Source organism: Paraburkholderia sp. (assembly GCF_028283785.1).
Classification (GTDB): Bacteria; Pseudomonadota; Gammaproteobacteria; order Burkholderiales; family Burkholderiaceae; genus Paraburkholderia.
In genome coordinates this window covers 56,984-114,654 of record NZ_JAPWKB010000020.1, presented here as the reverse complement: position 1 = coordinate 114,654, position 57,671 = coordinate 56,984, and the positions used below count along the sequence as shown (strand labels likewise).

Genomic DNA, 57,671 nt, shown 5'->3' with positions numbered 1-57,671 from the left:
ATTGCGCGCCAGTTGCTGAAACGTGTACTGGTAATGCTCGGGCTTGCTCGACTTGCAAAACCCGATCTGATCCGGCGCGATCACGCGATAACCGGCGTCGGCGAGACGCTGGATCGTCGGGCCCCAGGTCGCGGCGCAGAAGTTCTTGCCGTGCAGCAGCACCGCCGTCCGGCCGTTCGGATGCACCGGCGCGACGTCGAGAAAAGCCATATGCAGCGGCACGCCTTGCGACGTGAACGTGAACTGCCCGACCGGCGCCGGATAATCGAAGCCTTGCAGTTCCGGCCCGTAAGCGGGACCGTCGTTATCGGCCGACGCGCTCGCGGACGAACCTGCCGCAGAACCGGGATCCGCCGCTTCTGCGGCATACACGGCGCCCGACACCGCGAGCGAGATCGCCGCGCACAACGAAAGCAGAACCTGACTACGGACATTCATAACGGCGTGTCTTCCCTTGGATAAAAAGGCTTGAGTCGGGCGTCGATCGGCAGCTTCCATACACATGACGCACGACGGTGCGCGACGGTGCGCGACGCCCCAGCGCGGCGCGCTCGCGCCTCGCATCGGCACAACGGTCGCCGATTCTACGTCGCGTCTCGCGAATTCGCAGTGCCGCCGACGCGATCCGCACCCGTTAACGTTACGGCACATTAATTGCTATCGAATAACGGTGCACTATGCGTCGTGCCGCACGGACAACGCAATTGCGGATGGCGATCTTCACATCGTCGTCCACACGCGCGTGCTCGCAATCCACAGTACGCGTTAGCGACGAATCGGTGCTAGAACTACCAGACAGAGCCACGCATCTCACTGGCGTTGCGCGCGTTTTCACGCGGGCATTGCGGATGCCGGGGCCGGCTGCCAAAGACCAGATCCATCTCAGCAGAACCATCCGGGGCATACAACCAGAGGGAGACAAATATGGAAACGCCGGCACGCCTGAACGATCTGCAACGCACCACGCTCGCCATCGTGCTGGCGGGCGGCCGGGGCACCCGCCTCGGCGCGCTGACCAACAAACGCGTCAAACCTGCCGTCCACTTCGGCGGGAAATACCGGATCATCGATTTCGCGCTATCGAACTGCCTGAACTCGGGCATCCGGCGCATCGCGGTCGTCACGCAGTACAAGGCGCATTCGCTGCTGCGTCACCTGCAACGCGGCTGGGGTTTCCTGCGCGGCGAATTCAACGAATTCATCGACCTGTGGCCGGCGCAACAGCGCGTGGAAGGCGCGCACTGGTATCGCGGCACGGCCGACGCCGTGTTCCAGAACCTCGACATCATCCGTTCGATCCGCCCCAAATACGTGGTCGTGCTGGCGGGCGACCATATCTACAAGATGGATTACACGCGGATGGTCGCGGACCACGCGGAAAGCGGCGCCGATTGCACGGTCGGATGCATCGAGGTGCCGCGCATGGAAGCCACTGCGTTCGGCGTGATGCATGTGGATGAAAACCGTCGCGTGACGGGTTTCGTCGAGAAACCCGCCGACCCGCCCGCGATGCCGGGCCGCCCCGATATCGCGCTCGCGAGCATGGGCATCTACGTGTTCGACGCGGAATATCTGTACTCGCTGCTCGAAGAAAACATCTCCAGCGAAGCGACGGATCACGATTTCGGCAAGGACATCCTGCCGCGCGTGGTCCTTAAGGGCAACGCGATCGCGCATCCGTTCAGCATGTCCTGTGTGTCGTCGGACCCGAACGTCGAGCCGTACTGGCGCGACGTCGGCACCATCGATGCGTATTGGGCGGCCAACCTCGATCTCGCGTCGACCATCCCGACGCTCGACCTGTACGACCGCAACTGGCCGATCTGGACGCATCAGGAACAGTTGCCGCCCGCCAAGTTCGTGCGCGACATGAACGGCCTGCAAGGCACAGGCACCAACCTGATCGTCTGCGGCGGCTGCGTGATCACAGGCTCGCAGATCTCGCGTTCGGTGCTGTCGTCGAATGTCCTCGTGCAGTCGTTCTGTAACATCAATGAGGCAGTCTTGTTGCCGCAGGTGACGGTCGGCGCGAGTTGCCGGTTGAAACGGGTGGTGATCGATCGCGGCTGCACGATTCCGGACGGCATGGTGATCGGCGAAGACCCGGTCGCCGACGGCGAACGCTTCTATCGCACCGAGTCCGGCATCGTGCTGGTGACGCCGGACGCGTTGCGACGCATCGCCGGCGAGACCGCGCGCTAGGTCCGCGTGGCCCGTCGACCGCATGCGCCCGACACATCCGAAGTCAAACCGAACCGACAACCCGAGCCTATGACGATTCGCGCCCTGCACGTCGCAAGCGAGCTGTATCCCCTTCTGAAAACGGGCGGTCTCGCCGACGTCGCGGGCGCGTTGCCGCCCGCGCTGATCGAGCGCGGCGCGGACGTGCGCGTGCTGCTGCCCGGCTTTCCAGCCGTGCTTGCAGGGCTGACGGACATGAAGGAAGTCGCGCGCATCGGTCAACGCTTCGGCGCCGCGCACGTGACGCTCGAACAGGGCAAGCTGGGCGCCAACGGGCTGATCGTCTACGTGATCCGCGCGGATTCGCTGTATGAACGCGCGGGCAATCCGTACCTCGACGCGGAGCATGTGCCGTACGGCGACAACGGACAGCGTTTCGCGCTGCTCGGCTGGGTGGCCGCGCAACTCGCGCAGCAACTCGACCCGGCCTGGACGCCGCACATCGTCCACGCGCACGACTGGCATGCAGGACTCGCGCCCGCCTATCTGAAAGCCGCCGAACGCGCACAAGGCCGCGCGCTCGCGAATACCGTCTTCACGATTCACAACCTCGCCTATCAGGGCGTTTTCCCGGCGCAACTGTTCGATCAACTCGAACTGCCGCCCGACTTCTTCGACATGCACGGCGTCGAGTTCTACGGCCAGTTGTCGTTTCTCAAGGCCGGGCTGTACTACAGCGACCGCATCACGACCGTGAGCCCGACCTATTCGCGCGAGATCCAGACCATCGCGCAAGGCGGCGGACTCGATGCGCTGCTGCGCACGCGCACGCACGATTTAAGCGGCATTCTGAACGGCGTCGATTACACCGTGTGGAATCCATCGACGGATGCGCTGCTGCCGGACCATTACACCAGCACGCGTCTGTCGGGCAAGAATGCATGCAAGGCGGCGCTGCAAAAGCGCTTTGGACTTGCGCAGCAAAGCGACGCGCTGCTGTTCGGCGTCGTCAGCCGTCTGACCGAGCAGAAAGGCCTCGACCTGCTGCTCGCCGCGACGCCCGAGATCGTCAGGCGCGGCGGGCAGCTGGTGGTGTTCGGTACCGGCGACCCCGCAATCGAACACGGTTTGCAACGGGTCGCGCAATCGCATCCGGAATCCGTCGCGGTCGAACTCGGCTTCGACGAAGGTCTCGCCCATGCGATCGTCGCCGGCAGCGACGTGATCGCGGTGCCGTCGCGTTTCGAGCCTTGCGGGCTCACGCAGCTGTACGCGCTCGCGTATGGCTCGCTGCCGCTGGTGCATTGCGTCGGCGGTCTCGCGGATACCGTCGTCGATGCGTCGCTCGAGAATCTCGCCGACGACCTGACCACCGGCTTCGTGTTCAATCATTTCGATCCGCATTCGCTGGCGCTCGCGATCCGTCGCGCATTCGCGCTGTACGGACGCCGCAGCGAATGGAAAGCCACCATGCGTCGCGCGATGCGGCAGGACTTCGGCTGGGGCGCGTCGGCGGACCGCTATCTGACGCTGTATCGCGAACTCGCGCCGTAAGCGCAGCGGCGGGCCCGCACGGCGGTTTCGGCTTGCGTCGCGCGCGATCGCGTCGCAAGTGATGGCGTCACGCAACACTCCGGGGCCGGATCAAATCGGCGGGCTAAAAACTCAGGTATTGTCTTCTGCATACGCATCCGGCCCATTCAGACCGAGCGATCCTTTTATCCCGACGCCACGCGGCGCGTGCAGCGGCACCGGTCCGGAACATCATGAAAAACGTACTGAGCATCCAGTCCCATGTCGTATTCGGGCACGCCGGCAATAGCGCCGCGGAGTTCCCGATGCGGCGTCTCGGCGTCAACGTCTGGCCGCTCAACACGGTGCAATTCTCGAATCACACGCAGTACGGCCACTGGACCGGCAGCGCGATCGACGCAGCGCAGATGGTCGATCTGGTCGACGGTATCGGCGCAATCGGCATGCTGCCGCGTTGCGACGCGGTGCTCTCGGGCTATCTCGGCACGCCGGAGCAGGCGCAGGCCGTCGTCGATATCGTCACGGCCGTGAAGGCCGCCAATCCGCGCGCGTGGTACTTCTGCGACCCGGTAATGGGCACGGCGACCGCGGGCGGCTGCCACGTCGAACCCGGCGTTCAGGAATTCCTCGTCAACACGATGCCCAGCGTCGCCGACGCGATGGCGCCCAATCACAGCGAACTGCAACGCCTCGTCGGGCGCGAACTCGACACCGTCGAAGACGCGGTCGAGGCGTGCCGCGAAGTGATCCGGCGCGGCCCGAAAGTGATGCTCGTCAAGCATCTGCTGGACCGCAACAGCCCCGCCGACATGTTCAACATGCTGGTCGTCACCGCGCGCGAAGCATGGGTCGGCCAGCGTCCGCTCTATCCGTTCGCGCGGCAACCGGTCGGCGTCGGCGACCTCACCAGCGCCGTTTTCGTCGCGCGCACCTTGCAGGGCGATTCGCTGCGGCCGGCATTCGAGCACACGCTCGCGGCCGTCAACGCCGTCGTCAAGACCACCTGGCAGGCGAACCGCTACGAGCTGGAACTGGTCGCCGCGCAGAACGACATCGCGCAGCCGCGCGAGTGGTTCGATGCATGGGCCGCCGAAACCGTTTGACCGGACCGTTTGCGGACCGTTTGCGCCCGTCTGGACGCAACTGCCGCGGCGTGCGCCTGGCGTTATCGGCGCGACGTCCTATAATGCGTGCCGCATGCGTCGTCGTTGCACTGCCCCACACGCAGTTCGACCGATGACGCCACCGCATTTATCAGGCAATACGGCACAGTCAAACGAGGCACAGATGGACGGTCACATCCGCAGCGAGCGGGAAGAATATTTCGAGCAGTTGTGCATCAGCGTCGATGCGGACGAAGCACACGAACAGGAAGCAATCGAGTACTTCGAGAACCAGTTCGACGAAGCGGATTTCGATCCGGCGCAATGGCTCGATATCGCGTTGTACTACTCGCCGGCCGTGTCGCGCGGCATCGTCGATATGGTTACGGCGGACGATAAATCGCGTAGCAATATCGCGCAGGTGATCGCCGACAATCTCGACATTTCGTACGGCGAAGACGAGTGCCAGCAGTTCGCGGAAACGATCCAGTTCGCGATGAACAACGGCGTTCCGGTCGATCTCGACGTGCTGCTCGACGGTTGCCAGCGCGCCATCGACGACCTCGACACCTGGGCCGAGGAAGGCACCAAGGAACCGTTGCTGCGTCTGCGCGAAGAATTGCTCCGCATGCAGGGCGAGCAATAAAAAGTCTTGCCGCCGGCACGCGTCATCGCGTGCCGGCGTGTTTCAGGCGTGTGCCGTTCTCCGCATTCGCACGCCCGCCGCCGCACCCTCATTGCATCTCGCCGTCTCCCGGCACCCTCCCCGCGTTCCTTTCTCCACGCACTTCCGAGCCTCGGACGGCGCGTCGCGCGCCGCCGCTCCGTGGGTTCGCACCGCTATGCTGAAATGCGCATTCAAAGCGGCGCGAACTGCCAAGACGCGTGCAAATTGGCTTTCTATATTCGCGCCAGGTCGATCGTAAGCAGCGGTCTTTGACGCCGCGTGACGCGATACCGTCTTTTCATCAATGAAGGAGAGATCATGAGTTTTCGCAAGACGCTGCACCCACTCGCGATGATGCTCGGCGTCGCGTTCACGGTCGCGCCGCTGAGCGGTTTCGCCGACGACGCGCCGATCAAGATCGGTTTTGCCGCGCCGATGACAGGTGCGAACGCGGGTTACGGAAAGGATCTGGAAAACGGCGTACGTCTCGCGATCGAGGAAGCGAACGCGCAGAAGATCAAGATCGGCGACAAGGTCGCGCAGTTCGAACTCGTATCCGAGGACGATCAGGCCGATCCGCGCATCGGCGTCCAGGCTGCACAAAAGCTCGTCGATCAAGGCGTATCGGCGGTTGTCGGTCACTTCAATTCGGGCACCACGATTCCCGCATCGCAAATCTATGAGCAGGCCGGCATTCCGGTACTCGACCCGGCCGCGACGAATCCGATCATCACCGGTCGCGGTTTCGCGAACACGTTCATGGTGATTTCGACGGATGCGCAGAACGCGGGTAACGCGGGCGCGTATGCGGTCGATGTCACGAAGGCGAAGCGGATTGCGATCATCGACGACCGCACCGCGTTCGGTCAGGGCGAAGCCGACGAGTTCGAGAAAGCGGTGAAGGCGCATGGCGGAACGATCGTCGCGCGCGAGTACACGGACAATCACGCGGTGGACTTCAGCACGCAGATCACGAAGATCAAGGCGACCAATGCCGATCTGATTTTCTTCGGCGGTCTGGATACGCAGGCAGCGGGCTTCGCGCGCCGGATGAAACAGTTGGGCGTGACGGCGCAACTGGTCGGCGGCGGCGGCGTCGAAGATCCGGATTTCATCAAGCTCGCCGGCGATTCGGCTGAAGGCGTGATGGCCTGGGAATACGGTCGGCCGCTGGCGGAGTTGCCAGGCGGCAAGGGCTTCGAGGAGAAGTTCAAGAAGCGCTTTGGCGTGGATATTCTGTCGTATGCGCCGTTCGGTTACGACGGTGCGTGGGCCGCGATCAAGGCGATGCAACAGGCCAAGTCGTCGAGTCCGGCGGTGTATCGCACGGCCCTCAAGGCCAGCAATTTCGATGGCGTGACCGGCAAGATCTCGTTCGAATCGACGGGCGCACCCAAGAGCGGCGCATCGACCTTGTATCAGGTCAAGGGCGGCGTGTGGGTGCCGATCGTGACCAAGAGCGGAAGCTGATGCGACTCGCGCTGCATTGACAGCGCGTACGCCGGTGTCCGGTTTTCATGCCGGACTGCCGGCGGTTGTTCTGCGTGTTCAGTTGCGTGCTTCAGCGTCCTTTCAGCACGATTTGCGAATCCAGGTCTCGCTCGACCTTCACCAGGCCGTCGCGCATCGCGTCGAAATCGCCGGCGCTGCATGCCTGCTTGCCGAAGCGTGCGGCGAACCGGCGCGTGACCTGCAACACCCGGCTGTGCTCGTCGAACACATATCGCGCCGAGTACGTGAAAAACGGATTCGCTACATCCACATCGCGAGGGAAATCGGTCATCCGCACGTTCGCGGGAAACGTGAACACCGACGCCTCGTCGAACTCGCCGCCTACGCACGTCCAGTCTTGCGTTCTGACCGGCTCCGCGAGCCATCCCGCGACCTGACTCGCAATCCCGCCGCCTAGACTGCTGAAAGCCGGTACGGCCGTCGTGCCGTCTGGCCAGACGAAATGATCGATCGTGCCTTGCATGACCGTCGAGAAATCGCCGTGCGTCGCCCGCACATCGTCGACCGATATGCGTGCGCTGCCGTGCAGGCCCGCCAGCAGCAGACGGCCCGCCGCGATCTGCTGCGCGCGTTGCCGGGTCGCACGACGAAACACGTTGCGTTCGAGTTCGGCGCTGACGCCGCCATCCACGACACGATACGCATACGACGCCGCGCCGTCGGCATTCACATCGAACTGCATGCGCACCGAACGCCGTCGCGCCTGTTCCGCGGGCGTGCGGGCGATCACGCCTTGATCGACCAGCAGCACAGGACGATCCATCACCGACGACGGCAGATAACCGAATGCGACGCCGCCCGCCGTGAGATCGGCGAATTGCGACAGTGAGGGAATCCAGATGATTGCGTGATTGATCGCACTCGTCCCGTAGCCCGGCACCGACGGCAACGTGTAGTACGGACCGAGATTCAGCAGCACCGCCTCGCTGCCGATGCCCACCGCCGCCAGCAACGCGCCGTACAGCGCGACCACGTCCTTGCAATCGCCATAGCGGTTACGCAGGATGTCGGTGGCTTTGTGCGGAATCGCGGCGGTCTCGCCCAGAAACAGCGCGACGTAGCGGATATTGAAGCGCACCCAGTCGTAAAGGATGCGGGCTTTGTCGTGCGGATCGCTGGTGTTTGCCGTCAGCGATTGCGCGAGTTGCACGATCGCAGGGTCGGACATGGTCGGATCGACGGCGGCGCTTCGATAACGCTGCGCGAACGCAGCGTAGTCGGGGACGGTCGAGACCATCAGCCGGTCGCCCCAGTTCGCGTAGCCGGTCGAGCCGGATTCGAGTGCCGCGTACGGGCCATGCCGATAATCGAAGGTATAGCGGGTGCGGCCGTTTTCGGTGACCGGCTCGCGCGCGACGTAGCCGCGCGTATCGGCGTAGAGCGGCACATCGGCGGGCAAATCGAAGATCAGCGTCTGATGCTCGACCGGCACGCGATTCGGTTCGACGAGATACGCGAAGGTGCCCGCCTGCAGCGGCTTGATTCGCGTCTTGCGAAATTCGAGGCGCACGCGCGATCCCACACCGACGCCGGGAAAAATCACGGTACGCAGCACGCCGTCCTGAAATGTAGGCGCACCGGCCGAGCGCGGTTCCTGCACGTCGCGGATACCATCGGGGCTGACCGGATGGACCGCGCCCGACGGGTCGATCGTTTCGGCTTTGACAAGCTGGACCTGCTCGATGTCCTTGTTGAACCACACGTACCGTTGCGCGATGTCGTCGATACCGCTGGCGGTGTTCGCGCGCAGCAGCGCGTCGTCATGCTCCTCGACGGAGCCGTCGCGCTGGATCACGAACAGGTGGGTGTCGCTTTCGAGTGTCGAGGGCGTGGGGTCGTCGATGGAAGCGTCTGTTGCGTGGCTCGCGTGCTGGCAGGCGAGCCATGCGATGCAGAGGGAGATGGCGGTTTTTGACGCTGCCCGGTTGAGTGGTCGGCGGGAGAGGCTTTGCACGGGGTGGGCCTTGGGGTGGGGGCCGGGGTAGGATAGCTCGGTTTTGGGTTGGTTTTGGGTTGGCTTCGCTGGTGTTGGTTTGGTTGTCCCGGTTTCGCGGTGGTTTGCCTGGATCGTCCCTGTGCGGGAGCGGGTGCGTTTGGCGACGCGCGCGGTTGGTTTGGTTGCGCCTGGTGTGGCGTGCGCGGCCTGTGTTCACGTCGGTTTGCCTGGATCGTCCCTGTGCGGGACCGGATGCGTTTGGCGACGCGCGCGGTTGGTTTGGTTGCGCCTGGTGTGGCGTGCGCGGCCTGTGTTCACGCTGGTCTGCTTGGATCGTCCCTGTGCGGGACCGGGTGCGTTTGCGGTGCGCGCCGGTTGGTTTGGTTGCGCCTGGTGTGGGGTGCGCGGCCTGTATTCACGCTGGTCTGCCTGGATCGTCCCTGTGCGGGACCGCACCCGCACATCCCGCCCGCTTCGCGGCGGTAGCCTGCTTCAAAAACCCATTTGCGCCACGCTATTTTTCGGCCTTCTCGACGGTTCCGGCGTCGGGTCGAAGCCCGGTTTTCGCCACACCATTCGCCCGTTTTTACGGCGGTTCCTGCGTCGGCTACCCGGTTTCGCCAAGCGATTTGCGCGCCGTCACGACTGTTCCTGCGCCCGACTCAACGCCCGGTTTGGGCCACGACATTCACCCGACTTCACGATGGTTTCGACGTTCCGCGTAACCTAGAATTTCGCGCGCGAGAACGGACCGGCGCATGCCAGGAAAATGGGTGTTGTGACGGACGGAGTGCGGCGCGCGAATGGCGCCAAGAGAAAAAGACGGGGCTGTGCCCATCGGCTGTCGCGAAGCGAACAGCCGGAACGAATGACTGCCTTGTCACCAGGTTAAGCGGTGCGGCAACTCAAATCGTGCGCGGTCCACTACCCGTTCTGGACGGACGCCACTCGCTACGAAGTGGCGGTGTAAACGCGCTTTCTTTTGCCTACTTTTCTTTGCGCGAGCAAAGAAAAGTAGGTGCGGTCCCGCACAGGGACGATCCAGGCAGACCACCGTGAAACCGGGACAACCAAACCAAGCAAAACCAAGCCAAACCCAAACCCAAACCCAAACCCAAGCCCAAAACCAAAACCCAAACCTTTACACCACCCTCCTCAACCCCTCCTCCACCGCAGCCGCAATCACCCTCCCAACACCCGCCGCCAGCCCCTCATCAAACCCATACGGAAAAACCTCATCCATATAAGTCACCTGCGAAAGCTCCAGTTGCACCGCGTGCACACCCTCCTTCGGCACACCATACTCGCGAGTAATAAACCCACCCTTAAACCGCCCATTGGCCACAGCAGAAAACGCCCCGCCACCGACGCGATTCACCACCTCCACCAACGCCTCCCCCATCCCCGACCCGGCACTCTCCCCATTCGACGTCCCGAAGTTAAAGTCCGGCAAGCGTCCTTCGAAAAATCGCGGCACGTGCGACCGGATCGAATGCGCTTCCCACAACAACACGTGTCCATGCCGCGCCTTCAACGCTGCAATCTCAGCACTCAGCGCGTCGTGATAAGGCTTCCAGTAAACATCGCGACGACGCGCAACTTCGGCCTCGTCCGGCAGATGTCCGTCGCGATACAACGGCGCCTTGTCGAACGTGTCCACCGGCAATAAACCGGTCGTGTCCTGACCCGGATACAGATTCGCACCGTCGGGCGGACGGTTCAGGTCGATCACGTAACGCGCATACGTCGGAATCAGCATCGATGCACCCATGCGCTGCGCGAATGCGTACAGCCGGTCGAGATGCCAGTCGCAATCGTCGGTGCGCATCGCAACCGGATTCATCGTCGCGGCGATGTCGTCGGGAATCTGTGTGCCCACGTGCGGAATCGAAATCAGCAGCGGCAAGGTGCCGCGATGCAACGTGAAAACAGGCTGGTCAGTCGAAGTGCTCATCGCGATCCCTTCCTCAGTTTTTCAACAGTTCAGCCAGCGCTGCGCGATACCGCGCATAGGCCGGCTCTTCGTCACGATGACGACGATTCTCGACGAGCTTGTCGCCACCTGCGTACACATCGAGAACCGGCGTGTCGCCATGTTCGCAAAACACCACGCCCGATAACCATGCGTCCGGCGCATGCTCGGCAATCGCCGGATGCGCGGCGTCGAGCACCATCCAGTCCGCCTGCCGACCCGCCTGCAATGCGCCGACCGCACGACCGGTTGCGCGCGCGCCACCGTCCAGCGATGCCGCGAACAACCGGTCCGCAACGTGCGTCGCATCGGCCGATGCAAGTACATTGCGCTGACGTCGCGTCAAACGCTGTCCATATTCCAGCAAACGCAATTCCGAACGCCAGTCCACACCGATGTGGCTGTCCGAGCCAATGCCGATACGACCTTTCGCATCGAGATACGCCTGTGCCGGGAACACGCCGTCGCCGAGATTGGCTTCCGTCGTCAGACACAAACCGGCCACCGCGCCGCTCGTTGCCAGCGCAGCGGTTTCGGCTTCGTCCACATGCGTCGCGTGCACCAGACACCAGCGCGCGTCCACGTCGAAACGATCCAGCAGCCATTGCACCGGCCGCGCACCTTCGGTCTTCAGGCACGCATCGACTTCCGCGGTCTGTTCGGCAATATGGATATGGATCGGCGCATCGGCCGAGATTGCGTCGAGCCCGGACAGCAACGTCCGCAACGATGCCTCCGACACCGCACGCAACGAATGCGGCGCAACGCCATATCGCAATGCAGCACTCTCGGGCCGCACATCGCGCACCGTGCGCAGCAGTTCGAGCAGACTGTCCGGCGTGTTGATAAAACGGCGTTGATCGTCGCGCGGCGCTTGCGAGCCGAATCCGCTGTACTGATACAGCACCGGCAACATCGTCATGCCGATCCCGCTGCGCTGTGCGGCATCGACCACGCGCTGCATCAACTCCGGCGCGTTCGCGTAGCGCTCGCCGTCGGCCATGTGATGCACGTAATGAAACTCGCACACCGACGTATAGCCGGCCTTCAACATTTCGATGTACAGCCATTGCGCGATCGCGGCCAGGCCTTCGGGCGAAATCCGCGCGGCAAACCGGTACATCAGCTCGCGCCAGCTCCAGAAGGTATCGGTCGCGTTTGCGCGGTATTCGGTCAGTCCGGCCATCGCGCGCTGAAACGCATGCGAATGCAGGTTCGGCATGCCGGGCAGCACCGGCCCGGCTGCGCGCGCAACGCCGTCGGGTGCGGAGGTATCGGCTTTCACCGTCGTCAACGTGCCTGCGGCGTCCCATTCGAGCAGGACGTTGCGGCGCCAGCCGTCGGGCAGGAAAGCGTGATCGGCGAACAGCGATTGAGCGTGTTGTGTCATAAACAGAACGGGATTCAACGCAGCGCGTTGGAAGAATGAGGACGCTCGTACACGGTCTCGCCCGCGCGCACCACGCGCGCGCACAGCGGACGCCCGATCCAGTACGCCAGCTCGGCCAGCGTCGAGACGGACCAGACCGCGAAATCCGCGGAACGACCGGCTTCGAGTGCGCCGTGTCGTGCGGATCGACCCAACGCGCGCGCGGCATGACTCGTGACGCCTTGCAGCACTTCGGGCACGGTCATCCGGAACAGCGTCGTGGCCATGTTCATCATCAGCAGCAGCGATGTGGCCGGCGATGTGCCGGGATTACTGTCGGTGGAAATGGCGATCGGCACGCCGTGCTTGCGCAAGAGATCGATCGGCGGCAACTGCGTCTCGCGGATGAAATAGTACGCACCCGGCAACAACACGGCCACGGTGCCCGCCGCTTTCATCGCGACAACACCGGGTTCGTCGAGGAATTCGAGGTGATCGGCGGACAGCGCGCGATGGCGCGCCGCGAGCGCCGCACCGCCACCGTTCGACAACTGCTCCGCGTGCATCTTGACCGGCAGATTGCGACGCGCGGCGGCTTCGAACACGCGCTCGCTTTGCGCCAGCGAAAAACCGATCCGCTCGCAAAACACATCGACGGCATCGACGAGTCCTTCGTCCGCCAACGCGGGCAACATCCGTTCGCATACGTCGGCGATGTAGTCGTCGGCGCGTCCGGCGAATTCGGGCGGCAACGCATGCGCACCCAGGAAGGTCGTGTAGACGCTGACCGGATAGCGTTCACCGAGACGTCGCGCGACCCGCAACATCTTGCGTTCGCTGTCGAGATCGAGCCCGTAACCGGATTTGATTTCCACCGCCGTGACGCCTTCGGCGAGCAGCGGTTCGAGACGGGCGGCGGATTCGCGAAACAGCGTGTCTTCGTCGGCGGCACGGGTCGCCCGCACGGTCGATACGATTCCGCCGCCCTGCCGCGCGATCTCTTCGTAACTGACGCCTGCGAGGCGTTGCGCGAATTCGTCCGCGCGCTGGCCGCCGTAGACGAGATGCGTATGACAATCGACCAGACCCGGCGTCACCCATGCGCCGCCGAGGTCTTCGCGCGCCCATTGCGCGTACGCGTCGGGCAGTTCGCGCGCGGCGCCGAGCCATGCAATGCGGCCGTCCGCGACGGCGATCGCCGCGTCGTCTATCGTGTGAGTCGGATCGCCATGCGTGCACAGCTTCAGGTGATGCCAGACGGTTTGCTTCATCGCGTGGCTCTTCATGGGAACGTTGAAAACGTTATGCGTAACGAATGCTGACGACGAGCAGCGCGCCGTCGCCGTGAGTCGTGCAGCGCAGCGCGCGCGGCGCGTCGATACGCAACGTGTCGTCGCGCACGAGCGCTTGCGGCGCGTGATCGCCTGCGCTCACATTGATGCCGTTCGCTGATTCGGCACAGAACAGCAGAACGATATCGGCATTCAGCGTGCGTTGCGTCGGACCGCGCCACACTTCGACGTCGGCGCTCGCGGCGCCCCGGCGCAGCATCAGGTTGAAGTCGCGGGTCGGACCGTCGATCAGACGTGCATCGATGTCGGTTTCGCCGTCGAACTGCGCGATGTCGAGCGCGTGCGTCAGCGCATGCGTGCGGCCGGGCGCTTCGTCGAGCATCATCCCCGCGCCGGACAGCAGCACCAGCGTCCGGTCCATGCCGGGGAATCGCGAGAACGGACCGGACTGCGCGACATCGGCGACGCTGATGCGCCACACGAACGTATCGAGCGCGGCGCCGTGCGGAAACGCCGCGACTTCGCGCGTGACGCCGCCGCCGTTTTTCCACGGCGACGCCACGAGATCGGCGCCGCGCAGCAGCGTCACTGCGCAAGCGGACGAGGCGTCGGTCATCGGCCGAGCATCGGCAGTTTCAGACCGACTTCGCGCGCGGTTTCTTCGGCGAGTTCATAACCCGCATCCGCGTGACGCATCACGCCGGTGGCCGGGTCGTTGAACAGCACACGACCGAGGCGCTCCTTCGCGGCATCGGTGCCGTCCGCGACGATCACGACGCCGGAGTGCTGGCTAAAGCCCATCCCGACCCCACCGCCATGATGCAGCGACACCCAAGTCGCGCCGCCCGCCGTATTCAGCAGCGCGTTGAGCAACGGCCAGTCGCTGACCGCGTCGGAGCCGTCTTTCATCGATTCGGTTTCGCGATTCGGACTGGCCACGGAACCCGTATCCAGGTGATCGCGACCGATCACGATCGGCGCTTTCAGCTCGCCGTTCTTCACCATTTCGTTGAACGCCTGACCGAGACGATAACGATCCTTCACGCCGACCCAGCAAATCCGCGCCGGCAAACCCTGGAACGCGATCCGCTCGCGCGCCATGTCGAGCCAGTTATGCAGATGCGGATCGTCGGGGATCAGTTCCTTGACCTTCGCGTCGGTCTTGTAGATGTCTTCCGGGTCGCCAGACAGCGCAACCCAGCGGAACGGGCCCTTGCCTTCGCAGAACAGCGGACGGATATACGCGGGCACGAAACCGGGGAAATCGAACGCGTTTTCGACGCCCATTTCCAGCGCCATCTGGCGAATGTTGTTGCCGTAGTCGAGCGTGGCCGCGCCGCGTTCCTGCAAGGTCAGCATCGCCTTCACCTGATGCGCCATCGATTGCTTCGCGGGTTTCACGATGCTGTCCGGTGCGGTCTTCATGCGCTCGCGCCAGTCTTCGACGTTCCAGCCTTGCGGCAGATAGCCGTGAATCGGATCGTGTGCGCTGGTTTGATCGGTGACGCAATCCGGCGTGATGCCGCGCGTCACGCATTCGGCGAAGACATCGGCCGCATTGCCGAGAAGACCGATCGACACCGGCTTGCCGTCGCGCTTCGCGACTTCGAGCATTGCCAGCGCTTCGTCGAGCGTCTTCGCTTTTTTATCGACGTAACGCGTCTTCAGACGGAAGTCGATGCGCGTTTCATCGCATTCGACCGCGATCATCGAAAAGCCGGCCATGGTCGCGGCCAGCGGTTGCGCGCCACCCATTCCGCCGAGACCGCCGGTCAGAATCCAGCGGCCCGTCGGGTCGCCGTTGAAGTGCTGGTTCGCCACCGAGAAAAACGTTTCGTACGTGCCCTGCACGATGCCCTGGCTGCCGATGTAGATCCAGCTGCCCGCCGTCATCTGGCCGTACATCATCAGACCCTTGCGATCAAGTTCGTGGAAGTGTTCCCACGTCGCCCAATGCGGCACCAGATTCGAATTCGCCAGCAGCACGCGCGGCGCGTCGGCATGCGTGCGGAATACGCCGACCGGCTTGCCCGATTGAATCAGCAGCGTTTCGTTGTCGTTCAGGTCTTTCAGCGATTCGAGAATCTGGTCGTAGCAATCCCAGTTGCGCGCCGCCCGACCGATCCCGCCGTACACCACCAGCGCGTGCGGATGCTCGGCCACTTCCGCGTCCAGATTGTTCTGGATCATCCGGTACGCGGCTTCGGTCAGCCAGCTTTTGCAGGTTTTTTCCGCACCGCGCGGCGCGCGGATCGTGCGGGACGGGTCGAGACGCGGATCGATGTGTTTCGGATTATTCATGGTGGCCCTCAGTTGCTGGGATTGCTCGAAAGTAAAAACGAAGCGACGGGTTCTCGGGAGAACAGGCGCGATCAGAAATGACCGGTGAAACGGTAACGGTTGCCCGGATGCCACAGATTCGCCACCGAGGCCACCACGCTCTTCGACCACGTGCGACGGTGCAGCACCAGACACGGCTCGGTGAGGTCCATCGTCAGCAGCGCGCGTGACGCCGCATCGGGCGTGGCGGCCTCGATCCGGTATTCGACCCGCTGCAACGGCGCGACGCGCACCAGATACTGATTCGGCGTCGTGTTCGTAAAGTCCTGCAACGCGTATTCGGGCGCGACGGCCGGATTGACCCAGCGTGCTTCGAGTTGCACCGGCTCGTCGTTTTCGAAATGCAGCACGCGCGAATGAAACACCGGACTGCCCGCGCTCAGTTGCATTTCATCGGCGAGCGCTTCGTCGGCGATGCTCGCGCCCAGATGCAGCACGTCCGCGCGATGCCGGTGACCGCGCGCGACGATCTCGTCGGAAATGCTGCGGATCGCCACCAGCGTGGACTCGTATTTCGGACGCGCGACGAAGGTGCCCGAACCCTGCACGCGCGTGAGCACCTGCTCGGCGGTCAACTCGCGCAACGCGCGGTTGACAGTCATTCGCGCGACGCTGAACTCGCGCGCCAGTTCGTTTTCCGACGGCACCTGGTCGCCTTCGCCCCATTCGCCCGCGTGAATGCGCGCGAGGATGAAGTCCTTGATGCCCTGATATGCCGGTGCGTTCATCTGACGTAGGTGCCGTAGGTGCCGTGGGTGCCGTGCGGGCTTACTTCTGTTCGGACGCGAACGAGAACGGCGCGTGCGACGCGATCGTGCCGTTCTGCACCAGACGCGTGACAGCCTCGATATCCGGCGCGAAGTAGTGATCGAGTTCGTAGTGCGCGACGTCCTTGCGGATCGTGTCCATCACCTTTTGCAGACTCGGGCTGGTGCGATGCGGCGCGCGCAGATCGACGCCTTGTGCAGCAGCGAGCAGTTCGATCGACAGGATGTTGGCGGTGTTTTCGGCGATGTCGCCGAGCTTGCGCGCAGCGAACGTCGCCATCGACACATGGTCTTCCTGATTCGCGGACGTCGGCAGCGAATCGACCGAAGCCGGATGCGCGAGCGTCTTGTTTTCCGACGCGAGCGCCGCAGCCGTCACGTGCGCAATCATGAAGCCCGAATTCACGCCGCCATCGCGGACGAGGAACGGCGGCAGACCCGACAACGTAGCGTCGATCAGCAACGCGATGCGACGCTCGGCGAGCGCGCCGATTTCGGCGGCCGCAAGTGCGAGGTTGTCCGCCGCGAACGCGACCGGCTCCGCATGGAAGTTGCCGCCCGACAGCACTTCACCGGTATCCGGGAAAATCAGCGGGTTGTCCGACACGGCGTTCGCTTCGATCAGCAGAACGTCGGCGGCGTGGCGCATCTGGTCGAGACACGCGCCCATCACTTGCGGCTGGCAACGCAGGCTGTACGGGTCTTGCACCTTGTCGCAACCGGCGTGCGAAATATTGATCGCCGAGCCATCGAGCAACGCGCGATACGCCGTCGCCGCATCGATCTGGCCTTGATGACCGCGCAACGCGTGGATGCGCGCGTCGAACGGCTTGACCGAGCCTTCGGCTGCATCGACCGACAGCGAACCGGAGACCAGCGCCGTGCGATACAGGTCTTCGATGGCGAACATGTTGTACAGCGCGAGCGCGGTCGATGCCTGCGTGCCGTTCAGCAGCGCGAGGCCTTCCTTCGCCTGCAACGTCAGCGGTTCGAGACCGACGAGGCGCAGACCTTCGGTCGCGGGCATGCGTTCACCCTTCGCGAGCACTTCGCCAACGCCGAGCAGCGTCGCCGACATATGCGCGAGCGGCGCGAGGTCGCCCGAGGCACCAACCGAACCCTTGACGGGAATCACCGGCAGCACGTCGGCGTTGAACAGCGTGATCAGCGCATCCATCACTTCGCGGCGGATGCCCGAGTGACCGCGACCGAGGCTCGACAGCTTCAGCGCGATCAGCAGGCGCACGACCGGCGCCGACATCGGCGCGCCGACACCGACCGCATGCGACAGCACCAGATTGCGTTGCAGCAGTTCGAGTTGATCGCGCGGGATATGCGTGCTGGCCAGACGGCCGAAACCCGTGTTGATGCCGTACGCGGGTTCGCCCTTCGCGGCGATGTCTTCGACCGCTTTGGCACAGGCGTCGATCGCGGCGTGGCTCGCCGGGTCGAGTTGCAACGTCACCGGCTCACGCGCGATCTGACGAAGTTGGGACAAAGTGAGGTAACCGGGCTTGAGAATCATCGTGGCATCCTGTCTATACAATTTGAGAGAAGTCTAGCGGCGTCAGCTTGTATATACAACTGGTTTCTGTGACTGATCGATCAGGGCTTTCCATTACGGATGAAAGCCTTCCGACAAGCCTTTCCGGCCGATTTTTTCCTTTTCGCAGCGATTTCCCAGCCAGCAGGAAAGTAAGCGAAAGCATTGAAATCGCGGCCGTCGCGCGACGCCACGCAGCGGTCTACTTGTATATACACGTCCATAAAAGCGAATGCCAATCCGCCAAAAACAGCTTAGGTCGCGCGCGCCAAAGCGATAGGTCGAATGCGGGAAAGTGGCGCGAATCCGCGCAGTCCGGTGCGCCACTGCTATTTCAAGCGGGCGATTGATGATTTCAAATCAACATTCTTTTCAAGCAAAGCCGCTTTTTGCACGAATCAGGACGACCGATACTGTGATCCTCGACACCCGGAACGCAACGCCAGCCGTCACGTTCCGGCGTCATTCCAGACATTTGAGCCAACAGGACACGTCATGAACATCTTCATCACCGGCGCCAGCGGTTTTATTGGCGGATCGATTGCGGCAGGACTCGCCCGCGACGGCCATCACGTGCGCGGATTGACGCGCAAGACGGAAAACGCCGCCGAACTGAAGCGTCACGGCATCGAAGCCGTGATCGGCTCGCTCGACGATCGCGAGTTGCTGATTGCCGAAGCGAAGTGGGCGGATGCCGTGATCAATGCCGCCGACAGCGACCATCGCGGCGCGGTCGAAGCGTTGATCGACGGACTCGCGGGATCGGGCAAGCCGTTGTTGCACACGAGCGGATCGAGCATCGTCGGCGATGCGTCGGGCGGCGAAGCGGGCGCGGCGCAGATCTATCACGAGGACGCGTTGCCCGAGCCGACCGCCGACAAGGCGCCGCGCGTGGCGATCGACACGCTCGTGCTCGACGCAGCGAAGCGCGGCGTGCGCGCCGCCGTGTTGTGCAACACGCTGATTTACGGCAATGGCGTGATCGCCGGCAGCGCGAGCGTGCAATTGCCGCGACTGGTGCGTCAGGCGCAGAAGAGCGGTGTCGTGCGGCACGTGGGTAGCGGCAGCAACATCTGGTCGAACGTGCATATCGACGACGTGGTCGATGCGTATCGTCTTGCGTTGGCGAAGGCACCCGCGGGCACGTTCTATTTTGTCGAAAGTGGCGAAGCGTCGTTCCGCGAGATGAGTGTTGCGATTGCCGAAGCGTTGAAGCTGGACGGACCGCAAGCGTGGCCGATCGATGCAGCGAAAGCGGAATGGGGATACGAGATGGCGTCGTATGGATTGGGGTCGAACAGCCGCGTGCGCGGCGAGCGGTTGCGCACGCAGTTGGGCTGGCAGCCGGAGCGGACGTCGGTGAACGACTGGATCAGGACGGAGATGCTGTCGGCCGCGTAAGGTTTTCTGTTGCTCATCCGTAAGTTCGGCTCGCTAGAATTCTGCTACTTCACTTCACGGTAGCGATTCTCGCGACGCCTTCGGGCACGGATGACTGGATGGACCTGGCGCTTAACTTTGACTGGCTGACGAATCTCATGGCGATCCTGTTCGTCGTGGCGTGTCTTTATGACTCGCGATATGACGAATATGGGACGTTGACGTTGTCGACCGCGGCGATGGGGTTGGCGGTGATGGCGATTGAGGTTTTTTTGCGGCCTGCTTTTGATATGTCATTGTGAGGGGGCAGGTTTGGTTTTGCGGGTCGCTGGGGGTTTGGTTGCCCCGGTTTCGCGATGGTTTGGCTTTGGGTGGTTGTCCCGGTTTCGCGATGGTCTGGCTTTGGGTGGTTGTCCCGGTTTCGCGATGGTCTGCCTGGATCGTCCCTGTGCGGGACCGCACCTACTTTTCTTTGCTCGCGCAAAGAAAAGTAGGCAAAAGAAAGCGCGTTTACACCGCCGCTTCGTAGCGAGTGGCGTCTAGTATTTTTCGGGTAGTGGTCCGCGCACGATTTGAGTTGCCGCACCGCTTGCCTTGGTGACAAGGCAGTCATTCGTTCCGGCTGTTCGCTCCGCGACAGCCGACGGGCACAGCCCCGTCTTTTTCTCTCGGCGTCATTCGCGCGCTGCACTTCGTCCGTCACAACACCCATTTTCCTGGCACGCGCCGGTCGGGTCGCGCGCGCAAAATTCCAGGCTACGCGGAACGTAAAAACCATCGTGAAGTCGGGTGAATGCCATGGCGCAAACCGGGCCTTGGGCCGGACGCTGGTGTTGTCGTGAATGCTGGCGAATCGTGTGGCGTGAACCGAGTTTTGAGCTGACGCCGGAACCGTCGAAAAACGGGCGAATGCCGTGGCGCAAACCGGGCATTGAGCCGACGCCTAAACGTCGAAAAAACGGCCGAATACCGTGCCGCAAGGCGGCTTTCGATCCAGCGCCGGAACCGTCGAGAAGGCGAAAAATAGCGTGGCGAAAATGGGTTTTTGAACTGGGCTACCGCCGCGAAGCGGGCGGGATGTGCGGGCGCGGACCACCATGAAAAACCAACCGACCACTCCAAACGTGCGCGGTCCACTACCCGAAAATTACTAGACGCCACTCGCTACGGAGTGGCGGTGTAAACACGCTTTCTTTTGCCTACTTTTCTTTGCGCGAGCAAAGAAAAGTAGGTGCGGTCCCGCACAGGGACGATCCAGGCAGACCAGCGCGAAACCGGGACAACCAAACCAGCCCAAACCCAAACCCAAACCCAAAACCAAACCCAAAAACCAAAACCTCAAATAGCCCATCCCCCCAAATAAAACCCCGCCAACCCAACCGCAATCACCACCGTCCCAACATTCAACCTCCGCACTTCCCCACTCACCACGCGCCCGATCACCAGCGTACAAAACCCCAACATAATCCCCGTCACGATATTCGCGGTCAGCACGATAAACACCGCACACACCAACCCGGACATCGCATCGACCATATCGTCCATATCGAGCTTGCTCACGCTCGACAGCATCAACAACCCGACGTACATCAAAGCCGGCGCTGTCGCATAAGACGGCACCAACCCCGCCAGCGGCGAGAAAAACATCACCACCAGAAACAGCGCGCCCACGACCGCTGCGGCAAGCCCGGTCTTCGCACCCGCGGCCACTCCGACGGTCGATTCGATATAGGCCGCGGCCGGCGCGCCGCCCAGCAAACCGGAAAAGATCGAACTCACCGAATCCGCTGTCAACGCGCGCCCGCCATTGATGATCCGGCCATCGGCATCGAGTTGCCCGGCCTGCCCGGCAACGGCGCGAATCGTCCCCGTTGCATCGAATACCGCAGTCATCACCAACGCCAGCACGCTCGGCAACACCGCCAGCGACAACGCGCCCTTGATGTCCATCGCGCCGATCAGCGACGCATGCCCCGGCGCGCTCAACGACGGCACCGCAAACACGCCGTGAAAAGCCACCGACGGATCGATCAGCAACGCAATCGCCGAAATCGCCACGATCACGATCAGGATCGCGCCCGGCACCCGACGCCGCACCAGGCCGAAAATCGCCGCCAGCCCCGCCACCGACATCAACGCCGGCAACGCGGTGATATGCCCCAGCGACACCGGCAATCCCGCGCCCGGATTCTTCACCACCAGCCCGACATCGTTCGCGGCGATCAGCAGCAGAAACAGCCCGATACCGATCCCCGTGCCGTGCGCAATCCCCGTCGGCAGATTCCGCAATATCCACGAACGCACGCCCGTCACCGAGATCGCGGTGAATACCACGCCCATCAGAAACACCGCGCCCAACGCGACGTTCGGTTGCAAGCCCTTGCCCAACACCAGACCAAATGCGGTGAACGCGGTCAGCGAAATCGCGCAGCCAATCGCGATCGGCAGCCGCGCCCAGATGCCCATCAGCAACGAGCCGAACGCGGTCGTCAGACACACCGCGACAAATACCGCGCTAGTGTCGAAACCGGCCTTGCCGAACATGCCCGGTACGACGAAAACCGAATACACCATCGCCAGAAACGTCGTGACGCCGGCAATGATTTCCTGACGCTGCGAACTGCCTCGCGCCGTAATGTCGAAATAACGGTCGATCATCCCTTTGCCGTCAAAGGCTTCGGTGCCGGTATCGGCGATCGGTTGCGCGTGGGGTTCCATCATGATGAGTGCCTCCTTTATCAGCATGCTGAAACGGCCGCCATCGCAGCCGTCATCAGGGTCGTCTCTTGACTATGCAGGGTTGGTGTTCTGCGTTCGCGACGTTCGACGCATCGAGATGCATCCCGCTTCGCGATATTTTTTGTACTGCCGCAAGCGTAGGCCAACACAAATATATAGCCCATCGCATGTCCGGCATGAACCGCATGCGTCGAGGCTTATATCCGCACGCAGACGCCGAAACGTCATACCCAGCCGGGCGTTTACACCTACGCAGGATTCAGCACTTTCTGACAGACGATGCGTCGATAGGTAAGGCGCGTCGATGACCGGTACGCCGCCAAAACGACGGTCCAGCCGCCCTCGCGGGTTAAACTCTGGCCACCCTACGCAATCCATCCAGCGAATCGCGGCGCCACGACGCGCGCCCTTCGCACCGGCCAAGGAGTTCTTGTTGATGACTGACGGTTTTCCACGTCAAGCTTTCCGTCTACCGATCGTCGCCGTGATGGCAGCGCTGATCCTGTCGGGGTGCAGCAGCTGGCTGCGCGGCCCGCAACAGGCGCCGATCGTCGAAGCGACGCCGACGCTCCTCGAAGTCGCGAGCGCGCCCGTCGAAGCGTCCGCCCCGGAGCCCGAACCGCCCGAGCCCGAACCTTCGCAGCCGAAAAAGCCGAAGAAGCCGGTCGTCAAGCCGCGCCATGTCGAGCCGCCTGCGCCCGAGCCCGCGCCGCCGCCGCCTCCGCCGCCCCCGCCGCCGCTGATCACCACCCGCACGATCGAGCGTAGCGAAGCGCGTGCGCTGCTCGATAGCGAAGTCCAGCGTCCGGACGGCAAGGTGGTCGGCCGCGCGGTCGATCTCGTCACCGATGCAAACGGCAAACCGCGCACCCTGGTCGTGAACCTGCAAGGCTTCCTCGGCGTCGGCGACCGCAAGGTCAGCTTCCCGTGGTCGCTGTTCCGTTTCACGCCGACCGCGAAAACCGCGCCCGTGACGATGAATCCGCCGCCGAAGATGTCGGCCGCCGATCGCGCCAAAGCCACCGCCGCGCTGCAACCCACCGCCGATTCCCTGCCGCTGCTCGATGCCGACGTGGTGCGCAGCAACGGTTCGAAAGTGGGCCGCATCGTCGACGTGCTGATCGACGCGGCCGCGCAGCCGCAAGCGGTCGTCGTCGATGTCAGCGGAATGGTCACGACCGAGCGCCGCACGATCGCCGCGAACTGGTCCGCGCTGCATTTCGCGACGCGCGACAAGACGCTGCGCGCGCTGCTCGATCTGAACGACGCGCAGCTCAACGCGTCGCCGCCCTACGCCGCCGACAAGCCGATCCGCGCGGTCTCGCCCGCGGCGGCCACGGCGGCCGGACCCGCCACACCAGCCGCGCCGGCCGCCGCTGCGGCCGCGCCATCGACAGCCGCGGCATCGTCCGCAAAGGCGCCCCGATGACCGGCCGGCAACTCGTATCAATTCGTAGTCTGCGGGCGCTGGACTGGCTGAACTTCTTCGTGGCGAACGTGCAGACCGGCTTCGGGCCGTTTATCGCGTCGTATCTGGCGTCGCACAAATGGACCCAGGGCGAGATCGGCATGGTGCTGTCCGTCGGCACGATCAGCGCGATGGTGAGCCAGGTGCCGGGTGGCGCCGCGGTCGATGCGCTGCGCAACAAGAAGGGCGCCGCCGCATGGGCGATCGTCGCGATCATCCTGAGCGCGGTCCTGCTCGCCAGCAGCCCAACCGTGATTCCGGTGATCGCCGCCGAGGTGTTCCACGGCTTCGCGAGCTGCATGCTGGTCCCGGCGATGGCGGCAATTTCGTTCGCGCTGGTCGGCCGTCAGAATCTCGGCGACCGGCTCGGGCGCAACGCGCGCTGGGCGTCGATCGGCAGTGCGGTCGCGGCGGGTCTGATGGGCATGTTCGGCGAATACTATTCGCCGCGCGCGGTTTTCTGGCTGACCGCCGCGCTGGCCGTTCCGGCGCTGTTCGCGCTGGCGATGATCCAGCACACCGACGAAGTCGTATTGCCGAAAGCCGCGCCCACGCCGAAACCCGACGAAGGCGAGCATCGCGAAACGCTGCGCGAACTGCTGCGCGACAAGCGCATGCTGATTTTCGCGGGCTGCGTCGTGCTGTTCCATCTGTCGAATGCGGCGATGCTGAACCTCGCCGCGGGCGAAGTGACGGCGGGCATGGGCGATAACGTGCAGCTGGTGATCGCCGCGTGCATCATCGTGCCGCAAGCGATCGTCGCGATGATGTCGCCGTGGGTCGGACGCTCGGCGCAACGCTGGGGACGACGGCCGATCCTCGTGCTCGGCTTCTCCGCTCTGCCAGTCCGCGCGTTGTTGTTCGCGGGCGTCAGCAGCCCGTATCTGCTGGTGCCGGTGCAGATGCTCGACGGTTTGAGCGCCGCCGTGTTCGGCGTGATGCTGCCGCTGATCGCGGCGGACGTCGCGGGCGGCAAGGGCCGCTATAACCTGTGTATCGGCCTGTTCGGGCTGGCGGCGGGGATCGGCGCGACGCTGAGCACGGCCGTGGCCGGTTTCATCGCGGATCGCTTCGGCAATACCGTCAGCTTCTTCGGCCTCGCGGCCGCCGGCGCGCTGGCGGTGCTGCTGGTCTGGGCGGCAATGCCGGAAACCCGCGACGCCGCCGAGCAGGAAGAAGCCACCGGCGTGCCCGAAACGCACTGACGCAATCGTCGATCGTCGATCGTCGATCGCGTCGATCAAACGAAAGGGCCGGCGTTGCAGATGCAACGCCGGCCCTTTTCACGTCCAGCAGCCCACCACGTCGACGGTATCAGTCGATCGGGCGTCCCGCCGTTTCGCGCATGAACGGCAACGGCAGCAACGACACCACGCCGCAACCGATCAGATACCACGCGGGCGCAAGATTGCTGCCCGTCAGATCGATCAGCCAGGTCGCGAAAAATTGCGCGAAGCCGCCGAAGATCGACACGCCGAGGCAGTACACGATCGACATACCCGTGGCGCGAATCTGGCGCGGAAACAGTTCCGGCAGCATCACGATATTCGGCACCGCCGTGAACGCGACCAGCACCGCGAGTCCCGCCACCACCGACAGCAGCACCGGCACCGTCGGCACTGCGTTGATCACCATAAAGGCCGGATAGACCACCGCGATCAACAGTACGCGCGACACCCAGAACACCCGCTTGCGTCCGATCCGGTCGGACAATGCGCCCGCGAACGGCGCGCAGATCACCGTGACGACGGCCGCGGTCCACGCCGCCCACAACGCGAGCGACATCGGCATATGGAGGATGCGGATTGCGTACGTGGACAGGTAGAACAGCACGATGTAGTTCGCCGCCGTGCCGCCGATGGTCGTGACGACGCCGCAGACGATCGAACGCGCATGCCCGGAGAAAATCTCGCGAACCGGCAACGACCGGACCGGCGTATGCGCGGGTTCGCCGCCATCGTGAGCGGACGCGCAAGCTTCGACACCCGGCAGCGTCTCGTTCAGATGACGCCGGATATAGACGCCGACCGGCCCCATCGCCATGCCGATCACGAACGGAATGCGCCAGCCCCAGCTTTCGAGCGACGGCGCCGACATCCACGATGCGAGCGCGACGCCCAGCAGCGAGCCGCACACGGTATTCAGGCCCTGACTGACGAACTGCCAGCTGCCGTAGAAGCCGCGCGTTTTATCGCTGCCGTATTCCATCAGCAGCGACGTCGATGCGCCGACTTCACCGCCGAGCGCGAAGCCCTGGATCAAACGCGCCAGCACGATCAGCGCGGGCGCGGCGAGCCCGATGGTCGCGTAGGTCGGCGCAAACGCGATCAGCGCGGAGCCGAGCGTCATCAGCCATAGCGTGAGGCTCATCGCCGCCTTGCGGCCCGCGCGATCCGCGTAGCCGCCCAGCACGATGCCGCCCACCGGACGCATGATGAAACCCACGCCGAACGTGCCGGCCGCGAGCATCAACTGCGCCATCGAGCCTTCCACCGGGAAATACAGCTTGCCGATGATCGTCGCGAAAAAACTGTAGATCGTGAAGTCGAAAAACTCGAGACCGTTGCCGAGCGTGATCGCGGCAATGGCTTTTGCGTGTCCGGCCGGGCTTGCGGCCGAAGCGATGGCCGGATTGGCAGACCCCGAATCGGCGCGGGACGGGTGGGCGGCGGATAAGTCCATGCGTGTCTCCTGTTGCTCCATGCGTACAGACGGCGAATCGAACCGCGCTCAGACCAGAAACGCTTCGGCGAGCCGCACCCAGTAGGCCGCGCCGGTCGCGAGGATGTCGTCGTTGAAGTCGTAGCCGGGGTTGTGCACCATGCAACCGCCCTCGCCGTCGCCATTGCCGATAATCAGATAGCTGCCCGCGCAGCGTTCAAGCAGGAACGCGAAGTCTTCGCTGCCGGTGAGCGGCTGCATATCCGGAATCAGACCGTCTTCGCCGAGCCAGTCGACCGCGACCTGTTTCGCGAATCCGGTCATGGCGACGTCGTTGACCAGCACCGGATAACGGCGCTGATAGTCGACCTCCGCGCGCGCGCCGTACACGGCCGCCTGCGCATGCACGACCTCGGTGATGCGCTGTTGCAGGAAGTCGCGCACTTCCGGGCGCAACGCGCGCACCGACAGCCGCATTTCAGCGCTTTCGGGAATCACGTTCGGCGCATCGCCCGCATGGATCGCGCCGACCGTGACGATCGCCATATCGAGCGGCGCGACGCCGCGCGACACGATGGTTTGCAATGCCAGCACGATCTGCGCGCACACCACCACCGGATCGATCGCCTTGTGCGGCACGGCGCCGTGTCCGCCGCGCCCGGTCACGGTGACGATCACCGTATCCGACGACGCCATGAACGAGCCCGGCATAAAACCGAGCTTGCCGGTCGGAAAACCCGGCATGTTGTGCAACGCAAACACCGCGTCGCACGGGAACGTCTCGAACAGACCGTCTTCGAGCATCTTGCGCGCGCCCGCCTGGCCTTCTTCGGCCGGCTGGAAAATCACGTTCAGCGTGCCGTCGAAGGATTTCGTCTGCGCGAGGTGTTTGGCTGCAGCGAGCAGGATTGCCGTGTGGCCGTCGTGACCGCACGCGTGCATCTTGCCGGCCAGTTTGCTGGCATACGGAAGACCGGTTTTCTCGTGGATCGGCAGCGCGTCCATGTCGGCGCGCAGGCCGAGCCGCCGGTTGCCGTTGCCCACTTTCAACTGACCGACGACGCCGGTTCGTCCCAGTCCGCGATGGACCGTGTAGCCCCATTCCGTCAGTTTTTCGGCGACCAGATCGCCGGTGGCGAACTCTTCGTAGGCCAGTTCCGGATGCGCGTGAATGCGGCGGCGCAGTTCGATCATCTCTTCTTCGAGGCCGGCGATGCCCGCCGGAATTGTCATCGTGTTCACGGTTGTCTCGCTCCAATGGGTGACAGCATCGAGCCAGCATAGCCAGCCGATTTTTTGTCCGGCAGGCGTAAAATCGTTTGACCGGCAACTACGGGTTGCCACCCTCTCGCGGCTTTTTCCAGATGAAACTGCATCAGCTCAATACCTTGGCGGCGATCGCGGATACCGGCAGTATCCGTGCGGCCGCGCGGACGATGGGTGTTTCACCGGCGGCGGTGACCAAGGCGGTGCGCGAGCTGGAGGCGGATCTGCGTGCGCCGCTGGTGGTGCGCAGCGCGAGCGGCGTCGCGTTCACCGAGTTCGGCCGGGCGCTGGTCGTGCATGCGCGGCTGGTGCTCGGCCAGTTGCGGCGTGCCGAAGCGGAAATCGAAGCGATGCGTGGTGCCGCCGCAGGCAAGCTGTCGATCGGCGTGACACCGTGGGTCGCGCTGACGTTTTTGCCGCCTGCGGTGCAGCGGTTTCGTCAGCGGATGCCGGATGTGCAACTGGAGTTTTTCGAAGGTTTGCTGGCGGTCGTGCAACCGCGTCTGCGTGACGGCAGTCTCGACTTTTCGATCGGGCGGCCGGCGCCCGCGTCGCCGCAATCGGAGTTTCACAACGTACCGCTGTTTTCGACGCACTCGGCGGTGGTCGCACGGCGCGATCATCCGAAGGCCGGTTGCCGCTCGTTGCTCGAACTCGGCGATGCCGAATGGGTGCTGAACTGGGACCCGGCAAGCCGCGATTCGATTGCGGACAATCTGTTCGGCAAACGCGGCATGCCGGTGCCGCGCACCATCCATCTCGCGCATTCGCTGGCGGTCGTGTTGGGGCTGCTCGCGCAAAGCGACATGCTGAGCATCTTTCCGTGGCCGCTGGTCGAACGCATCAGCAGCAAGGAAGATCTGTGGGCATTGCCGCTGCGCGAGACCGTCGATGAAACCATCGTCAGCATCACGTCGCGACGCGGTGCGCCCGTCAGCACCGCAGCGGCGTGTTTTCTGGATTGCCTGCGCGAAGTGATCGACGAAGGCGCGCGCTCGCAGGACGCCGCGCAGCGCCGGCTGTTTCACTCGATCGAACTGCTGCTGTAGCCGGACCCGGCGCGCCCGGGCGTCACTTCAGCCGAGCAGTTCCCCGGCGCGCTGCCGGACCATCGCGCCGAAATCGTCGAGCCAGCCGATCGACAGACGCCAGCTTTGCCAGTAGAGATCGACGTCGAGATGCTTACCCGGCGCGATCTCGATCAACTCGCCGCTGGCGAGATGCGGCGCGATCATCCGTTCCGGACACATGCCCCAGCCGAGACCCGTCACGCAGCCGCGCAGAAAGCCCGCCACGTGGGGAATCCAGTGCGTCGGCGGATCGAGTTCGGCGCGGGTGATGCGTCGCACGAAACGCGCTTGCAACTGGTCTTTCGGATTGAAATCGACGCATGGCGCGCGGCCCAGCGTGTCGCGATTCACGCCGTCGGCGAAATAGCGCGCGAAGAACGCGGGCGCGCATACCGCCCGGTAACGCATCCGGCCCAGCCGCGTCGAACGGCAACCCTGGATCGGTTCCGCCTGCGTCGTCACCGCGCCTTGTACGCTGCCGTCGCGGATCAGCTGCGCGGTGTGATCCTGATCGTCGATCACGAGATCGAGCAGCATCTCACGCTCGACGCAAAACGGCGCAACCGCATCGACGAACCACGTACCGACGCTGTCGTCGTTGACGGCCACCCGCAAGGTCGGCCAGCGCGCCATCCGCATGCCCGGCGACGCGGGCGCGTGGCCGGTCAATTCCGCTTCCAGCAACTGCACGCGCTCGGTATGACGGCACAGCAGCGCGCCCGCCGTGGTCGCGACGCACGGCTGACCGCGCTTGACCAGCACGCTGCCGACGCGCTCCTCCAGCAGCTTCACGCGCTGCGATACCGCCGACGGCGTGACGTTCAATTCGCTCGCGGCGCGATCGAACGAGCCGTGCCGCACGACGGCAGCCAGCGCGTCGAGCAACGCATAATCCAGCATTAGCGTTCCTTAATCAGAGTTAGCCAAATTAGCTTCTCTTACGAGTAGCGACACGGCAGACTAGCGCCAATTCGTCACCCCCGTCTACTGGATCGATTATGGATTGGCTCGCTTTTTCTCACGGCGCCGCATTGTGCGCGTCGTTGATCGTCACGATTGGCGCTCAAAACGCGTATGTGCTGCGACAAGGCATCATGCGCGCGCATGTCGGCAAGATCGTCGCGTTGTGCCTGGTGTCGGACTGCGTGCTGATCGGACTCGGTGTGGGCGGCGCGTCGGTGCTGGTCGAACGGTATCCGGTCTTCGTCCATACGATGCTCTACGTCGGGCTCGCGTATCTCGCGTGGTTCGGCATCAACGCGCTGCGCCGCGCATGGCGGCCCGGTCACGCGGTACTCGACGTGAATCCGCAAACCGCCGCGCGTGACGCACAGGCTCCGGATACGGTCACACCGCAAGCGCAACGCGCGATCCCCGTGATCCTGATGACGCTGGCGCTGACGTGGCTCAATCCGCACGTTTATCTCGACACGTTCCTGCTGATCGGCACGGCGGGCGCGCGTGAACCGGACGGCTCGCGCGTCGCGTTCGCGGTCGGCGCGATGGCGGTCAGTTGCGTGTGGTTTCTCGCGCTGGGCTATGGCGCGCGTGCGCTTGCGCCGCTTTTCCGGCGTGCTACGGCGTGGCGCATTCTGGACGGCGCGATCGGCAGCATGGTGTTGTTGCTGGCCGTCACGCAATTGCGCTGAGGCGCTGAAACTGTGAGATCCGGTGCGCGCCGGAGCGATGCTTCGGCCGCAGGTTAGCGCGTGATCAGGACTTCCGCGCTTCGTCGGCGGCAATTGCGTCGGCGAGTTCCGCAATCTGCGTGTGCGCAAACACGCGAATGCCGTGCCGCCGCAACAGCGCGGCCGTGACGCCCTCGCCATCGAGCGTGGCGCCGCTGAAACTCCCGTCATACACAAATCCGCTGCCGCACGACGGACTGCCGTCGGCGAGCAGCGCGTACCCGCACCCTTCCTCCTGCGCGCGTTGCAGCGCGTGTTCCGCTCCGGCGATAAACATCGCGGTGACGTCGTCGCCGGTAGCGTCGGCAATCGTCGCCGCGCCGTCCAGCACGTCCGCGCCCACGCGACGCAACTGGATCTCGGCCGGCGGACGCGGCGTGCCGAATCCCGCCGCCACTTCCGGACACACGATCACGAGCCGCCCTTCGTCGCGCCACGTCTGGACAATCGCGTCGCGCGCGGTCTTGGCGAGACCGTTGTAGCGAACCGGCAAGCCGGCAAGACAGGCGCTGACGAGAATCTTGCTCATGGTTCCAGACGGTGACGGTTAAAAAGACGCGGGCCATGCGCCGTCGGAACGGCGCGCCACGCGGCCATCATAACGTCGATCCGGCGCACGTCGCAGCCGCCGTCTCAAGAATCCAGCCCGCTCCGCCGATAACCCACATGTCGGCATCCGTCGCGCGAAGCGCACGTCGCACCGCGCCGGAAAGCCGCCACCGAATCTTCGCGCCCACTTTTCACCCGATTCCCGCGACATGAAAAGCAGCATCATGAGCCTGTCGGTCAGTCGACAGCAAGCCGTCGCCGCCACCGCGGTCGCCGCGTTCATCGTGGCGACGGTGCTGGCCGTATTGCGCTTCGCCAGCGTCCCCGGCCCGACCATCACGCCCTTCCTGCCGATGTTCGCGATGGCCGTGCTGTTCACCGAAGGCCTGACCGCGTATCTGCTGTGGACGCAGTTCATGATCACGCGCCAGCCGTTTCTCGCCGCGCTCGGCGGCGCTTACGGCTACACCGCCGTCGCCGTCGCGATCCAGTTGCCGGTGTTTCCCGGCGTGTTTTCGCCGACCGGTCTGCTCGGCGCGGGACCGCAAAGCGCGGTGCTGATCTGGGCGTTCTGGCACGCGGGCACGCCGCTGCTGATGATCGCAGCGCTGTTCGTCGGACGGTGTTTTCCCGCCGCGCTCGGACCGGCCCGCCCCGCGCGGCGGATCGGGGCTGCGTTGTTCGGCTTGCCGGTGTGCGCGTCGGTGGCGGTGTGTGCGCTGGCAATTCACGGTGCATCGTGGCTGCCGGACCTGATTTCCGGCGGCTCGTACAAAGCGCTGCTGACCAGCCCGACCGGCATCGCGATCGGCATCCTCAGCGTCACGGCGCTCGGCTATGCGGTCGTCACGACGCGGCTGCGCACATTGCTCGACCTGTGGCTCAGCGTCGCGTTGCTGGCCGGTCTCGCGGATGTCGCGCTGACGATGTTCGCGAGTTCGCGCTATAGCGTCGGCTGGTACGTCGCGCGGATGGAATCGGTGCTGGCGTCGAGCACGGTACTCGGCGTCTTGATCTGGGAAATCAGCCACCTGTACCGCGAATTACATGCGGCCAACGCGCAGCTCAGCGAATTCGCCGCGCGCGACGGCCTGACCGGCCTCTACAACCGCCGCGCGTTCGACGACCGTTACCGGCAAGCGCTCGACCATGCGCACACCAACCGCGGCGCGCTGTCGATCCTGATGATCGACATCGATCATTTCAAGCGCTACAACGACACGCTCGGTCATTTGCACGGCGACCAGTGCCTGATCGCCGTCGCGCACGCATTGCAGGGCGCGCTGCGGCGCAACAGCGATTTCGTCGCCCGCTATGGCGGCGAGGAGTTCGTCGTGGTGTTGCCGGACTGCGAGCACGATATGGCCGCGCGAATCGGCGAATCGCTGCGCAAAGCCGTCGCGCGACTCGCGATCGACGGACCGTTCACCGAAGCCGGACACGTGACCGCGTCGGTGGGCATCGCCACATTCAGCGAAGCGAGCCACGCGCCCGCCGTCGATCTGCTCGCCCACGCCGACGCCGCGCTCTATCGCGCGAAAGCGGCCGGACGCGATCGCGTCGCCGCGTGGCCGGACGCTTCCACCACGACCGTTTGCGCCACGCCCGCCACGCCATCGGCACAGCCGGTCGAGCGCACCGTGGCGACCGGCAACGCGGCCTGACGCGCCCGACGCGCCCTCCCGAACAGCATGGCCCGAACGGGCACACGGGTTGCTGTAGCAGGCTCGGCGGCACAGTTGCCTTGCGCTTCGCGTCGATGTCGGCGAATCCAGATGACTACAGCCGGCCTGATTCAATCCAACGTGTGCCAAATTATCGGAAGGGGGCCTCATGCTTCGCTACGCAGCTATTTTCTTCATCATCGCCATCATCGCGGCCGTGTTCGGCTTTGGCGGCATCGCGGCCGGCGCGGCGGAAATCGCGAAGGTGCTGTTCTTCATCTTCGTGGTGATCTTCCTCGTGACGCTGCTGATGGGCGTGATGCGACGGTGAGTCCGGCGCTCGACTGACACTCGCCGTGGGCCGCCCGGCCCGCGGCCATGCAGGTTCGACGCGTCGTCCCGCACACGCGCGAGACTCGCGCAACGCGGCGCACGACGCGCAAGCGTTCACCGGTCAACGGACGATAGGAACTCAGGTCACGTGCACGGACGGTTGAACGAAGCGCTGCGGCAAGTCCCCTTGCCCGTTGCAATAGTTGCCGACTCCGCTTGCAATACTTGCGGACCACGCTGAACGATCGCGTGATCAAGTGGCCCGCCGTGCGATGCACGGCGGGCCACACCATTTTTGCCGGGCGTTGACGCAGTCGACCGCGCGGCTTGAAAATTCGAGGTTTGGCGAATGCGCCAGGTGAATCAGGGAAGGCCGACATGACAGATGACGAACGCGCGATTCGCGCACTGGTGGACACGTGGATGTCCGCGACACAGGCTGGCGACTACACGGCCGTGCTGGGCCTGATGGCCGACGACGTGGTGTTTCTGGTGCCGGGCCAGGCACCGTTCGGCAAGGCGGCGTTTGCGGCATCGGTGGAGATGCAGAAGGCGTACCGGATCGACGCGAAAGGCGAGATCCAGGAGTTGCAGATACTCGGCGACTGGGCGTTCATGCGCAATGCGCTCGACATCACGATCACGCCGCCGCACGGCGCGGGTCCGTCGATGCGTCATACCGGTCATACGCTGACTATTCTGCGTAAGGAAACCGACGGCCGATGGCTGCTGGCACGCGACGCGAACATGGTGACGCCGGTGGCGTAAGCGCGCGGTCGTACGATGGCGCGATGCAAAAAAAAAACGCGGCACGTGCCGCGTTTTTTTATGTGAGCGCAGAGATCCGCGCATGCCTAGCCGTGCGTGCCGTCACCCTTTTCGATCGCAGCCGTGACCGCCGACGCCGCAGCCGACGCCGCGTCCTCGCTCGCGACACGCGCCAGCACCGGCATCAACGCCACACCCGTGTGGCTCGCCTTCACCTTGACCAGCCCTTCCGGGTCGGTCGCGGCGACGATCCGGCCGCCACCCACGCCGCCTTCCGGACCGAGATCGATGATCCAGTCGGCTTCGGCGATCACGTCGAGATCGTGTTCGATCACCACCACACTGTGGCCGCCGTCGGCCAGACGATGCAGCACCTTGATCAGGCGCGCGACGTCGGCCATGTGCAATCCGACCGTCGGCTCGTCGAGCACGTACAGCGTATGCGGCGGCTTCTGGCCGCGTCGCGTGATGTCGTCGCGAACCTTGCTCAACTCGGTGACGAGCTTGATCCGTTGCGCCTCGCCGCCCGACAGCGTCGGCGACGGCTGACCGAGCGTCAGATAGCCCAGCCCGACGTCTTTCATCAGTTGCAACGGATGCGCGATATTCGTGATCGGCGCGAAGAATTCGACCGCTTCGTCGATTTCCATCGTCAGCACGTCGCCGATATTCTTGCCGCGCCACGTCACCGCGAGCGTTTCCGGATTGAAGCGCTGGCCGTGACAGACGTCGCAACCGACCTTCACGTCGGGCAGGAAGCTCATGCCGATCGTTCTGACGCCCTGCCCTTCGCAGGCCGGGCATCGTCCGTCGCCGGTATTGAACGAGAACCGCGACGCGCTGTAGCCGCGCGCACGTGCTTCGAGCGTGCCCGCGAACAGCTTGCGGATCGCGTCCCACACGCCGATATACGTGGCCGGACACGAGCGCGGCGTCTTGCCGATCGGCGTCTGATCGACTTCGAGCACGCGGTCAATGGTTTCCCAACCCGTCACCGATTCGCAACCTTGCCACTGATGCGTGACATTCAGTTGCGCGCGCGGCGCACTGCGCGCGAGCACGCTGCTGCGACGGTTCGCGGCGGGCGCGGTGTCGTCCGATGCGGCCTTGCGCGCACGCCGCGTGGCCGGTGACGACAGCACCGAACGCCCCACCGCATCCAGCAGATTGGTCATCAGCACATCACGCGCCAACGTGGACTTGCCCGAGCCGCTGACACCCGTGACCACCACCAGCCGCGACAGCGGCACACCCACGGTGACATCGCGCAGATTGTGCAGGTTTGCGCCGTGCACGGTCAGCCACTGTTCCGGCACCGCCGCCGATTTCTTCGACGCCGCCGCAACCGGCCGGCGCGGCTGCAACGGATGGACGATCGGACGCGCGAGGAACTGCCCGGTCAGCGAATCCGGTTGCGCGGACAGCGCCGCGACGTCGCCCTGCGCGACCAGCGTGCCGCCGCGCTTGCCCGCGCCCGGCCCGATATCGATGATGTGGTCCGCGCGACGAATGGTGTCTTCGTCGTGTTCGACGACGACCAGCGTATTGCCTTTATCGCCGAGCTTTTTCAACGCGTTCAGCAGGATCTGGTTGTCGCGCGGATGCAGGCCGATGGTCGGCTCGTCGAGCACATAGCAGACGCCTTGCAGATTGCTGCCCAGCTGCGCGGCCAGACGGATGCGCTGCGCCTCGCCGCCCGACAGGCTCGGCGCGGCCCGATCCAGACTCAGATAACCGAGCCCGACTTCTTCGAGAAACTGCAAACGGCTGCCGATCTCGCTGACCACGTCACGCGCGATATCCGCTTCACGGCCCGTCAGCGCCAGCGCGTCGATCCATTTGCGCGTGTCGCTGACGGTCCATCGCGCGACATCGACGATGGCCTGCGCGTCGAACGTGACCGCACGCGCGATGTCGTTCAGACGCGTGCCTTGACAATCCGGACACGGTTCGTCGGCGAGACCTTCCGGTTCCACTTCCTCCGACGGCAAGCTCTGCTCGCGGCCGCGATTGTCGTCGACGGTCACGGTGTCGTCGTAGGCGGCGCGCTGTTCGCGCGTCAACGCGAGGCCCGTGCCGACGCAGGTGGTGCACCAGCCGTGCTTGCTGTTGTACGAGAACATCCGCGGATCGAGTTCCGGGTAGCTCGTGCCGCACACCGGACATGCGCGCCGGGTGGACAGCACCTTCAGCGTGCCGAGACCGAGCGTGCTTTTACCGCTGTGCAGCTTGTCCTGCAAACCGTCGAGCGGCGACAGCAGATGCATCACGCCCTTGCCGACTTCGAGCGTCGCGTCGAGCGCGGCGCGCAGTGCGGCCTCGTTGTCCGCCGACACGACGAGATCCGCGACCGGGAGTTCGATCGTGTGTTCGCGGAAGCGGTCGAGCTTCGGCCACGGGTCCACCGGCACGAACTCGCCGTCCACGCGCAAATGCGTATTGCCGCGCGCCTTCGCCCACTTCGCGAGGTCGGTATAGACGCCCTTGCGGTTGACGACCAGCGGCGCGAGCAGCCCGACGTGTTCACCCTTGTGATCGCGCAGCAACTGCGCCGCGATCGATTCGACGCTCTGCGCGGTGACCGGCGTGCCGTCGTGAATGCAGTGCTGCAAGCCGAGCTTCACGTACAGCAGCCGCAGGAAATGCCAGACTTCCGACGTGGTCGCCACCGTGCTCTTGCGGCCGCCGCGCGACAGACGCTGCTCGATCGCGACCGTGGGCGGAATCCCGTAGACGGCGTCCACTTCCGGACGGCCGGCCGGTTGCACGATGGAGCGCGCATACGCGTTCAGCGATTCCAGATAGCGACGCTGCCCTTCGTGGAACAGGATGTCGAACGCGAGCGTGGACTTGCCCGATCCCGGACACGCCGGTAATCACGTTGAACTTGCCGTGCGGAATATCGACGTCGAGCGCTTTCAGGTTGTGTTCGCGCGCGTTGACGATCCGCACCACGTCTTCGCCTTCGATCGCGCGCCGCGCCCGCGCCGCGCTCAGCGCGGTCTGCAACGGCATCCCGTGCGAGCCGGCGTCGCGCGCTTCCGGGGTATCCAGCGGCACGCCCATCGCCCGGTCGTAATGCACCAGCGCTTCGCCGGTATGCGATCCGGGACACAGCTTGACGTCGTCGGGCGTGCCCGCGCACAGCACGCGCCCGCCGCCGTCGCCGCCTTCGGGGCCGAGATCGATAAGCCAGTCCGCCGCGCGGATCACGTCGAGGTTATGCTCGATCACGATCAGCGAGTGGCCGCTCGCGAGCAGCTTGCCGAACGCCTGCATCAGCTTCGCGATGTCGTCGAAATGCAGACCGGTGGTCGGTTCGTCGAACATGAACAGGCGCTGCGGCACTTTCTTCGCGCCGCGCGCGCTACGCGTCTGCGCGGCTTCGGCGAGGAAACCCGCGAGTTTCAGACGCTGCGCTTCACCGCCCGACAAGGTCGGCACCGGTTGACCGAGCTTCACGTATTCCAGACCGACATCGACGATAGGTTGCAGCACGCGCAGCACTTCGGCGTCAGCGGAAAAATACGCCGCCGCTTCGCTGACCGTCAGTTCCAGCACGTCGGCGATGCTCAATGCACGCGACGGCGCCCCGCGCTCGATCTTCACCTCCAGCAGTTCCGCGCGATAACGACGGCCGTCGCAATCCGGACACCGGAGATAGACGTCGCTCAGAAACTGCATTTCGATATGTTCGAAGCCCGAGCCGCCGCAGGTCGGACACCGGCCGTCGCCCGAATTGAAGCTGAACATGCCCGCCGTATAGCTGCGTTGCAGCGCAAGCGGCGCCTTCGCGAACAGCTTGCGGATTTCGTCGAACGCACCGACGTAGCTGGCCGGATTCGAGCGCGCGGTCTTGCCGATCGGCGACTGATCGACGAACACCACTTCGTCGATCTGCTCCGCGCCGCTCAGGCTGCGGAACGCGCCCGGCGATTCCGTCGCGACGCCGAGCTGGCGCGCCATGGCCGGATACAGCACGTCCTGGATCAGCGTGGATTTGCCGGAGCCGGACACACCCGTGACCACCACCAGATGCCCGAGCGGAATCTCGACGGTGACGTCCTGCAGGTTGTGCTGGCTTGCGCCTTCGAGCGTGATGCGCGGCGTGTCGGGCGTGACCGGACGCGACGTCCAGTGCGCGGCGTCCGCGACATGACGGCGGCCGCCGAGGTATTCGCCGGTCAGCGTGCCGGACGAACGGATCGCGTTCGGCTCGCCGTCGTAGATGATCGTGCCGCCGCGCTCGCCGGGGCCGGGGCCCATGTCGATCAGCCGGTCCGCCGCCAGCATCACCGACGGATCGTGCTCGACCACGACCAGCGTATTACCCGCGTCGCGCAGCCGGTGCATCGCTTCGACGATCCGGTTCAGGTCGCGCGGATGCAGGCCGATGCTCGGCTCGTCGAGCACGAACAGCGTCTTGGTCAGCGACGTGCCGAGCGCGGTGGTCAGGTTGATCCGTTGCACTTCGCCGCCCGACAGCGTGCGGCTCTGGCGGTCCAGCGTCAGATAGCCGAGCCCGACGTCGCACAGATATTTGAGGCGCGTTCGCACTTCGGCGAGCAGCAGTTTCAGCGCGTCGTCGAGCAATGCGGACGGCAACGTGATGTCGTCGAAAAACCGGCGGATGCGCTCGATCGGCAGCAGCATCAGATCGTGCACGGTCAGACCGGGCAACGCTTCGAGTTGCGGCTGCTGCCAGTCGACGCCGCGCGGCATGAAACGCTTCGCGGCCGGCAGCACGGCGTCGGCGTTCGGCTTGCTGCCCAGACGCCACAGCAGCGATTCCGTCTTCAGACGCGCGCCGCCGCAGGTTTCGCACGGCGTGTAGCTGCGATATTTCGACAGCAGCACGCGAATATGCATCTTGTACGCCTTCGACTCCAGATAGCCGAAAAAGCGCTTCACGCCGTACCAGTGCGTTTCCCACTTGCCGTTCCAGTCCGGCGATCCTTCGATCACCCAGTCGCGCTCTTTCTGCGTCAACTCGGACCACGGCACCCCCGCGCGCACGCCGGCCTTCGCCGCGTAACGCAGCAGGTCGTCTTGCGCCTCTTTCCACGCGGGTGTTTGCAGCGTCTTGATCGCGCCGCCGCGCAGCGTTTTGCGCGCGTCGGGGATCACCAGCCCCAGATCCACGCCGATCACCCGACCGAAGCCGCGGCAGGTTTCGCACGCGCCGTAGGCCGAATTGAACGAGAACAGCGCGGGTTGAGGATCGGCGTAGCGCAGGTCGCTGTCGGGATTGTGCAGCCCGGTGGAAAAGCGCCAGATCTGCGGCGCGTCCGGTGACGCCGCGCCTTCCTGCGCGGGCGGCAACACGTACACATCGACCCGGCCGCCGCCGCGCTTCAGCGACGCTTCGATCGCTTCGAGCACGCGGGCTTTGTCGACCTGACGCAGACGGAAACGGTCGGCGACCACGTCGAGCAGCTTGCGCGGCCCGGTGGGCGTCTGCACAGCGCGCTGCGCCTGGACGCGCGTATAGCCGCTCGCGGACAGCCATTGCGCGACTTCGTCGTCGGTGGCGGTGTCGGGGAGTTCGACCGGGAACGTGATCGCGATGCGAGGATCGTCGGCTTCGGTGCGCGCGAGCAGGTCGGCGTAAATCGTTTCGGGCGAGTCGTGACGGACCGGTTGCGCGGTCTTTTTGTCGAACAGTTCGGCCGCGCGCGCGTAAAGCAGCTTCAGATGGTCGTTCAACTCGGTCATCGTGCCGACCGTGGAGCGCGAACTGCGCACCGGATTGGTCTGGTCGATCGCGATGGCAGGCGGCACGCCGTCGACCCGGTCCACTTGCGGACGGTCCATCCGGTCGAGAAACTGCCGCGCGTACGCGCTGAAGGTTTCGACATAGCGCCGCTGCCCTTCGGCGTACAGCGTGTCGAATACGAGGCTCGACTTGCCGGAACCGGACGGCCCCGTGACGACCGTCATCTGACCGGTATGCAGGTCGAGATCGACGTTCTTCAGATTGTGCTGACGCGCGCCGCGAATCCGGATCGTGCCGCCCGTCTTGCTGTGCGGCGTGTCGGGCGTTGCTTCGGGCGCGTTCGCGCCGTCGGCGCCGGTCGCGCGCATGTCGTGGGAGGAGCCGTGTTTGCCGTTTTTACCGTTGGATGCCAATTTGTCCGACCGTCTGAATGAGTGGGTCAAGTCTCGCTAGCGGCACGTGGCGTGCCCGCCGGAGCGGCGCCGGCTCGCCGTTCGCGCGACCGGGTGCGGCGCGCGGACGGCGATGCGTGGTGCCGGTTGCACACCGGCGTCGCCGAAGGATTTCAGGCGGACACTATACTGTATGTTTATACAGTCTGCACGGCACGATCGCGTACCGTCCGGCACGATCAACCGCCGTCGTCCACGTCCTCGCCGGGCAGCGGGTCGTTGGGCGGATTGCCGCTCAACGTATTGCGCTTGCGGCGCAATTCGTACGACGTCAGCAAGCCGTGCGCGACCATATCGAGCGCGGGTTTGACGAGGCCGTTGCGGTCGGTCCAGACCTTCGGCGTCAGCGCGCCGGTCAGCGCCACCGAGTCCGCGTCCGACAGTTCGAGCAACGCCGCCTGCACGGTGTCGTCGAACGCGATCACGTTGACGAACAGCGTGTCGCCGTCACCGGCGGTCGCCCGTACCTTGCACTTCACGAAACGCGTGCCGTTCTGTCCGGTGCGGATTTGCGCCTCGCCGTACAACCGCCCGCTTACGAGCCCATCGATCATCTCCGCACTCCTTCGTCTTTATTGCAGATTCCGCGCGGCAAAGCGCCTCGCGTCGAACGCGCCATGATCCCACGATTCGGCGGCGGGCCGGCTGTGCGCCTGCCGTGCGCCTGGGTTCGCGACGCGGTCAGGCGAACAGGTCGAGGCCCTGCACGAGCCGTTTGGCGAGGCGCGGCTGACGCAGCTGATCGAGCCACCATTGCAATGCGCGGCCTTCCTGATCGCCGCGCCAGCCGACGTACAGCACGTTCGGCTCGCGCGGATCGGCGGTGGGCTTTTCGACCAGCTCGCCGCGCTTGAGCAACGACGCCACCCGATGACGCGGCACCCATCCGACGCCCAGCCCTTCGCGCTGCGCGGCGATTTTGGCGCGCATGCCCGGCACCGCGAGCGACGGCTGTCCGCCTACCAGCCCGTAAGCACGCGCGGCCGTGGTACGGGCGGAATCGGCGACCACCACCGCGCGATGCGCGGCGATCCGCTCGCGTCGCAACGGGCCTTTTTCGGCCGCCAGCGGATGACGCGGCGACACCGCGAACGCCCACTCCATCACGCCGAGTTCGAACCAGCGCAGTCCGGGAATCGCGGGCGGCTCGTTGGTCGCGCCGACGATCAGGTCCGCGCGGCCGTCGCGCAGCGCTTCCCACGTGCCGCCCAGCACTTCGGTGGTGATGCGCAGCTTGACGCCCGACTGCAAGCCGTCGAACGCGCGCACGACCGGCATCAGCGTGTCGAATTCGAGGATCTCGTCGGTGACGATCCACAGACGGTCTTCCCAGCCGCTCGCAATTTGCCGGACGCGTTGCGTCATCCGCGCGACGTCCTGCATCAGGCGCGCGGCTTCGTCGGCGAGCAACTGACCGGCGGGCGTCAGTTGCAGCCGGTAGCGGCGGCGATCGAACAGCAGCGCGTCGAACCGCGTTTCCAGTTGCCGCGCCGCGTGCGACACCGTGGACGGCGCTTTACCGAGCCGCGCCGCCGCGCGCGACAGGCTGCCGCTGTCGCGGATCGCCTCCAGCAAGCCCAGTTCGTCTTCCGACAACATGTGCAACTCCTTCGAACGAGTTCGTCGGAATGATGGTACGGCAAACCGCATCCGAAAGCTCAACATGCGTTCATGTCAAACGTATCGGAGAGTGTCATGAACCTGATTGACCGCATTGGACAGCTTGGACGAATCCTCGGCACGGCGCTGGTGCTGGCCGGCGCATTGCATGCAAATGCCAATGCGGCACCGGCCGCGCCCGCGATTCACGAACACACCGTCGACGCGAACGGCGTGCGGCTTCATTATCTGCAAGCCGGTCAGGGCGACCAGACGCCGGTGATCCTGCTGCACGGTTACGCGGAAACCAGCCATATGTGGTTGCCGCTGATCGGCCGCCTCGACGACTGCCGCGTCGTGATCGCGCCGGACCTGCGCGGCGCGGGCACCTCGGGCATCCCAGCCGACGGCTACGACAAGAAGACCATGGCGCAGGACATCCACGCGCTGGTCAAGCAACTCGGTTATCGCAAGGTGAAGATCGTCGGACACGATATCGGCCTGATGGTCGCGTATGCGTACGCCGCGCAGTATCCGGACGAAGTCGAAACCATCACGCTGATGGATGCGTTTCTGCCGGGCGTCGGCGACTGGCAGCAGGTCTGGTTGCTGCGTGACAAGTGGCACTTCAATTTCTACGGCACGACGCCGCTCGCGCTGGTGCAAGGACGCGAACGAATCTACTTCGAGCACTTCTGGAACGATTTCGCCGCCGATCCGAAGCACTCGGTGTCCGAAGCGAACCGTCGCCGGTATGCGGCCGCGTACGCACAACCGGGGCGGATGAAAGCGGGTTTCGAGTACTTCCACGCGTTCCCGCAAGATGCACAGGATTTCGCGGGATTCGCGAAGACGCCGCTGACCATGCCGATGCTGGTGCTCGCCGGTGAAAAGGCGTCGGGCAACTTCCTGATCAATCAGGCGCGTCAAGTGGATACCCATGTCGATGGCGTGATCGTCGAAGGCTCGGGGCATTGGCTGATGGAAGAAGCGCCCGGTCAGACAATCGACGCGATCGTGCGCTTCATCAATACGCCGACGCAGTCGCTTGCCGCACATTCGTCGAATCCGGCACAGTAAAGTGTCGTCACGCATCGTCAACGGAGCATCGTCATGGGCTTGTTAGTGGATGGAAAATGGCAGGATCGCTGGTACGACACGACATCCACGGGTGGCCGGTTCGTGCGCAAAGACGCGTCGTTTCGTAGCTGGATCACCGCCGACGGCGCAGCCGGCCCAAGCGGCGAAGGCGGCTTCCGGGCCGAGCCGGGGCGCTATCACCTGTACGTGAGCCTCGCGTGTCCGTGGGCGCATCGCAGCCTGATCGTCCGCGCGCTGAAGGGGCTGGACGCGATGATCGACGTGTCGGTGGTGCACTGGCTGATGCTCGAAGACGGCTGGACCTTCGCGGACGGCGCGGGCGTGGTGCCCGACCCGGTCAACGGCGCGCAATTCATGCGTGACGTCTATACCGCCGCCGACCCGCGCTATACAGGCCGCGTCACCGTGCCGGTGCTGTGGGACAAACAGCGCAATACGATCGTCAACAACGAGTCGTCGGAGATCATCCGGATGCTGAATTCGGCGTTCGATCCGCTCGGCGCCACGCCCGGCGATTTCTATCCGGCGGCGCTACGCGACCAGATCGACGCGATCAATGCGCGTGTGTACGACACGCTGAACAACGGCGTCTATCGCGCCGGATTCGCCACCACGCAACAGGCGTACGAGGAAGCGGTCGTGCCGCTGTTCGACACGCTCGACTGGCTCGACGCGACGCTCGCCACGCAGCGCTTTCTGACCGGCGCGCGATTGACCGAAGCGGATATCCGTCTGTTCACGACGCTGATCCGCTTCGACGCGGTCTATTTCGGTCACTTCAAATGCAATCTGCGGCGCATTTCGGATTACCCGAATCTGGCCGCATATACGCGTGATATCTACCAGTTGCCCGGCATCGCCGCGACCGTGAATTTCGAGCATATCAAGCGTCATTACTACGCCAGTCATCGCAGCGTGAACCCGACCGGCATCGTGCCGCTCGGCCCCGTGCAGGACTTCGACGCGCCGCACGATCGCGCGCGACTCGGCGGCGGCGTGACGCCGCTGACATCCCCGGCGTCTGACCCGACGACGCCCGGCCGATAGATCGCGCGGCGCCGCACCGGCCAGCTTTCTTTTCCCATTACCGATACCGGACGGCGTGCCCCGAGGCGAGCGCCGTCTGTCCGTTCGACCGCGCGGCCTGCCGCGTCACGGTCGTGACCCGCCTCGTCCCTACTTCAAGGAATTGCCATGCTGAGCTTTTATTTTCACCCGTCGCCGAACCCGATGAAAGTCGCGTTGATGCTCGAAGAACTGCACACGCCGTTCAAGCTCGTCGCGGTCGATACGTTCAAGGGCGAGCAGCATCGTCCCGGGTTTCTGTCGATCAATCCGAATGCGAAAGTGCCCGCGATCGTCGATGACGGCGTGACGGTATTCGACTCCCACGCGATCCTGCTGCATCTGGCGCTGAAGCACGGCCGCTTGTTGCCCGACGACGCCGCCGAACGCGCACAGGCGTTGTCGTGGCTGATGTTCGTCGCGACCGGCCTGTCGCCGTTTTCCGGTCAGGCCGTGCACTTTCTGCACCACGCGCCGACACCGCTTCCGTATGCGCGCAACCGCTATCTGAAGGAGGTCGAACGTCACTATCGCGTGCTGGATGCGCGGCTCGCCACGTCGAGGTATCTGGCCGGCGACGAGTATTCGATCGCCGATATCGCGTTGTGGGGCTGGGCGAATTTCGCGGGCTACATCCTCGGCGAAGCAGGATTGAGCGCCTATCCGAACGTCAAACGACTGGTCGATGAAATCTCGGCGCGTCCGGCTGCTGCGCGTGCGCACGCGCTGAAAGACACGTTGACGCTGAAAGTCGAATTCGACGACGAAACGCGCCGCGCGCTGTTCCCGACGAACGACGCGGCGACGGTCTGAATCCCGTCGAAGCGTGACGCTGCGCAATCGACGGACGCGTCGAAATGCACGGCGGGCAGCGTGACGTTCAGCCCGCCGTTTCGAAGATCTCGCGCAGCCATTGCGCGAACACCCGCACTCGCGACGACAGCTGGCGGCTCTGCGGATACAGCACCGAAACCGGCATCGGCGGCGGCGGGAAATCGGCGAGGATCACTTTCAACTGACCGCTGGCGAGTTCGTTCGCGACGCGGTAACGCGGCACCTGCACCATTCCCAGACCGGCGATCGCCGCGCCCGCATACAGATCCGCGCCCGTCACCGACACCGCCGACGGCAGGTGCAACGCGCTCACCCGGTCGTCGATGGTGAATTCGAGCGGCACCGCCTTGCCGGTCGCGCTCGACATATAGTTGACCGCGCGATGCACCGACATCGCGGCCAACTCCGACGGGTCCGACGGCTCGCCGTATTTCGCCAGATACGCCGGACTCGCGATCGTGACTTGCGCCAGCGTCGCCACGCGCCGCCCGACCATCGACGAATCCTGCAAACTCCCCGCGCGCAACACGCAATCGATCCCCTCCCGCACCAGATCGACCAGCCGGTCGTCCTCGCCCATATGCAGTTCGATTTCCGGAAAACGTCCGAGAAATCCGGGCAACGCGGGCACCACGAAATGCCGCGCGAGCGTGCCTTGCAGATTCACGCGCAGCAGCCCTTTCGGCGCGGTATCGCGAAACGCGCCTTCGGCCTCCTCCATGTCCGCGACCAGACGCACGCAGCGCCGGTAATAGGCGTCGCCGTCCTGCGTCAACCGCACCGTGCGCGTGGTGCGTTCGAGCAGCCGCGTGCCGAGCCGCTGTTCGAGGCGTTTGAGCAGATTGGTGACGGTCGCGCGCGGAATCTGGAGATCGTCGGCGGCCTGGGTGAAGCTCCGGCGCTCCGCGATCCGGATAAACACGCGCATTTCCTCGAAGCGATCCATGACTGGCGTTTCCGGGGTTGATGGGGTAATTGGCCGGTGATTGTTAAAGCAGATGGAACGATGATACCCATTCGCACGTGATTATCAATGCGGCGAATCGGTTCATCATACTTCTCACGCACTACGACAGTTCAACGTCACCCGTTAGCCCTCCGGCAGCCACAGCCATCACGCACAGGACACTCGCCATGAACACCACGCCTCACGCAGCCCAATCCGACCGTGCACGCGTCGCCATCGTCACCGGCGCGTCGCGCGGGATCGGCGCCGCCATCGCGCAACGCCTCGCCGCCGACGGCTTCGCGGTCGTCGTCAATTACGCGTCCAGCCCGGCCGAAGCCGACGCGCTGGTCGCACAACTGAACGCAAACGGCGGCCGCGCCATTGCCGTACAGGCCGACGTCGCCAGCGCCGACGCCGTGCGCCGGATGTTCGACGTCGCCGAACAGGAACTCGGCAAGGTCGATGTGCTCGTCAACAACGCGGGCATCCTGAAGACGGTGCCGCTCGCCGACACCAGCGACGCGCTGTTCGACCGCACCTTCGCGATCAACGTGCGCGGCACCTTCAACACGCTGCGCGAAGCCGCCGACCGGATGAACGACGGCGGCCGGATCGTCAACTTCTCCAGCACGACGCTGGCGCTGAACATGCCCGGCTACGCGATCTACAACGCGACGAAGGCGGCGGTCGAATCGTTCACGCATGTGTTCGCGAAGGAATTGCGCGGCCGCAACATCACCGTGAACGCGGTCGCGCCCGGCCCGATTGCGACGTCGCTGTTCCTTGACGGCAAGACCGACGAGCAGGTCCAGACCTTCGCGAAAATGCCGCCGCTGCAACGGCTCGGCCAGCCGGACGATATCGCGTCGGTGGTGTCGTTCCTTGCGGGCGCGGATGCGGGCTGGGTCAACGGCCAGGTGCTCCGTGCAAACGGCGGCCTCGCCTGATTGCTCAGCCGTCGCGCGGCCGTGATGCGTCGCGCGAACGCGAGCACGTGTCGCGCGGCGGTTCGCGCGACACGTGCAAACCCCACGACATCGCTTCGGTCCCCAATGCCATAATCGCGACTCTGCCGCCGCTCTCCGGACTGCTGCTTCGATGTCGATATCAAATAAAGCATTGATTGCCCCGCTGATCGTCGCCTGCGCGATGTTCATGGAAGCGGTGGACGCCAACGTCATCGTGACCGCGCTGCCCTCGATGGCACGCGACTTCGGACAGGACCCTGTCTCGCTGAAAATCGCCGTGACGAGCTACGTGCTCGGGCTCGGTGTGTTCATCCCCGTTTGCGGCTGGCTGGCGGACCGCTTCGGCGCGCGAACCGTGTTTCGCACCGCGATCGGCATCTTCGTCACCGGTTCGCTGCTCTGCGCGGCGTCCAGTTCACTCGTGCCTTTTACGGCCGCGCGCTTTCTGCAAGGCGTCGGCGGCGCGATGATGGTGCCGGTCGGACGGATCATCATTTTCCGCGTCGTGCCGAAGTCCGAATTTATCCGCGCGATGAACTATCTGAGCGTGCCGGCCATGCTCGGCCCGGCAGCCGGACCGCTGCTCGGCGGGTTCATCACGACCTATCTGCACTGGCGGCTGATCTTCTTTATCAACGTGCCGGTCGGCATCCTCGGCATCTATCTGACCAACAGACACTGATCGCCAATACGCGCGAACCGCATCCCGGCCCGCTCGACTGGATCGGCTTCGTGCTGTCGGCGGGCGGCGCGTCGTTGCTGCTGCTCGGGCTGTCGATGGTCGGCGACACGCTGATGTCGGAACGCACCGCGTTCACGATGATCGCGAGCGGTGCGATCCTGCTCGGCGCGTACTGGTTGTACGCGCAACGGGTCACGTTGCCGCTGCTCGATCTACGCTTCTTCCGCATCCCGACGTTTCAGGCCAGCGTGCTCGGCGGCTCGCTGTTTCGCATCGGCCTCGGCGCGGTGCCGTTTCTGTTGCCGCTGGTGTTGCAGGAGGGCCTGGGACGCACCGCGTTCGAGTCCGGGCTGATCACGTGCGCGTCGGCGTTCGGCGGAATGTTTATGCGGACGATGGCGTCGCGGATGCTGCGGCGCTTCGGCTTTCGCCGCGTGCTGACCGTCAACGCGGCGCTGTCCGGCATCGCGATCGCCGCGTGCGGGCTGTTCTTTCCCGGCACGCCGACGTGGGTGATCTGGACCGTGGTGCTGTTGGGCGGCTTCTTTCCCGCGTTGCAGTTCACCAGCCTCAATTCGCTGACGTATGCGGAAATCGAAAGCCGCGACATCGGCCGCGCGACCAGTCTCGGCAGCGTGGTTCAGCAGATGTCGCTCGGACTCGGCGTGACGATCGGCGGGATCGTATTGCAGATTTCGCGTGCGCTGCACGGTCACGCGGCGATTACCTGGTCCGATTTCTGGCCCGCGTTTCTGGTGGTCGGCTTGTGCTCGTTCGCATCGATTCCGGTCACCTTGCGTCTGCCGCATCGTGCGGGCGACGAGATCGCGCGCGGCGGTCGCGGTTGATTGCGCGGCACGGTGATTGCGCAGGAATAGTCGTCCAGGCGATTTCAATCGGCCTGAATTCCTGTCAACCCAAGGAGGACGGATCATGAACAAGACAACCCACAAGATTCTCGCAGCAGTCGCCGCGCTGGCGCTGTCGGGCGGCGCATTTGCTCAGGCTGGCGGCGGTGCCGGAGGCGGTCCGTCGAGCGTCGGCACGGGCGCGAAGCCCGCGATGAATCATATGAACGACACGACCAGCGGGTACGGCACACCGGGCGCGACGAATTCCGACAGCGGGATGAGCGCCGGCTCGCCGAACTCGAAGGCTCACAAGGGCACGGCGATGAAGAAAGGCTCGAAGGCCGGCGTGAACAGCAACACGCACACGACCGATACGATGGGCAATCCGACCCAGGCAACGCCGGGCAACAACAGCAACTGATCGCAACGACCGGCTTCGCTTTACGGTGAGGCGGGTCGCGACCGTGGCTGCCTGCCACGACGATGCGTGCGATCCGCTTCGGCTGCACGTTGGCTGCCCGCCGCCTGCCGCGCCCCCGGGTGCGGCAGGCGGCGGGCGCTCCGTTTACCCTTACATCAAAAGCGCGCCTCGCCTGGTATAACTGCGCAAGCTTCGCCATCGCAGTGAACACCGGTTCCGGAGGTTCGCCATGCAGTTTCGCTACAAGACCTTCCACATCAATTGCACCCCGCGCGCCGCCGACGGCGAGTATTTCGCGCGTGCCACGGTCACGCCGCATGCGGTAAAAGACGACCGTCCCGGCAAGACGCATCAATCCGGAGATCTCGCGGTGTTCTCGTCGAAAGACGATGCGGTCGCGTTCGCGCACACGTGGGCTGTGCAATGGTGCAATTCGCAGGAACGCTGATACACCGCCGCGCGAACCGTTCGGCCGAACGGTAGAAAGGACAAGCCCGTTGCATTTCGTACATCGGTGGCGCGCGGACCGGTAAGCGCGGATCGAATGCGGCTGGCGGACCATCAATTGCGCCTGAAATGGCGTCGCAGGAAATCGCTTCCGAAGTGCGAACGCAGCCCGTCTTCCACGTCGGTTTGCGACGCGTCGGGCCAGCCCTCTTCACCGATCAGCGGCACGAATCGCACGCCGCCGAGATCGCGTCGCTGTTCTTCGCCGCCTTCGCCGTACATCACGCGAATCAGCCGTTGCATCCGGTCGGTATCGCCGACCGGCATCACGATACGACCGCCGCGCGCGAGTTGCGCGCGCCACGCAGTCGGCACATCGGGACCGCAGGCTGTCGAGATGATCGCGTCGAACGGCGCGGCCGACGGCAGCCCGAGCGTGCCGTCGCCGATATGCACGATCACGTTGCCGCAACCCAGATCGGCGAGCCGCTCACGCGCACGCTCCGCGAGTTCGCGATGCCGCTCGATCGTGTCAACCTGCGCGACGAGCGACGCCATCACCGCCGCGGCATAACCGGACCCCGTGCCGATCTCCAGCACGCGATCCGACGCCGCCAGCGACGCCGATTGCAACATCCACGCGACCATATACGGCTGCGATACGGTTTGCCCGGCTTCGATCGGCAACGGGGTGTCGTCGTAGGCGAACGGCAGCAACGAACGCGCGACGAAACGCTCGCGCGGCACGCGGCGCATCGCGTCGATCACGCGGGTATCGGTGATCCCGCGCGCGACGATTTGCCGGTCGATCATCTGCTCGCGCCGACGGTACAGATCGTCCACGGCGGAACCCTCCTGCCCGGCTGTCGTGACGACGTCAGGCGCACTTCCTTACCGCGAATTTCATCGCGTCACGCAGCGTCTCGACGCGAGCGCTGCGCGCTGTTGCCCGTGTAGGTGCCGTTGCCTTCTGAAATGCGTCAGTCCGGCGTATCGCCATCATCGACATCGGCGCCGATCGAACCCAGCGCGCTGACCGACGACGGTTCGCCCACCGCGCCTATCCCCGGATGCGGTTCGGGGTCCCTGACCGGCGGCACCGGATTTTCCGGCTCTTCATACGGCGGAGCGGTGTCCGGAAGCTCCGCCGGCGGATTTTTTTCGGGCGTGGTCGGATCGGGAGTCGAATGCGCGCGCATAAAAATCTCCTGTGCAAATGGTTCGTGATGGTTTGACGGAATGGCACCCCAAAACGTTGCAACGGATGTTCCCGGCCGCCGTCGCCGACATCTGTTCGACATTTAGCAGAACGCGCAAACGTTAAACAAGGGGATCGCCGACGGGATCGGTAATTTTGACACTTCAGCAAAGCGTAAACATGCCGATAGCACATAGACACGGAACTGGGCGCGCAAGCGTGTCAGGGATCAGTAAAAAGTGCTTTTTCTCGCAGGACCGGCAACGCATGCCGATCGCTGCGGAAAGAAGCGATGCAATAGGATCCCCGACGCGTATGCCGTCCGACATATTGACGCATCAGGGCGGCTCCCCGCAGGGAATGGAGAGAAAGACATGTTCGTAGTGATTGGTTGGGTAGTCGTGATCGGCTCGGTGATCGGCAGCTTCGTCGCCGAAGGGGGCCATCTGGCCGCGCTGATGCAGCCGTTCGAGTTGCTGTGTATTTTCGGCGCGGCTCTGGGCGCATTCGTCGTCAGCAATCCGGTCAGCACGCTGAAGAAAACCGTAAAGGCCCTGCCGACGATGTTCAAGGGCGCTGCGTATTCGAAAGACAAGTACATCGAACTGATCGCGCTGCTTTATGAGCTGCTCCAGAAAGCGCGCAAGGAAGGGATGATGGCGCTCGAAGCGGACGTCGAAGATCCGGAGTCGAGCGCGCTGTTCCAGAAGTATTCGCACGTGCTGCACGATCATCACCTGCTCGAGTTCCTGGTCGACTATCTGCGGATGATGTCGAGCGGCAATATCAACGTGATCGAGATGCAGGATCTGATGGACGAGGAGCTCGCCACCCACCACGCGGAATCGGGGATCGCCGCGAACGCGATCCAGAAGATGGCCGACGGCTTGCCCGCATTCGGCATCGTTGCGGCCGTGATGGGCGTGGTTCACACGATGGCATCGGTCGGCGCGCCGCCGGCGGTGCTGGGTGAAATGATCGCGGGCGCGCTGGTCGGCACGTTCCTCGGGATTTTGCTCGCGTACGGTTTCATGGGTCCGGTCGCAGATCTGCTGAACGCGAAAGGCGCACAGGAAGCCAAGCCGTACCAGTGCGTGAAGGCGGTGCTGCTGGCGTCGCTGAACGGCTACGCGCCGCCGATCGCCGTCGAGTTCGGTCGCAAGATGCTGTTCACCGCAGATCGTCCGAGCTTCAAGGAACTGGACGACGCCGTGCGCGCCACCAAGACGCCGAAGGCCGCGTAACGCGGGTCGCTTCGTCAACGCTACTCTCACGGAATCACGTTCATGGCTGGCAGGCAGAAAGAAGGCGAAACGCCGAAGATCGAGACCATCGTCTTGCGCCGAAACAAGAAAGGTCACGGCGAGCACGCCCATCACGGCGGTGCGTGGAAGATCGCCTATGCCGACTTCATGACGGCGATGATGGCGTTTTTCCTGTTGATGTGGCTGCTTGGATCGACGTCGAAGTTCGACAAGCAAGGCATCGAGGATTACTTCAACACGCCGCTGTCGAGTCTGTTCGGCGGGCCGGAAGGCACCTCGGCCGCACGACCGAACATCATCCAGGGCGGCGGACGCGACTTGTCCGATTCGCGTCCGGGCGATGGCAAACGCTCGCAGATGGAACCGTCGCCGCGCGTCAGCGAACCGGTGCCGATGGTGCAAAACGATATGGCGCGGCTTCAGCAACTGAAGGCGAAGCTGACCGCGCTGATCGAGAACACGCCGGCATTGCGCGCGTTCAAGGATCAGATCCGGATTTCGATCACGAACGAAGGTTTGCGTATCGAGATCGTCGATTCGAAGAAGCGGCCGATGTTCGCATCCGGCAGTTCCGCGCTCGAAGCGTACGCGGTGACCATCCTGACGCAGATCGGCGCGGCGCTGAACGACGTGGACAATCGCATCTCGATCGCCGGTCACACGGACGCGGTGCCCTACACGGGCGGTCCGGCCGGCTATTCGAACTGGGAGTTGTCGTCCGAGCGTGCGAACGCGGCACGTCGCGCGCTGGTCACGGGCGGCATGCGTGAAGACAAGCTGTTGCAGGTGCGCGGTCTGTCCGACGTGCTGCCGCTGAACAGCAATGTCAGCGACGAGCCGACCAATCGGCGGATCAGTATTCTGGTGCTGAACAAGGCGGCGGAAATGGCGTTCTTCCGCGATGGCGGCCGGGCGTCGATGGACGACTCGAAGCCGGTCGGCGATGCATTGCCGGAGGCGGTCAGCCAGATGCACGGCGCAACGCCGAAAGCGGCGTCGACGACGCAAGCGGCTACGTCGACGACAGGCGCAGTGTCGGGCGCGACGCCGGGCGCAGCGGTTGGCGTGCAGGCGCAAACACCGGCCGCGAAACCGGTTGCGCAAGCGACCGGCTCGCAGGCATCGAAGGCCGCCGCGCCGACATCCACGCAAGCGCAAGCGGCGGCGCAAGCGTTGAGCGAAGCGGTGAACCGGATGAACGGCACGTCGCCGAAAGTGACGCCGCCAGCTGCACCCGTTGCGCCCGTCGCGACGGCAGCGCCCGCGCACGGTTGATCGCACGGGCGCGCGATCGCGCGATCAGATAACGCGTTGAGACCGGCGTCGATCGACGCGTTTGTGTGGGTGTCGAATGCGTTGCTTTGCTTGTTTTGTGCGCGCGATTCCGGCCGTTTAGAACGCACGTCGTCAATAGATGTGCGAAGCGCCCAGAGTTTGTTATAATGCGCGTCCCGCCGGAGAGATGGATGAGCGGTTTAAGTCGCACGCCTGGAAAGCGTGTATAGGTTAATAACCTATCCGGGGTTCGAATCCCCGTCTCTCCGCCACAGTTTCAATGAAAGCAGGCCGCTCTATGCGGCCTGTTTTTGTTTGTGCGTCGGTGATGACGTAGGTGCGCCCTCCCCGCCAGGAACAAAACCTGCTGAACTCCGATTGCCCTCAACCAACCCGATCCACGACATGAAAAAACTCATCCTCTCCGTTGCCGCCGCCATCATCGCACTGAGCGCGGGCGCTCCCGCTTTCGCAGACGATCACGACCATCATCATCCCGTGTGCCACAAGGTGCACGTCCACGGCCACTGGGAGAAGCGCTGCCACTGAGCGCGTCCCGCGTACGGCAGCCCGTGAAAAGCCCCGCAAATGCGGGGCTTTTTTCTTTCGTGCCGCCCACTCGTCAACTTACCAGCCAGGTTCATTCGGCTCATGTTGTCGGCTCGATCGCAGGCATCTGAAAGCGCGCGGCAAGCCTCGCACATCGAACGTCGCGAAAGCAAACGCACGCTTGAATCGCCCGTTACGCGACACATCGGCCACGCGTTGTAGATTTCACATTCCCAGACATTCGCCGACGTTCGCGGCAAACGAAATTCGCACTTCGTTCACCACCGAACAGTCGTCGTCGCGCACGCGCGGTACCTTGAATGCACCTCGTCAGTCAATCAGGGTGATCGTCACATGAACTACCCGTTCGATCTCGCGCTCGCATCGGTTTTACTGGTCGTCGTGCTGGTTTGCATCGTCGAACTGGCGCTCACCTGACGGCTGCTTCGCGTCACGGATGGCATCGTGGCAGGCATCACGGATGACGGATGTAATCGACCAGCGCAAGCGTGTACGCATCCGGTTTGCGATCGAACAGACTCACCGCGATCGCGACGACGAAACCCGCCGGCACGCCGAACACGCCGGAACTGATCGGCTCGATGCCGAACCAGCGCGGCCCCGCGAACCCCGTCAGTTGCGTGAAAAACGGATACGTCGATACGATGTAGTACACGCAGACGACCAGCCCCGCGACCATGCCCGCGACCGCGCCGAGCCGCGTCGTGCGCTTCCAGAACACGCCGAGCACCAGCACTGGAAACAGGCTCGACGCCGCCAGCGAAAACGCCGCGCCGACCAGAAACAGGATGTTGCCCGTGTTCAGCGACGCCACGTACGACGCGAACAGCGCCACGCCCAGCAGCAGAATCTTCGAAATGGTCACGCGACGCTGACTCGATGCCGTCGGATCGACCATGTGGTAGTACACGTCGTGCGACAACGCGTTGGCGATGGTCAGCAGCAAACCATCGGCGGTGGACAGCGCAGCGGCCAGCGCGCCCGCCGCGATCAATCCCGACATCACGTACGGCAGCCCCGCGATTTCCGGCGCGGCCAGCACGACCATATCCGGCTGCATGCGGATTTCGCTCCACTGCACGAGGCCGTCGTGATTCGTGTCCACGACACTGATCAGACTCGGCTCGACCCGCAACCATTGCGTCAGCCACTGTGGAAATTCGCCGACCGGATGTCCGACCAGATGCGTCAGCAATTCGAACTTGATCAGCACGGCGAGCACCGGCACCGTCAGATAAAACAGCGCGACGAAAAACAGCGTCCATCCGACCGAGCGACGCGCCGACGCCACCGAGGTCGTGGTGTTGTAGCGCGTCAGGATGTGCGGCAAGCTCGCCGTCCCCAGCGACAGACACAGCAGCAGCGACAGAAAATTCCGCTCGCGAGTCTGGCGGTCCTGATCGGCCAGCGCATCGGATGCGGCCGACGTGCCCGAGGTCGCCGCGCCGCGTGTCGCGGGAAACGGCTCGGCCATCGGCACGGGCGGCGCGGCGCGCGCCAGCCATTCGTCACGCTGACGCGTCCACACGATCCGCGCCGCCGCCGCGTCGCGCGGAAACACGTCGAGCGCGCGCTCGCGCTGCTTGATCTCGCGCAATGGCCCGTTATGGCGGCGCATATCCGCGACTTCCTTCGTCAGACGCGCTTTCTCCGCCACGAACGACTGCGGCAACGCATCGATCCGGGCCTGCATCCGTACCGCTTCCTGCCGGTAGGCGTCGCGTACCTGCTGTTCGGCGGGCGAATCGCGGACGTCGCGTTCGAGCGACTCGACACGCGCCATCAGCCGCCCGTAGTTGAGTTGCGGCACCCAGCCGAGGCCGTCCTTGTGCGCGATCATCGAGACCGGAATCAGGATCGCTGCGATCAGGATGATGTACTGCGCGACCTGCGTCCACGTGACCGCACGCATGCCGCCGAGAAACGAGCAGACCAGAATCCCCGCCAGTCCGCAAAAAATCCCGACCGCGAAATCGACGCCGATAAACCGCGTCGCGATCAGCCCGACGCCCTGAATCTGCGCGACCAGATACACGAACGAGCAGAGAATCGCGGACAGCGCCGCGAGTCCGCGCACCGCGTTGCTCGAAAAGCGCGTGCCGAGAAAATCCGGAATCGTGTAGCGCGCGAGTTTGCGCACGTACGGCGCGAGCAGGAAGGCGACCAGACAGTAGCCGCCCGTCCAGCCCATCAGATACGCGAGGCCGTCGTAGCCGGTTGCGTAGATCGATCCCGCTAGGCCGATGAACGACGCGGCGGATAACCAGTCCGCCGCGGTCGCCATGCCGTTGAACGCGGACGGCACGCGCCGCCCCGCGACGTAGTATTCGACCAGATCGGACGTGCGCGACAGCAGACCGATCACCGCGTACACGGCAATCGGCACGAACAGGAACACGTAACCGATCCACACGCCCGGCCCGCTGACGCGCTCGATGCGCCACATCACGTAGATAAACAGCAGAAAGCCGAGCGTATACAGCGCGTAGGAACGGATCAGCCGATGGGTGAGCTTCATCGGCGCGAAATCCGCGCGTCGGGATCGGCGCTGTCGGCGCTGTCGTTCGACTGGCCGTTGATTTCGCCGTTCACGCCCGATGTTGCGGCGGATGCGGAAGCCGCGTCGGCATCGAACGCGCGTTGCAGCGTACGATCCGCGCGCTGCATCGCGACGATATACACGACGATCAGCGCGACGTAGATCAGGATCGCGCCCTGCGCGCCGAGATAGAACGGCAGGCCGAAACCGGCGAAGCGCGCGCTCGCCAGCGAAGGCGCGATCAACGGCACCACGAACGACACGACGAAGCCGATCGCCATCAACGCGACGATCAACGCGATATTGAAGCGCCAGTAGCGCCGATGCGCGAACGCCATCGCTGCCGACACCGCAGGCGGTTCGGGCGAAGGTTGCAACGGGTAACGGGAATGAGGATGCGGCGCGGCCATGCGCCTATGTATCAAAAAGCCACTGCGCAGACAATCGGGATTGTCCGCGCAATGGCTTCACCGGCGTGGCCGTTGCACGACTGAAACCGGCCAGCGGCCTTACAGCGATTCGCCCAGCTGATCGAGGATCGCGGGATTCTCGAGCGTGGACACGTCCTGCGTGATCGCTTCGCCCTTTGCGAGCGAGCGCAACAGCCGACGCATGATCTTGCCCGAGCGTGTCTTGGGCAGGTTTTCGCCGAACCGGATGTCTTTCGGCTTCGCGATCGGACCGATTTCTTTCGCGACCCACGCGCGCAGTTCGTTCGCGAGCTTGACCGCTTCGTCGCCTTCCGGACGCGCCCGCTTCAGCACGACGAACGCGCATACGGCTTCGCCGGTCGTGTCGTCCGGACGGCCGACGACCGCCGCTTCCGCGACGATCGGATTCGACACCAGCGCCGATTCGATTTCCATCGTGCCGAGCCGATGCCCGGACACGTTCAGCACGTCGTCGATACGGCCCATGATCGTGAAATAGCGCGGTGTCCTTGTCGCGCACCGTGCCGTCGCCCGCGAGATACAGCGTGCCGCCGAGTTCCGCCGGGAAATAGCTCTTACGGTAACGGTCGGGATCGCCCCACACGTTACGCAGCATGGCCGGCCACGGACGCTTGACGACCAGAAAGCCGCCCTGCCCGTTTGGCACGTCCTGACCGGTTTCATCGACGACGGCCGCCATGATGCCCGGCAACGGCAGCGTGCACGAGCCCGGCACCAGCGGCGTCGCGCCCGGCAACGGCGTGATCATGTGTCCGCCGGTTTCGGTCTGCCACCAGGTATCGACGATCGGGCAGCGCCCGTTGCCGACGTTCTGGTAGTACCACATCCACGCTTCCGGATTGATCGGCTCGCCGACCGTGCCGATCACGCGCAACGACGTGAGGTCGTAGCTTTTCGGATGCACTTTCACATCGGCTTCGGCGGCCTTGATCAGCGAGCGGATCGCCGTCGGCGCGGTGTAGAACACCGTGACCTTGTGCTTCGCGATCATGTCCCAGAAACGTCCCGCGTTCGGGTAAGTAGGCACGCCTTCGAACACGACCTGGGTTGCGCCGAGCGCGAGCGGACCGTACGCGATATAGCTATGTCCCGTGACCCAGCCGATATCGGCGGTACACCAGAAGACGTCGCTCGGTTTCCAGTCGAAGGTCCACTTGATGGTTTGCGCGGCCCACAGCAGATAGCCGCCCGTGCTGTGCTGCACGCCCTTCGGCTTGCCGGTCGAACCGGACGTGTAGAGGATAAACAGCGGATGCTCGGCGCCGACCCATTCCGGCGCGCATTGATCCGACTCGGCGGCGGACAGTTCGTGCATCCACTGGTCACGCCCTTCCTGCCACGCGACCTTGCCGCCGGTGCGCCGGTAGACGATCACGTCCTTGACCGCGTCGCAGCCGCCCATCGCGAGCGCTTCGTCGGCGATGTTCTTCAGCGGCAGTGCCTTGCCGCCGCGCATCTGTTCGTCGGCGGTGATCAGCGCGACCGC

At 64.4% G+C, this 57,671-nt stretch carries 42 protein-coding genes, 1 tRNA gene and 5 pseudogenes (2 of these 48 running past the window's edge); 25 read left to right on the top strand and 23 right to left on the bottom strand.

Annotated features, from left to right (window positions below; genetic code table 11):
- Positions 1-438: pseudogene (locus PW947_RS29690) on the bottom strand (alpha/beta hydrolase); its annotated part reaches 648 nt to the left of the window's first position; the annotation flags it as partial.
- Positions 439-924: 486 nt separating this feature from the next.
- Between PW947_RS29690 and glgC the strand changes: the two are divergent.
- The 5 genes from glgC (at position 925) to PW947_RS29665 (ending at position 6,954) form a co-directional block, all read left to right on the top strand.
- Positions 925-2,202, top strand: a complete 1,278-nt coding sequence (gene glgC, locus PW947_RS29685) for a glucose-1-phosphate adenylyltransferase (protein WP_299636249.1) — start codon at positions 925-927, stop codon at positions 2,200-2,202.
- A 69-nt stretch (positions 2,203-2,271) separates the two neighbouring features.
- Positions 2,272-3,735, top strand: a complete 1,464-nt coding sequence (gene glgA, locus PW947_RS29680; RefSeq protein WP_299636247.1) for a glycogen synthase GlgA — start codon at positions 2,272-2,274, stop codon at positions 3,733-3,735.
- A 212-nt stretch (positions 3,736-3,947) separates the two neighbouring features.
- Positions 3,948-4,817 carry a pyridoxal kinase PdxY gene (gene pdxY, locus PW947_RS29675; protein ID WP_299636246.1) on the top strand — a complete coding sequence of 290 codons (870 nt, stop codon included), beginning with the start codon at positions 3,948-3,950 and terminating at the stop codon, positions 4,815-4,817.
- Positions 4,818-5,001: 184 nt separating this feature from the next.
- Positions 5,002-5,463: a hypothetical protein gene (locus tag PW947_RS29670; protein ID WP_299636244.1), complete on the top strand. Its 462-nt coding sequence runs from the start codon at positions 5,002-5,004 to the stop codon at positions 5,461-5,463.
- Positions 5,464-5,802: 339 nt separating this feature from the next.
- On the top strand, positions 5,803-6,954 hold the full coding sequence (locus PW947_RS29665) for a branched-chain amino acid ABC transporter substrate-binding protein (RefSeq protein ID WP_299636242.1): 1,152 nt from the start codon (positions 5,803-5,805) through the stop codon (positions 6,952-6,954).
- Positions 6,955-7,045: 91 nt separating this feature from the next.
- Here the strand turns inward: PW947_RS29665 and PW947_RS29660 are convergent, their stop codons facing one another.
- The 8 genes from PW947_RS29660 to hutH form a co-directional block, all read right to left on the bottom strand.
- On the bottom strand, positions 7,046-8,950 hold the full coding sequence (locus PW947_RS29660; protein ID WP_299636241.1) for a DUF3857 domain-containing protein: 1,905 nt from the start codon (positions 8,948-8,950) through the stop codon (positions 7,046-7,048).
- Positions 8,951-10,073: 1,123 nt separating this feature from the next.
- A complete protein-coding gene (gene hutG / locus PW947_RS29655) occupies positions 10,074-10,886 on the bottom strand; it encodes an N-formylglutamate deformylase (RefSeq protein WP_299636239.1) in 813 nt (270 codons plus the stop codon).
- Positions 10,887-10,899: 13 nt separating this feature from the next.
- Positions 10,900-12,294, bottom strand: a complete 1,395-nt coding sequence (locus PW947_RS29650) for a formimidoylglutamate deiminase (protein ID WP_299636238.1) — start codon at positions 12,292-12,294, stop codon at positions 10,900-10,902.
- Between the two features lie 14 nt (positions 12,295-12,308).
- Positions 12,309-13,544, bottom strand: coding sequence for an imidazolonepropionase (hutI, locus tag PW947_RS29645; RefSeq protein WP_299636237.1), 1,236 nt, complete (start codon positions 13,542-13,544; stop codon positions 12,309-12,311).
- A gap of 31 nt (positions 13,545-13,575) precedes the next feature.
- Complete coding sequence (locus PW947_RS29640; RefSeq protein WP_299636235.1) at positions 13,576-14,181, bottom strand: HutD family protein; 606 nt, start codon at positions 14,179-14,181, stop codon at positions 13,576-13,578.
- Complete coding sequence (gene hutU, locus PW947_RS29635; RefSeq protein ID WP_299636233.1) at positions 14,178-15,866, bottom strand: urocanate hydratase; 1,689 nt, start codon at positions 15,864-15,866, stop codon at positions 14,178-14,180. The genes PW947_RS29640 and hutU overlap by 4 nt, the downstream gene beginning before the upstream one ends.
- A 71-nt stretch (positions 15,867-15,937) precedes the next feature.
- The gene (gene hutC / locus PW947_RS29630) at positions 15,938-16,633 is read right to left on the bottom strand and encodes a histidine utilization repressor (protein ID WP_299636231.1); all 696 of its coding nucleotides are present in this window, start codon (positions 16,631-16,633) and stop codon (positions 15,938-15,940) included.
- Positions 16,634-16,673: 40 nt separating this feature from the next.
- Positions 16,674-18,197 (bottom strand): histidine ammonia-lyase, encoded by a 1,524-nt coding sequence (gene hutH / locus PW947_RS29625; RefSeq protein ID WP_299636229.1) that lies wholly within the window; start codon positions 18,195-18,197, stop codon positions 16,674-16,676.
- 513 nt (positions 18,198-18,710) lie between these two features.
- Here hutH and PW947_RS29620 point away from each other — a divergent pair.
- Together PW947_RS29620 and PW947_RS29615 are read left to right on the top strand one after the other, a co-directional pair.
- The gene (locus PW947_RS29620) at positions 18,711-19,616 is read left to right on the top strand and encodes an NAD-dependent epimerase/dehydratase family protein (protein ID WP_299636227.1); all 906 of its coding nucleotides are present in this window, start codon (positions 18,711-18,713) and stop codon (positions 19,614-19,616) included.
- Positions 19,617-19,714: 98 nt separating this feature from the next.
- Complete coding sequence (locus PW947_RS29615; protein WP_299636225.1) at positions 19,715-19,897, top strand: hypothetical protein; 183 nt, start codon at positions 19,715-19,717, stop codon at positions 19,895-19,897.
- Positions 19,898-20,933: 1,036 nt separating this feature from the next.
- On the opposite strand, the gene PW947_RS29610 is transcribed toward PW947_RS29615, so the two are convergent.
- Positions 20,934-22,316, bottom strand: coding sequence for an NCS2 family permease (locus tag PW947_RS29610; protein WP_299636223.1), 1,383 nt, complete (start codon positions 22,314-22,316; stop codon positions 20,934-20,936).
- Positions 22,317-22,770: 454 nt separating this feature from the next.
- Here PW947_RS29610 and PW947_RS29605 point away from each other — a divergent pair, with 454 nt between their 5' ends.
- Together PW947_RS29605 and PW947_RS29600 are read left to right on the top strand one after the other, a co-directional pair.
- Positions 22,771-23,763 (top strand): PRC-barrel domain-containing protein, encoded by a 993-nt coding sequence (locus tag PW947_RS29605; protein WP_299636222.1) that lies wholly within the window; start codon positions 22,771-22,773, stop codon positions 23,761-23,763.
- Positions 23,760-25,007, top strand: a complete 1,248-nt coding sequence (locus tag PW947_RS29600) for an MFS transporter (RefSeq protein ID WP_299636220.1) — start codon at positions 23,760-23,762, stop codon at positions 25,005-25,007. Before PW947_RS29605 ends, PW947_RS29600 begins: the two co-directional genes overlap by 4 nt.
- A 109-nt stretch (positions 25,008-25,116) precedes the next feature.
- Here PW947_RS29600 and PW947_RS29595 read toward each other — a convergent pair whose 3' ends face one another.
- The gene (locus PW947_RS29595; protein WP_299636218.1) at positions 25,117-26,484 is read right to left on the bottom strand and encodes an MFS transporter; all 1,368 of its coding nucleotides are present in this window, start codon (positions 26,482-26,484) and stop codon (positions 25,117-25,119) included.
- A gap of 48 nt (positions 26,485-26,532) precedes the next feature.
- Positions 26,533-27,696, bottom strand: a complete 1,164-nt coding sequence (locus PW947_RS29590; RefSeq protein ID WP_299636505.1) for a M20 aminoacylase family protein — start codon at positions 27,694-27,696, stop codon at positions 26,533-26,535.
- A gap of 131 nt (positions 27,697-27,827) precedes the next feature.
- Here PW947_RS29590 and PW947_RS29585 point away from each other — a divergent pair, with 131 nt between their 5' ends.
- Positions 27,828-28,778 carry a LysR substrate-binding domain-containing protein gene (locus PW947_RS29585; RefSeq protein WP_299636216.1) on the top strand — a complete coding sequence of 317 codons (951 nt, stop codon included), beginning with the start codon at positions 27,828-27,830 and terminating at the stop codon, positions 28,776-28,778.
- Between the two features lie 27 nt (positions 28,779-28,805).
- Here PW947_RS29585 and PW947_RS29580 read toward each other — a convergent pair whose 3' ends face one another.
- The gene (locus tag PW947_RS29580) at positions 28,806-29,699 is read right to left on the bottom strand and encodes a LysR family transcriptional regulator ArgP (RefSeq protein WP_299636214.1); all 894 of its coding nucleotides are present in this window, start codon (positions 29,697-29,699) and stop codon (positions 28,806-28,808) included.
- Positions 29,700-29,797: 98 nt separating this feature from the next.
- Here PW947_RS29580 and PW947_RS29575 point away from each other — a divergent pair, with 98 nt between their 5' ends.
- Positions 29,798-30,448, top strand: a complete 651-nt coding sequence (locus tag PW947_RS29575; protein ID WP_299636212.1) for a LysE/ArgO family amino acid transporter — start codon at positions 29,798-29,800, stop codon at positions 30,446-30,448.
- Positions 30,449-30,512: 64 nt separating this feature from the next.
- Here PW947_RS29575 and PW947_RS29570 read toward each other — a convergent pair whose 3' ends face one another.
- A complete protein-coding gene (locus PW947_RS29570; RefSeq protein ID WP_299636210.1) occupies positions 30,513-31,016 on the bottom strand; it encodes a DUF523 domain-containing protein in 504 nt (167 codons plus the stop codon).
- 229 nt (positions 31,017-31,245) lie between these two features.
- On the opposite strand from PW947_RS29570, the gene PW947_RS29565 reads away from it, so the two are divergent.
- From PW947_RS29565 to PW947_RS29555, 3 genes are all read left to right on the top strand, one after another.
- On the top strand, positions 31,246-32,700 hold the full coding sequence (locus PW947_RS29565) for a GGDEF domain-containing protein (protein ID WP_299636208.1): 1,455 nt from the start codon (positions 31,246-31,248) through the stop codon (positions 32,698-32,700).
- Positions 32,701-32,869: 169 nt separating this feature from the next.
- The gene (locus PW947_RS29560) at positions 32,870-33,031 is read left to right on the top strand and encodes a DUF1328 family protein (RefSeq protein WP_299636206.1); all 162 of its coding nucleotides are present in this window, start codon (positions 32,870-32,872) and stop codon (positions 33,029-33,031) included.
- Between the two features lie 380 nt (positions 33,032-33,411).
- A complete protein-coding gene (locus PW947_RS29555) occupies positions 33,412-33,801 on the top strand; it encodes an SgcJ/EcaC family oxidoreductase (protein WP_299636204.1) in 390 nt (129 codons plus the stop codon).
- Between the two features lie 86 nt (positions 33,802-33,887).
- On the opposite strand, the pseudogene uvrA reads toward PW947_RS29555, so the two are convergent.
- The 3 genes and pseudogenes from uvrA to PW947_RS29540 form a co-directional block, all read right to left on the bottom strand.
- Positions 33,888-39,960: pseudogene (gene uvrA / locus PW947_RS29550) on the bottom strand (excinuclease ABC subunit UvrA).
- 188 nt (positions 39,961-40,148) lie between these two features.
- Entirely contained in the window at positions 40,149-40,523 is a 375-nt protein-coding gene (locus tag PW947_RS29545; RefSeq protein ID WP_299636202.1) for a single-stranded DNA-binding protein, read from the bottom strand.
- A 127-nt stretch (positions 40,524-40,650) separates the two neighbouring features.
- Positions 40,651-41,568, bottom strand: a complete 918-nt coding sequence (locus PW947_RS29540; RefSeq protein ID WP_299636200.1) for a LysR family transcriptional regulator — start codon at positions 41,566-41,568, stop codon at positions 40,651-40,653.
- Between the two features lie 96 nt (positions 41,569-41,664).
- Between PW947_RS29540 and PW947_RS29535 the strand changes: the two genes are divergently transcribed.
- From PW947_RS29535 to PW947_RS29525, 3 genes are all read left to right on the top strand, one after another.
- Complete coding sequence (locus PW947_RS29535; RefSeq protein ID WP_299636199.1) at positions 41,665-42,648, top strand: alpha/beta hydrolase; 984 nt, start codon at positions 41,665-41,667, stop codon at positions 42,646-42,648.
- Between the two features lie 33 nt (positions 42,649-42,681).
- A complete protein-coding gene (locus tag PW947_RS29530) occupies positions 42,682-43,716 on the top strand; it encodes a glutathione S-transferase family protein (protein ID WP_299636197.1) in 1,035 nt (344 codons plus the stop codon).
- A gap of 147 nt (positions 43,717-43,863) precedes the next feature.
- Complete coding sequence (locus tag PW947_RS29525) at positions 43,864-44,547, top strand: glutathione binding-like protein (protein ID WP_299636195.1); 684 nt, start codon at positions 43,864-43,866, stop codon at positions 44,545-44,547.
- 67 nt (positions 44,548-44,614) lie between these two features.
- On the opposite strand, the gene PW947_RS29520 is transcribed toward PW947_RS29525, so the two are convergent.
- Positions 44,615-45,514, bottom strand: coding sequence for a LysR family transcriptional regulator (locus PW947_RS29520; RefSeq protein ID WP_299636193.1), 900 nt, complete (start codon positions 45,512-45,514; stop codon positions 44,615-44,617).
- Between the two features lie 188 nt (positions 45,515-45,702).
- Between PW947_RS29520 and PW947_RS29515 the strand changes: the two genes are divergently transcribed.
- The 4 genes and pseudogenes from PW947_RS29515 (at position 45,703) to PW947_RS29500 (ending at position 48,887) form a co-directional block, all read left to right on the top strand.
- Entirely contained in the window at positions 45,703-46,464 is a 762-nt protein-coding gene (locus PW947_RS29515; protein ID WP_299636192.1) for an SDR family oxidoreductase, read from the top strand.
- Between the two features lie 151 nt (positions 46,465-46,615).
- Positions 46,616-48,015: pseudogene (locus PW947_RS29510) on the top strand (MFS transporter).
- An 85-nt stretch (positions 48,016-48,100) separates the two neighbouring features.
- Entirely contained in the window at positions 48,101-48,439 is a 339-nt protein-coding gene (locus PW947_RS29505; RefSeq protein ID WP_299636190.1) for a hypothetical protein, read from the top strand.
- A gap of 229 nt (positions 48,440-48,668) precedes the next feature.
- On the top strand, positions 48,669-48,887 hold the full coding sequence (locus PW947_RS29500; RefSeq protein WP_299636189.1) for a hypothetical protein: 219 nt from the start codon (positions 48,669-48,671) through the stop codon (positions 48,885-48,887).
- Between the two features lie 113 nt (positions 48,888-49,000).
- Here the strand turns inward: PW947_RS29500 and PW947_RS29495 are convergent, their stop codons facing one another.
- Together PW947_RS29495 and PW947_RS29490 are read right to left on the bottom strand one after the other, a co-directional pair.
- On the bottom strand, positions 49,001-49,729 hold the full coding sequence (locus PW947_RS29495; RefSeq protein ID WP_299636187.1) for a protein-L-isoaspartate(D-aspartate) O-methyltransferase: 729 nt from the start codon (positions 49,727-49,729) through the stop codon (positions 49,001-49,003).
- A 137-nt stretch (positions 49,730-49,866) separates the two neighbouring features.
- Positions 49,867-50,085 carry a hypothetical protein gene (locus PW947_RS29490; protein ID WP_299636185.1) on the bottom strand — a complete coding sequence of 73 codons (219 nt, stop codon included), beginning with the start codon at positions 50,083-50,085 and terminating at the stop codon, positions 49,867-49,869.
- Positions 50,086-50,458: 373 nt separating this feature from the next.
- Here PW947_RS29490 and motA point away from each other — a divergent pair, with 373 nt between their 5' ends.
- From motA to PW947_RS29470, 4 genes and pseudogenes are all read left to right on the top strand, one after another.
- A complete protein-coding gene (gene motA, locus PW947_RS29485) occupies positions 50,459-51,328 on the top strand; it encodes a flagellar motor stator protein MotA (protein ID WP_299636183.1) in 870 nt (289 codons plus the stop codon).
- A 42-nt stretch (positions 51,329-51,370) separates the two neighbouring features.
- Positions 51,371-52,330 (top strand): annotated as a pseudogene (motB, locus tag PW947_RS29480) (flagellar motor protein MotB); the annotation flags it as partial.
- A 475-nt stretch (positions 52,331-52,805) separates the two neighbouring features.
- A tRNA-Ser gene (locus PW947_RS29475) sits at positions 52,806-52,896 on the top strand.
- 133 nt (positions 52,897-53,029) lie between these two features.
- Complete coding sequence (locus tag PW947_RS29470; protein WP_299636182.1) at positions 53,030-53,173, top strand: hypothetical protein; 144 nt, start codon at positions 53,030-53,032, stop codon at positions 53,171-53,173.
- 475 nt (positions 53,174-53,648) lie between these two features.
- On the opposite strand, the gene PW947_RS29465 is transcribed toward PW947_RS29470, so the two are convergent.
- From PW947_RS29465 to acs, 3 genes and pseudogenes are all read right to left on the bottom strand, one after another.
- The gene (locus PW947_RS29465; protein WP_299636180.1) at positions 53,649-55,712 is read right to left on the bottom strand and encodes a sodium:solute symporter family protein; all 2,064 of its coding nucleotides are present in this window, start codon (positions 55,710-55,712) and stop codon (positions 53,649-53,651) included.
- Positions 55,709-56,143 (bottom strand): DUF4212 domain-containing protein, encoded by a 435-nt coding sequence (locus tag PW947_RS29460; RefSeq protein ID WP_299636178.1) that lies wholly within the window; start codon positions 56,141-56,143, stop codon positions 55,709-55,711. Before PW947_RS29460 ends, PW947_RS29465 begins: the two co-directional genes overlap by 4 nt.
- 99 nt (positions 56,144-56,242) lie before the next feature.
- A pseudogene (acs, locus tag PW947_RS29455) lies at positions 56,243-57,671 on the bottom strand (acetate--CoA ligase) (it continues 555 nt past the right edge of the window).

Excerpts from the sequence above, each read along its gene's own strand:
- PW947_RS29590 (WP_299636505.1), bottom strand. The coding sequence starts at position 27,696 with ATGACAATTCCGGCGGGCATCGCCGGCCTCGAAGAAGAGATGATCGAA.
- hutI (WP_299636237.1), bottom strand. The coding sequence starts at position 13,544 with ATGAAGCAAACCGTCTGGCATCACCTGAAGCTGTGCACGCATGGCGAT.
- PW947_RS29565 (WP_299636208.1), top strand. The coding sequence starts at position 31,246 with ATGAAAAGCAGCATCATGAGCCTGTCGGTCAGTCGACAGCAAGCCGTC.
- PW947_RS29470 (WP_299636182.1), top strand. The coding sequence starts at position 53,030 with ATGAAAAAACTCATCCTCTCCGTTGCCGCCGCCATCATCGCACTGAGC.
- hutG (WP_299636239.1), bottom strand. The coding sequence starts at position 10,886 with ATGAGCACTTCGACTGACCAGCCTGTTTTCACGTTGCATCGCGGCACC.
- PW947_RS29545 (WP_299636202.1), bottom strand. The coding sequence starts at position 40,523 with ATGATCGATGGGCTCGTAAGCGGGCGGTTGTACGGCGAGGCGCAAATC.
- PW947_RS29525 (WP_299636195.1), top strand. The coding sequence starts at position 43,864 with ATGCTGAGCTTTTATTTTCACCCGTCGCCGAACCCGATGAAAGTCGCG.
- PW947_RS29555 (WP_299636204.1), top strand. The coding sequence starts at position 33,412 with ATGACAGATGACGAACGCGCGATTCGCGCACTGGTGGACACGTGGATG.
- motA (WP_299636183.1), top strand. The coding sequence starts at position 50,459 with ATGTTCGTAGTGATTGGTTGGGTAGTCGTGATCGGCTCGGTGATCGGC.
- PW947_RS29505 (WP_299636190.1), top strand. The coding sequence starts at position 48,101 with ATGAACAAGACAACCCACAAGATTCTCGCAGCAGTCGCCGCGCTGGCG.
- PW947_RS29500 (WP_299636189.1), top strand. The coding sequence starts at position 48,669 with ATGCAGTTTCGCTACAAGACCTTCCACATCAATTGCACCCCGCGCGCC.
- PW947_RS29610 (WP_299636223.1), bottom strand. The coding sequence starts at position 22,316 with ATGATGGAACCCCACGCGCAACCGATCGCCGATACCGGCACCGAAGCC.
- PW947_RS29460 (WP_299636178.1), bottom strand. The coding sequence starts at position 56,143 with ATGGCCGCGCCGCATCCTCATTCCCGTTACCCGTTGCAACCTTCGCCC.
- PW947_RS29490 (WP_299636185.1), bottom strand. The coding sequence starts at position 50,085 with ATGCGCGCGCATTCGACTCCCGATCCGACCACGCCCGAAAAAAATCCG.
- hutH (WP_299636229.1), bottom strand. The coding sequence starts at position 18,197 with ATGATTCTCAAGCCCGGTTACCTCACTTTGTCCCAACTTCGTCAGATC.
- PW947_RS29515 (WP_299636192.1), top strand. The coding sequence starts at position 45,703 with ATGAACACCACGCCTCACGCAGCCCAATCCGACCGTGCACGCGTCGCC.
- hutC (WP_299636231.1), bottom strand. The coding sequence starts at position 16,633 with ATGAACGCACCGGCATATCAGGGCATCAAGGACTTCATCCTCGCGCGC.
- PW947_RS29570 (WP_299636210.1), bottom strand. The coding sequence starts at position 31,016 with ATGAGCAAGATTCTCGTCAGCGCCTGTCTTGCCGGCTTGCCGGTTCGC.
- PW947_RS29535 (WP_299636199.1), top strand. The coding sequence starts at position 41,665 with ATGAACCTGATTGACCGCATTGGACAGCTTGGACGAATCCTCGGCACG.
- PW947_RS29640 (WP_299636235.1), bottom strand. The coding sequence starts at position 14,181 with ATGACCGACGCCTCGTCCGCTTGCGCAGTGACGCTGCTGCGCGGCGCC.
- PW947_RS29575 (WP_299636212.1), top strand. The coding sequence starts at position 29,798 with ATGGATTGGCTCGCTTTTTCTCACGGCGCCGCATTGTGCGCGTCGTTG.
- PW947_RS29530 (WP_299636197.1), top strand. The coding sequence starts at position 42,682 with ATGGGCTTGTTAGTGGATGGAAAATGGCAGGATCGCTGGTACGACACG.
- PW947_RS29595 (WP_299636218.1), bottom strand. The coding sequence starts at position 26,484 with ATGGACTTATCCGCCGCCCACCCGTCCCGCGCCGATTCGGGGTCTGCC.
- glgC (WP_299636249.1), top strand. The coding sequence starts at position 925 with ATGGAAACGCCGGCACGCCTGAACGATCTGCAACGCACCACGCTCGCC.
- PW947_RS29670 (WP_299636244.1), top strand. The coding sequence starts at position 5,002 with ATGGACGGTCACATCCGCAGCGAGCGGGAAGAATATTTCGAGCAGTTG.
- glgA (WP_299636247.1), top strand. The coding sequence starts at position 2,272 with ATGACGATTCGCGCCCTGCACGTCGCAAGCGAGCTGTATCCCCTTCTG.
- PW947_RS29600 (WP_299636220.1), top strand. The coding sequence starts at position 23,760 with ATGACCGGCCGGCAACTCGTATCAATTCGTAGTCTGCGGGCGCTGGAC.
- PW947_RS29615 (WP_299636225.1), top strand. The coding sequence starts at position 19,715 with ATGGACCTGGCGCTTAACTTTGACTGGCTGACGAATCTCATGGCGATC.
- PW947_RS29665 (WP_299636242.1), top strand. The coding sequence starts at position 5,803 with ATGAGTTTTCGCAAGACGCTGCACCCACTCGCGATGATGCTCGGCGTC.
- PW947_RS29585 (WP_299636216.1), top strand. The coding sequence starts at position 27,828 with ATGAAACTGCATCAGCTCAATACCTTGGCGGCGATCGCGGATACCGGC.
- PW947_RS29520 (WP_299636193.1), bottom strand. The coding sequence starts at position 45,514 with ATGGATCGCTTCGAGGAAATGCGCGTGTTTATCCGGATCGCGGAGCGC.
- PW947_RS29465 (WP_299636180.1), bottom strand. The coding sequence starts at position 55,712 with ATGAAGCTCACCCATCGGCTGATCCGTTCCTACGCGCTGTATACGCTC.
- PW947_RS29580 (WP_299636214.1), bottom strand. The coding sequence starts at position 29,699 with ATGCTGGATTATGCGTTGCTCGACGCGCTGGCTGCCGTCGTGCGGCAC.
- pdxY (WP_299636246.1), top strand. The coding sequence starts at position 3,948 with ATGAAAAACGTACTGAGCATCCAGTCCCATGTCGTATTCGGGCACGCC.
- PW947_RS29650 (WP_299636238.1), bottom strand. The coding sequence starts at position 12,294 with ATGACACAACACGCTCAATCGCTGTTCGCCGATCACGCTTTCCTGCCC.
- PW947_RS29540 (WP_299636200.1), bottom strand. The coding sequence starts at position 41,568 with ATGTTGTCGGAAGACGAACTGGGCTTGCTGGAGGCGATCCGCGACAGC.
- PW947_RS29620 (WP_299636227.1), top strand. The coding sequence starts at position 18,711 with ATGAACATCTTCATCACCGGCGCCAGCGGTTTTATTGGCGGATCGATT.
- PW947_RS29560 (WP_299636206.1), top strand. The coding sequence starts at position 32,870 with ATGCTTCGCTACGCAGCTATTTTCTTCATCATCGCCATCATCGCGGCC.
- hutU (WP_299636233.1), bottom strand. The coding sequence starts at position 15,866 with ATGAATAATCCGAAACACATCGATCCGCGTCTCGACCCGTCCCGCACG.
- PW947_RS29605 (WP_299636222.1), top strand. The coding sequence starts at position 22,771 with ATGACTGACGGTTTTCCACGTCAAGCTTTCCGTCTACCGATCGTCGCC.